Source organism: Knoellia sp. B-D-2, from assembly GCF_057714695.1.
Genome location: NZ_CM173189.1, coordinates 3,338,322 through 3,395,607, shown reverse-complemented (window position 1 = coordinate 3,395,607; position 57,286 = coordinate 3,338,322). Strand labels below are relative to the sequence as shown.

Below are 57,286 nucleotides of genomic sequence, written 5' to 3'. Positions count from 1 at the left end.
CGGGCGGGTGTCGATGAGGTGGTGCGAGCCCTTGACTCCCCCGGCCTCCTCATCGGCGAAGAAAGCGATGACGAGGTCGCGCGGCGGGACGATGCCCTCGCGGGCGATGTGCCGGACGCAGGCGATGATCATCGCGTCCATGTCCTTCATGTCCACGGCGCCGCGACCCCAGATGCAGCCGTCGCGCTCCAGGCCAGAGAACGGGTCGACCTCCCAGTCCTGCGCGTTCGCCGGGACGACGTCGAGGTGGCCGTGGATGCACAGCCCGCCACGCTCCCGGTCGGCGCCGGGGATCCGCACGACGAGCGAGGCCCGGCCGGGGTCGGACTCGATGATCTCGGGCTCCAGGCCCACCTCGCGGAAGAGGGCCGCCACGTGGTCGGCGGCGGCGCGCTCGCCGGGTCCGGTCCCGTCCCCGTAGTTCGACGTGTCGATCCGGATGAGGTCCTGGCAGATACCGACGACCTCGTCCTCGGGGCGGCTCTGCGTGGTCTGCGACATGCGTTCCAGCCTAGGTGGCACAGCCGATTTCCGGTTGTGCCGGTATGCCGTGTAAAGTTCCCGCTCGTTGCAGGCACCGCCCCGCGGAGCATGCAGACACCTCGTCCGGGTGGCGGAAATGGCAGACGCGCTAGCTTGAGGTGCTAGTCCTCGTATAGAGGGTGGGGGTTCAAGTCCCCCCTCGGACACCAGATGCGCTCCACGTTTGTGCAGTTCACAAGCGTGGAGCGCTTCGCTTTGCCACCACGTCGATGCCTTGTGATACCGGCACCCCTCTGATGTCAAGGGGCGGTTTGGAGGGCTCTTACCTTCGCGGTCTTCCACCTCGTTCGGGATGCGGGTAGCGTCTCTGGAGCGGGTCCCGGGAGTGGCTGATCCGAAGTGCCGGTGTGCGGGTGCAAGCCGGCCGCGCTGGATATGAGTGCCGCCCCGCAGTGCCCTCCCGGGCCCGCCTCCATGCGAAGGGCGGCATCGGCGCGCAGCTGTCGATAGATGGCGTCGGAGATGCGCCGCTTGAGGCAGCGCAGGGCTTCCATCGGGGTCTTCCCGGCTGCGAGCTTGCGCCGGTAGTAGGCCCGGCCGGGACTGTCGAGGCGGATCTGGTTGACGGCGGCGATGTGGATGACGTGGTTGGCCTTGCGGTTGCCGGCGCGCGAGAGACGGTGGCGAATCTGCTCCCCGGAGGAGGCGTCCAGGGGCGCGGTCCCGGTCCAGGACGCGAACCGGTTCCGATCGGCGAACCGGGCGACATCGCCGACGTCGGCCAGGATCCGGGCGGCGACCACGGGCCCGACACCGATGAGGTCCATCAGGTGCGAGCCGCGCGCGATCACCAGGGCCTTGAGCTCCTTGCTGGAGTCCTTGATCTTCTTCTCGATCACCACCAGTTCGGCCAGCTGCTCGAGCGCGAGCCGCTTGAGGGTCTTGCGGACCGAGTCGCGGGGGCGCGCCGAGGCCAGGATCGCCTTGGCCTGCAACGCGGTCAGGTCCTTCTTGCCCTGTCCCGGAACCAGTTCCGACAACAGCCGGTGCAGCCGGTTGATGCACTGCACCTTCGCCCGGGACAGCTCGTCGCGGCGGTCGACCAGCATCCGCAGCACCTCCAGGTCCGCGTCATAGGCGAGCACCCGCAAGTTCTTGGTGCGGACCGCGACCACCGCCACCGCGTGCGCGTCATGCGCGTCGGTCTTGCGGTTGTGCCCGGTGTCCAACAGCCGCGCCCGCGCGGACAGCTTCGCCGGCACGTCCACGACGTGCTCGCCGTCGGCCAGGAGCCGCTGCGCCAGCGGGCGCCCGGTGCCGTTGCTGCCCTCGACCGCCCACACCCGCTCCCGATACCCAGCGACGTGTTGGCGCATCGCCGCGTAACCGGCCTTGTCCGTGGCGAACCGGCCGGTCGCCAAGACCCTCTCGTGCCGGTCGACCACCTCGATCGTCGCCGACAACCGGTGGGGATCGACCCCGATGAACACCTTCGCCATGAGCTTCGTCCTTCCCGCCGTCACTGATCGGTTGACGCCGGGCGGGCATTGCTACTGAGAGCAGGGCAGACCCCTCTGGAGCCACGCACCGGCAACGGCGCCCGGCCGGAGAGCAAACCGATAGAGAGCCACACCCAACACGCTGGTGGGCAGCCGCAAAGAGAGCCTCCAGCCGAACACCTGGACCGAGTCTGGCCAGACACCGGCCCTACCGACAATCGTCAAGTAGCCGCGATACCTCACTACCCGTTTCCTCTGCACGCTTGCCGCCCCACGTCCCCATTGCACCAGTTGCGCGGGATGCCCTGCCAGCTCCACCAACACGGCGGATCAGGTCCCAGAAGGCATGACAACGCAGAAACTGATACTCGAGTTAGTCCAATAAGTGAGCAGTGCAGCGCTTGACTAGACGCCCCTGAGAGGGAGCCGGCGAGCGGCGAAGTGCCTGACGCGAGAAGCCCATGCCTACGGTTGTGGCTTTCCAAGGGCGAACAGTCGAGTTTCACCGGCGGCAGACCCACTCCCTGGCATCAGCACGAGCAGACGCGGGCATGTGCCGTCGTTCAGTCGCCTTGTTGGGCGATGAGGACACATGGCGCCAGTGGGGATAGGGCGTCCGCGGGTGGGTGGATGATCAGCAGATGACCGACCACCGAGAGCGCAGCATGCGCACAGCTCAACTTGTTGCAGACCTGCATCGAGTCGTCACGGAACTTGAGGCGATGCACCCAGGTCGGAAGTTCCCCCTCGACGGGCACCTCGTCGGCTCAATCGGCGAAGCGGCTGCGGAAGCCATGTTCGACCTGAGCTTGGTCTCTGGATCCTCGGCAGGCCATGACGCCATCGCCGGAGACGGTCGCAAAGTCGAGATCAAGGCTACGTACGGCAACAAGAGTGTTGCGGTCAGGGCAACATCGAGCGCGCATGCGGTGGCACTTATCGTGCTGCGGTTGTCCCGCGTGCCGGGAACCGCTCATGAGGTGGTCTACAACGGACCGCTCGATCGAGCGTTGGCGGTCGCTGGCCCCTTCCAGAGCAATGGTCAAGCTCCAATGAGCCTGACCCGCCTACGCGCACTGAGTCTCACCGTCGCGCCGAGGGATCGCATCAACGCGCGCTGACATGGACGCCTCTCGGCATCCGGACGGTTCTGACTTGGCCGAGAGCCGTGATGCCGTGTGTATCCGTACGCGCGTGCGTCAAGTGCGGCATCCTCCGACCATGAGCAAACGGGCGATGAGAGCTGGTCAGTCCAGCAAGCGCAAGTACGACGAACTAACGCGCTCCTGGCGTCGACGTAACTGGCGCGTCTTCCTCGTTGTCGGAGCCACATGTGGTGCCTCCCTCCTCGGAAGCTTCTTCGCATCCATCGCGCAACCTAGGTTTGCGTGGACCTTCGGCTTGCTGGGCGGTGCCGCGTTTGCCTTCTTCATGACCGCTTGGCTTAGTCCGCCTGGCTGGGTGGAGAACTGGCAGCTGGGTGCTTGGGGTGAAGAAGCCACGGGCAAGGTGCTTCGGGTGCTCGAAGCGGAGGGCTGGGTCGTCTTGCACGACCTCCCGGCCGAGCAAGGAAATGTCGATCACATTGTGGTTGGGACGGGCGGTGTGTTCCTTCTCGACTCCAAGCGCCTCAACGGGTCCGTAACTGTGCACGACGGCGTGGTGACCGTCAGGCGACTTGATGACCCCAATCTGCGATACACCCATCCTGGTGCTGCCCATCTGTTGAGCCTTGCCCGGCAAACACACGACCGGGTGCGGGCAGCCACACGCATCAACACGTGGGTTGCGCCCGTGATGGTCGTTTGGGCTGACTTTCCGCAGGGCGCAGTCGAGGACCGGTGCGCGTACGTTCATGGCGATCAGATTGCGGAATGGCTTCGCTCGCGACCGCAGATAGTCGCGCCGAGCCGCGTGCCCCAGGTGGCCAACGCTGTACGGGCGGCGTGGTCGGACGCGATGCCAACGCATCCCTAGGGGACGGGCCGCATGTTTCATGCGGTAAGTGCGCCGCACATGCGATATTGGGGCGAGCAGGCTACTCGTGGCGTCTGCTGACCAATGCACGGTCCCTTGCCATCAACTGCCGTACTCGGTGATCTCCGCCCCGTTCGTCGTCAGATCTAGGCCTCGAGCTCTTGATGGAATCAGCCTCCATCTGGTCCGCAAATGGTTGCAGCACCATTGGCGAGTCATTGGCGAGTCATTGGCGCCCGTCCTTCAGTGTTGCCGAAACTGAAGTAAGGACGTGAGTGTCCTGGCATGGCCCGACCATGCCTGAGAGTCCAGGAGTGAATCGCGCTCGTTGCGGCGTGTCAGGGGTGCGCTCGGTCGACCATCTGCATGTCCCTCGCCCACCTAGTCAGTACAGAGGCATCACGGCCTTGATCGACTCACACGTCAAGGCCAGTCCGCGGGGACCTTCACCTCGATCGCATAGACTTCGGGCATTGGATGGCCTAGGCCCTTGGCCCACTGGTGTCGTTGTGCGTTGTACTCGGCGTCGCTTTCGAACGGGTCGCCGCCGCGAGAGTGCGCTCGGCACTCGCAGCGCCAGTGGTACACCGTGCGAGTCTTGGTGGCGCCGCCGGAGTCGACCGGATCTCGCAAACCGCGAAGAAGCCTACGAAACATCCCTGTCTCCATTCCTCGTGCTACTTGGGTTTCAGCGCTCGGTCGTCAGAATCGTAGGTTGCACTGACGCCGAAGGGGACCGGCCTCGCTATGACGCTGCTAACTCGTGCGGACGCGTCGCCGCGCCGGGTGCCCTCACGGAGCCACTCGCGACGCGCTCGGGTGAACGTGCTCTCGCTGTGGCACCGCCCTTCGAGAGTCACATGCTGGCTCATACAATCGTCGAGACTCGCTCATTCGCCTGACTTTGCAGTCCCCTTGGCAAGCCAAGCGTTCAGTCGTTCCATCGTCGCCGACTCCACCAGCCCATCGGCGTATGCCTCGCCAAGCAGTCTGCGTGCCGCGACTTCTTTGCGCGCACCCTGATAGGCGAGTACGACGGGGATCAGCGAAAGGAGAACCGCCCACACCTCCCATTGGATTGCGAGCACCGCGACTAGGCCCAGAAGGGGCACGAAGAGCGAGAGACGAAGCTCTGCCTCGGCCATCAACCGGTCGTAAGCGTCAAACAGAGGGGGACTCTTCACCTGCAGCCTGCTGACAGCGGATTGCGTCTCCAGTTGCACTTTCCGTTGGAGGTAGTGGGCAAGTTCGTCGGCCCGCGTACGCTCGTCCATATGGGCGAGCTCCTCGGACACGGCTTCAGGAATCAGCGCGTGCAGCGCGGGATCTCCCGTTCGGCCTACAAGTTCTCCCGCGTTGATTCCGGGTAGTGCAAGGCGGTTCTCTGGGATGGCCGCCTCCGTCACTGAACTTCTCCTGCCGATCCAGCCGAAACCGAGCGCCCAGCTGGGTGTCCTACTGATGAGGATGGCGGAACCAACTAGATAGGCCGTGAAGCTCACAGCCGCGAGGGTGGCACCGCGTCCGACGGCTTGCGCAAGCGCGTACAGGCCCGCCGGAACGCCAGTTGCCTCGGCTTCAGAGGGCAGACTCTCCCTGAACAGAAGCCATAGCGAAACAAAAAGGGTGTATCCCACCGCCAGGGGATTCCGCAGATCCCTGACGCCGGGCAGCAGTGACGCAAGCACGGCGGTCCCTCTCGTGATCGTGACCCGATGAGCGTTGGGGGGGACCTTCACGCATCGGAGGCCCTTGCGATCGCGCAGCGGCCACTGCTGAACGGTACACATGCCCCTTCGACCGGTGGCCGGTCGTTTGATGACATCGCAAGCCAGCCGACATGCTCAGGATGAAGTCACTGTCATCGAATATTCGCTCGGACTCGAGATGCAGGAGCCCCACGTCGAGGCCCTCAGTAGCCTTCCGCGGAACTACACGTTGTCAGAGGGCGCCTGCTTTGGAGACTGCTCTTGGCGCCTGAGAATCGACATCAGTCGCTATGCACCGCTGCTCATCAGTGCGGCGAAGGTTGCGGCAGCCTCGGCTTGCATGCCTGGCATTACGTGGGCGTAGGTCTCAAGCGTGATCATCACGGTGGCATGGCCAAGCCGCTCGGACACCACCTTGACCGGGACGCCGGCCTGTAGGAGAAGCGTCGCGTGGACGTGTCGGATGTCGTGGAGTCGGATCGCTGGTGGTGCCGCATCGCCCAACGCCCGATCGCACTGTTTCAACTTCTCCGCGAATCTGGCCGAGAAACGCTCGGGGTGCAGGTGCTCGCCCTCAAGATTGCCGAACACCACCGCGTCATCCTTGGCAAGGTTCAGCGAGATCTCCGCCCGCTCACGGCGCCATCCTCGCAGCCGGGCGACCGTGCCGTCATCCAAGTCGACGGTCCGTGCCCGCTTTCCTTTGGTGGGGCCCACCATGAGCCTCTTGCCCTGCCCCTCGACCTGTACGACACCGACGGACCGGCGCACGCTGACCGACGCCCCGTCCAGGTCCAGGTCTCGCCATGTCAACGCCAACATTTCCCCTCGCCGCATGCCGGTGTAAGCAAGTAGGTGCCACGCGGCTAGGTCCGGCTGCCGGGTGTCTTCTGCCCATTTGAGGAAGGCCCACAGCTGGGGCCCGGTCCAGGGGCGCATCTCCGGTGCCTTGGCTTGGGAGATCGAGGGTGGGACGGCCTTGTCTGCGGGGTTCGCCGCCAACAGCCCTTCGCTGACGGCTTGCTTCAGGGCTGACTTGAGGATGGTGTGGCAGTACCGCACGGTGCGCGAGGACAGCCCTTCACCGGCTCGATGGTCTGCACGGCCTTCCGTCTCCATCTCACGGTAGGCCGCCGAGATCCGGGCCCCCGTGAGCGACTTTAGCGGGACGCGGCCAAGCCGGGGTTGCAGGTGCAGGCGCACGTTCTTGCGGTACGAGGCAACGGTGGAGGGCGCCAGGCGCAAGCCGGCAAGCCATTGGTCGAGCCACTCCCCCGTGGTCATCTTCGCTGGGATGACGTGGGCACCGCGTCGTACCTCGGCGAGGATGTCGCCGAGCGCTTCCGCGGCTGCCTTCCGCGTCGGGAAGCCGCGTCTCAACACCGCCTTGGTGGTGCCGTCCTCGAGCGGCATCCGGTACTTGATGAGGTAGCGGGGGCCAGCCTTCGTCGGGTACTCGCTGATGGTGCCTTCGCCGGCTTGGCGGCGCCTCCGCTTGGTCATTTCGGCTCCTGACTGTCTTCGTCTCGGCTCACGATGTGGCGTTGCCCCAGGGTGTGTCGTGGCACCCCGAGGTGTGCCGCCACAGACCCCAGGAACAAGTCGAGGATGTGAGCAACCTCCTCAGGGAGATGGTCAACAACGTCATCGAGTTCGACCGCAGTCTTCAGCGAAGGGTGCTGTCCAGTCACTGACGGCGACACCTCCGCCTCTCGCCGCTGGGGCGACGCCGGCAGGGCCATGGGGTCAGAGTCCACCCAATGTGGATGGCCTTCCGACCAGTCGACCCCTTCCCAAGGCTTGCCGGCGCCGACACTGGCAAGTACGGCGTGCGCGGCTACAGACCGCCCTTCGTGACGGTGAACCACTACACCGTTGCCCGGGTGTGACAGGTCCAATGGCGTCATCAGGCGGGAGATCGAGCACTCCAGCGCAAGGCTCAGCGGAAGGAGCTCCTCGGCCGCGACCCTCCGGTGGAGCCCTTCGACCGCGCCCACCGTTTGTCGATGCCACGGCCAACCGAGGCTCGTCATCCGTTGCGCCAGACCCGCTTGATCGATCCCAACGCGTAACCGCTCCTGTTGGATAGCGGCTGCCACCACTTCTCTCATCTCGACGCTTCGAGGCTCAGGGTGGGCGCTCACCCGGCGAGTATGCAAGAAAATATTGCGTCATGCAACAGAAAGTGTTGTTTGCTGTCGGGGCAGGCCCGGACCATGGGTGTAGACCGAACGAAAGGCACCCCCATGGCAGACAACCTCCGGGAACTGCGGACGAGCCGGGACATTCCCATCGACGCCCTGGCGCTCCTCAGCCGCTGCGACATCTCGACCATCAGCCGTATCGAGAACGGCAAGGTGCGGGCTACGGACGCCACAGTGGTCCGACTCGCCAAGGCACTGGGTGTCTCCGCCCGCAGGATGCGCAGGCTGTGCGACCAGACGCAGGATCAGCGAGGCGACGCGTGACCCTCAACGAGCTCCGCGCCTCAAGCAAGGCAGCGCTCACCGTCACCGAGGTAGCCGCACTCCTCGGACTGGACGAGCGGACGGTGCGGCGAGCGTGCGAGGAGGGACAACTCCCTGCGCTGTACGTGGGCCGACGGATTCTCATCCCCCGCGAGCGGCTCCTGCCACTCCTCACGACCCCGAACAACAGCGACGGCCCGGACGCCAGATCCGAGCCGATCGCCCCTACCAACGGGATGGACCCCCGCAATGACAACCCTGCACGACGGAGCGACTGAGCGCGAACTGCGCGCCACTCCGCTCAACACTTCGGGCCTCGAGTCGCTTGCCGCGGGCCGGCGAGTGACCTCCGCATGATGAAGATCGACGGCCCGCACAACAACCTCACCGATGCCTCGCATCGCAGCAAAATTGATGCCATCACGAACAGGGCGGTCTACGCGTGCCGCAACGCTGCGCCACGCCGCCAGGGTCCCAACAAGGCCGACGAGATGTGGCAGGTGATCGAGGAAGGCACCCAAGTGTGTCGACTCAGATCCGCTGCAAGACCGAGATCAAACACCGCCACTCAACTCGGCGGAGCCGAGTTCCTTCCCAGCACACATTGTTGGTTGCGTCGGTCCGAGGGCAGGGATGTGAGAGATGCCTGAGGCCCTGTTCCACTCCGCCGACCACGTAGAGCATTGGCTGCATCGCGTCTACGGCCGCGCGCCGGGGCTCCTCAGCGTCGTCTACCAAAACGATGCAGGCGTCTTCCATGGATCCGGGGGCACTGTCGCCGGCATCCCCGCCGCTCTGGCACGGGTCGCCCGTCTCGATGCCGCCGGCGCGCAAGGCATCTACCTGCGCACGACCACCATCGGGCGCCGGCCTGAACCCCACCAGCGCGGTGGCGCACAGGATTCGCTCACCCTGCCGGGACTCTGGGCGGACGTGGACTTCGGCACAGTCGGACACAAGCCCGGCAGCCGACGCCTGCCTTTGCCGCCGGACGCGCACCAGGCGCGGCGCATCGTCACTGAGTCCGGCCTGCCCGACCCCTCACTTTGGGTCCACTCAGGTGGCGGGTTCTACCCGTGGTGGCTGCTCGACGAACCGCTCCAACTAACCGACGACCTGCGGCCCGTGGCCGCGGACCTCTCCGCCCGCTGGCAGCAAGCGTTGGCCGGCGCCGCGGAACGGCTCGGGTTCGACTACGGCGCCGGCGTTGGCGACCTCGCCCACGTCCTGCGCGTGCCCGGCACCGTCAACCGCAAGGCCGGCCAGGAACGCAGGTGCCACGTCATCGAGGACACCGGCGCCGTCTACACCATGCGCAGTCTCAGCAACGCACTCGAGGCCGTCACTCCGCGACTCTCCCAGCAGGCCACACCGATAGCAGTGGCGCGCACGTTCACCCGCCGACCCCTTCCGCCCTCCGACAGCCTGGGCGCGTTCGATGCCTTGGACCAGCACGCCACGTTCGACGACATCCTCGCCACCGCCGACTTCAACGCCCACAACACAAGGCACCCCGCCGTGGTCGACCGATGCTGGACCCGTCCCGGCGATCCCGACAACCCCTGCTCCGCCCGCACGCTCAAGGCGAACCCTCACGTCCTTGTGGTGTTCTCCGAGGCGGCCAACCTGCCGACCGGCGGCGCACGCAAGCTAACCCGCGGCCGGCTGTTCGCGCACCTGCACCACGACGGTGACGAGCGGGCCGCAGCCAGCGACCTGAGCGCCGCCATCGGCGGCCGCCCGAGCACCGAAGCCGCATCAGCCCTACCACTGCCCCGAAGGACCTCCCGACCCATGACGACGAGCACCATCGGACTGCACGACCTCGTAGCCCTCGAAGAGCAGGCTGCTCGCGTGAACGCGCAAACGCCCCTCCTCAGTGCCGCTGGCCCATATCTGGTGACAGACGAGGCCAGCCGCAGCAACTCTCAGCTGCTCGCGTCCGCCGATCTCGAGTGCCCTGACTTCTGGACATCCCGGCCGGAGCTTACCCGCCTCCGCGACTTCGCGAGGTCACGCCGTGCCGCACCCTGGGCGGTCCTCGGATGCGCCCTCACGCGCGTGGTCGCTCAGGTCGAGCCGTTCGTCACCCTCCCACCCCTCGTCGGCGGTGACGCCTCGCTGAACCTCTTCCTCGGCTTGGTCGGACCCTCCGGTGGAGGCAAAGGCGCGGCGGAGTCCGCGGCCAAGGACGCCATCAACTACACCTCGAACGGTGACACTGCGCCTGTGGAGGCTGGAGTGGGCTCCGGCGAAGGCATCGCGCACACCTACATGCGGTATGTCCCCGGCAAGAAGGGTGAAGCCGGCAGCGTCGAGCAGCACGCCAGTCGGGCCCTGTTCCGTGCCCCCGAGGTGGACACCCTTGCCGCGCTCAAGGGCCGCCAAAGCTCCACCCTCCTACCCAAGCTGCGAGACGCGTGGATCGGCGACTCGCTCGGCTTCGCCTACGCCGATGCGACCCGACGCCTTGACCTGCAAGAGCACACCTACCGCCTGTGCCTCATCGTCGGTATCCAACCCACCCGCGCCGCAGTCCTCCTCGACGACGCCGACGGCGGCACCCCTCAGCGCTTCCTGTGGCTGCCCACCAGGGACACCAACATCCCTGCGCAAGCACCGCCCGAACCTGCCGTCCACCACTGGCAGATGCCGCCACTGGCCAGGAGCCCCACCGCCACCAGCGCACGCCACCACCTCCCGATCTGTGACACCGCCCGAAACGCGATCGACGAAGCCGCGGTGGCTCGCCACAAGAACGAGGTCGCAGCGCTCGATGGACACGCGCTGCTCTGCCGACTCAAAACTGCCGCCGCCCTCGCCCTGCTCGACGGCCGCGCCGAGGTCTCCGACGAGGACTGGTCCCTGGCCGGCGTCGTCATGACAATTTCCGACGCCACCCGCGCCGGGGTCATCCGCTCGCTGAGGAACCGCACCGAGGCCTCGACCATCGCCCGAGGCCGCGCCGAAGGTCTGCGCGCCGTCGTTGTCGAAGAGACCAAAAGCGAGCATGCAGTCGAGCGCGTCAGCCGCCTTCTCCTCAGCAAGCTCGGAACCGGCTGCACGACACATAGCGACCTGCGCAAGGCGCTGCCCTCCCGCGACCGTGCCCACTTCGACGACGCCCTGGAGCGACTCGTTACTGCTGGAGTCATCCAAGCGGAGGACCTGAACCACAACGGCGCCCGCGGTACCCGATACCGTCGACAGGACGCCGCCTCATGACGACAGCCACCGGGTGGACAAGAGTGGACATGTCCACCTCCCCGCCCAAAAGCAAGCCACAACCCCATATGTCACGCGTGCTCAGAAAGGTCAGCTTTCCGAATCGCGGGCGAGTAGCCAGACAGCCCCAAGGGTGGACGTGTCCACCTGTCCACCCCAGCGGCTGAAGCGCCCATGAGGCGCCTGACCATCGCGGAGCGCGCGTCCTTGCAAGGTGCGATCGAGCCCGAGTTGACACCCCGCGCCTGCGCGCGTAAGGCCACCATCTAAACCACCAAAAACGCCACGTCAGGTCCCGCTTCTGCGGCCAGTGGTATCACCGGCGGTATCGCGAGCCCGGCATGGCCGACGAATCGGCCCCTGCTGAGCCTAAATGCTGACGAAACGCGGTGTGATTCGATGTCCCCCCTCCCCCTCCGCAGGTCACCCATTGCCTTGCTCTGTGCGCTCTCGGCCTCGGTCGGCTGTCCGCCTCCAACCTGCTGCGCAGCCTCAAAGACGCACTCGTCCTGAGTGCACACGTGCTTCCTGATGGGTCAGTGCCGCTGGGCCACTGCGCGGGTGTCGCTCGCACCCCGCAGCGGTCGATTTTGTCCCCACTGATCGCCGACGCTCCGCTGAAGACTTCTCGTAGTCCAGGAGTAGTACTGATACTTGAGGCTCCGGGCGCTTGGTGAAGGCCCGTGAGCTCACTTGCTGCAGCGTCGCGCCACTCGGCAAGGTGAGCGCACCCCTCTAGAGGCACCACCGCTCGATCACATGCGCCTCCACCCTGCCGCAATAACGCTCCTTTGGCTGAGCGCGAGGGGGGCGCGTCGATCTACCACCCGCTGACATGGAATGCCTAGGCTCCGTGGGGAAATGGCGGCATTCTCTGGAGTAGGCACGCTGGAAGGTGGGGTATGAAGCAGGGCATCGTGAATCGTGCGGTGGCGGTGGCCTGGCGCATCGGCGCGACGCGCGATCACCCCCACCTTCGAGCGTTCGTGTGTACGGATGACGCTTCGACCAGCGAAGAGCCTTGGTCGGAGCAGGTGCAAGATTGGTTCAACAACGACCTGCATCTGCCGGGTGCTCAGCGGGTGCGGGACATCGAATTCCACTGCGGCTACGTCGCCAAGGCACTCGCGGCCGTCGCAACTTGGATGCCTGACCATGAGCCGGGCGAATCACATCAAGGGCAGCACTGGTACGTGCTTCCGGCGTTGGCTGTCGGCTGGGAACATCGTCGAAAGGGTGGGAGTCTCGCCGATGCCGCTGTCGAACGTGTGCTGGCCGCCGTCGACGACCATGCCTTGGAGTTTGGCGCCTCAGAGATCAAGGTCTTCGCCAAGGTCCATGCAGAGAATCTACCGGCGCAATTCCTCTTCGAAGCCAAAGGTTTTGAGCGTTTTACGGCCATGGATGACGGCCCACTACAGGTCTGGCTCAAGAAGTGGCCGGGGCCAGGGCCGGGACACACTGAGGACGAATCGCTGTGGACATGACCGATGGACAGCCGATGTCTCGGTCGCATCGGCAGATCGGCGGGCGGGCAGGTCAGCCGCCACATGGCGAAATGAAGGCCGAGGCTGGGCAGCCTCGTTAGATTGGTCAATGGCGGACTAGAACGGAGCTGTGACGCCCGCGCTCCTCGCGCACGCGCGATGGACCCCCGACAAAAGTGACACGGGCGCAGGCGCAGTGTGCCCGGGATGCTGGGAGGTCAAGTCGTTGCTGAGCGACTTGGCCAGGCCTGGCGACCTGCGTCGAGTGCGAGGTCGTCTGGGACGGACTCTCATCGGTGGCGAACCTCGCGCGCGCGTGAAGTGGCGAAGTGACCACGAGGTCACCAAGCCGCGGCAGGCTGTCAGCCTCGGCTGGCAAGGTGGGTTCATGGGATGGATCGACGCGATCGACGCAGCGAACCAGATGCTGCCGCGCCGCTGGAAGCGGTGGGTGGCGCTGATCGGGATCTCGGCGTTCGTGGTCTTCCCGGTTGCTGGCAGCGACGCCCTGCAGTGGTACGGCCGGGAGAGGGCGGAGTGGCTCGTCGAGAAGTTCCTCCCCACCGTCACAGCCCCGCCTAGCCCAACGTCTTCGCCCTCTAGAAGTACCGCTCCAAGCGGGGTCGTTCACAAAGCGGGCGCGACTGCCCCATAGTGGCCTCAGCGATCCGGCATGCCCGGGTCGCTTCCGTATGCCCTCAGCGCATGGCTACTAGCCCGCCCCTCTCCCCGGGAAGACATCTCAACGCGGCATGACAGGACGTTGCGTTGCGCTATAAGCCGCAGGATTCTGAATTCTTGTCCAAGAGGTGATAGGGCCTTCCGCCCTTCCAGCTATCAGTGACCGGATAGTAATCCAAGGGCGAACTTCGGCGTCAGCGCATAGAGTTGCACGGTGGAACGTTCTATCCCCCTGGTCTGCATTATCGTCCTCACCAGCTTTGCGACTGCCTGCGCCGCAGCAGGCGGACAAGGCGCACGAGGGGCGACCCAGGATGCCCCACGAAACCTAGCTGGCGATCTGACCATCAATGGGTTGTGGTCAACCGACGCGACCTCTTGCGATGGGAGCGGCGTCTTGCTCGGGCCAGACATGCCAGACATCAGGTCGGGCGTCCAGGTCACTCTGCGGGACGAGAACAACACCGTGGTCGCCTTCGGGGCACTGGGAACCGGTGTGATCGTCCCTGATTCGACCAATAGCCGTTTTGGGAGTTGCCGGTTCACATTCACCCTCACGGATGTAAAGCCCGCGAAGATCTACAACGTCACTGTGGGTAACCGACCACCCACTCAGGTGCATCCTGAGGAGATCCTCGACGGAGTACATCTCTCGTACGGTGACCCGAAGTAACTGCCAACTGCCTCTTCGGGGCAGGCCTGACTGTGGATGTCCCCCGTCGGAGTGTTGCGGCCCGTTAAACGCAGGACATCCACCTCGACTCCAACGAACTAGCGACCAGCGAAGCTTCCCCCCGGGGGGACCTCTGGTTCAGGACAGTTGCGAGCGATGGTGCCAAGGTTAACGGTCAACTGCGCCACTGGGCCCGGACACCCCCCGGGTGCTCGCTGATGGGAGGCGGCTCTGTGCGGGATCATCGTGCGCGCGCGATGGGCCACCGCACAAACCGCCCAAACCCCACGTAGGCGCCCCGGGTGCTTGCAGCGAGGTCCCGCGAGTCACCCGTATAGGGGAACCGCGGGGAGTGCGCCTTGGGCGCAGTAATGCGACGGCCTTCGGGGTCAGTCCCCCACAGTAGGGTCGGCGGCACCCCTAACCTCGCACTGAGGAGACAAGATGACGGATGTTGGTGCACGTCGCATGCTTCTAGGCGGGTATGTCGCCAAGCACTGCCCCGTCCGCACGCACAATGACTGGGATCCGACAGTGCCGGTGATGGCCTGGGAGCCAGCCCCTGAGTTGCAGGCACGGCTCGACGCGGGCGTTGCCTTCGAAAGGGAGGTGTTCGATGCCCTGACGGTGCTCCACGGCCCCGACGCTCGGGAAGTCATGGGCTCGGACGAGCAAAGCCGAATCGCGGAGACCGTCGAAGCGATGCGTGATGGCGTGCTCATCATTCTTGGAGGCCAACTGCCTCACGACCAGGAGGGGCACCGGGTGGGTAAACCAGACATCCTCGTCCGGCGCGGCCGGAAGGGAAGGCCGTCATACCTGCCTGTCGACGTGAAACATCACGGCGTCGCCGCGCCCGCGAAGCGGGCATCCACGGAGGCGACGCTCTCAACACTGACCGAACCAGACCGCCGAGTGTCCGTCCCGTTCTGCTCGACGACGAACCATCGTCAGGAGGATTCGCTCCAGTTAGCGCATTACACCCGGATGCTTCAGGCGTGTGGCTTCCACCCCGGCGGCGACGAGCTGGTCGGAGGCATCGTCAGCACATCTCGGGTCGCGGTCAGCGGAAGTGACCCAGACCTCATCATCGTGTGGCATGGCCTGGACGTGCCCTACTTCAGGACATATTCGGCCAGCGAGGGCAAGAAGGATAGGACGGCACTGGAACGCTACGACCACGAGTTCGATTTCCGCGTCGAAGTGGCTCGTGTCGCAGCTCGACGTACCGGCGGGCTGGATGATCCCGCCCCACTCGTCATCCCCATTGGGCAGGAGGAGTGCTTCTCTTGCCCCTACGAGCAGTGGTGCGTGTCGCAGATATCTGAGGACAACCCCTCGTTCGCGCTGCAGGCTGGCCGGCTGACCGTTCGAGAGTGGCAGGCCCTCGCATCTCTGGGCGTGGCCACAACGAGCCAGCTCGCCGACATAGACCCGACCGACACTAACTTCTTGTCCGCCTACCTCCCGCTGGTCAGTCACCGCCGGACCGCAGACGCGTCCACCATGCTCGTGCGCGCCGTGCAACGCTCGCGCCTCATCCGCGACGGCGTATTACTGCAACCGAAATCTGACGAACTTGATCCCCTCCCGTCTGCCGACATCGAAGTGGATGTGGACATCGAGAACGATGCCGACAACCGCGTGTACATGTGGGGAGTCCGCGTGCGGGAAGGCCAAGACGAGAGCACAGCGGTCTACCTCAGCGACTTCACCAGTTGGGAGCAACTGACCGACGAGTCCGAGTGCCAACTTGCGGCCGCATACGCCTCGTGGCTGCGGGGACTCATCGCGGGCGCCGAGGCGGAAAGTAAGTCCGTCCGGGTCTTCCACTGGTCGCATCCGGAAACCTCCCAACTTCGCAGGCTCCTCGGCAGGGACGAGGTCGAGGACCTCATCTCCCGCTACTACGTTGACCTGCGTATCGAGCTCGAGGCACGGTTCAGTACCGTCGCCGGATCCGGCCTTAAGCTGATCGGTAAGGCGGTGGGCTACTCCTGGAGCGCTGGTGACGCCGGGGGTGCGGTGTCGCAGCACTACATCGATCTGGCCCGCCATGCTCCGAAACGCAGCGAACGTGAGCGAGCCCGCGCTTGGCTGACCGCTTACAACCAGGACGACGTGCGCGCGACCGCGGTCATCAGGGACAGGCTTCCGCTATTCGCGAAGGATCCGTCACCGAGCTCGCGAGCGTCATGAACCTCTGCAGCAAGCCAACGTGCGGCGAATGTCCACGGAACTCAGCCGGCTCGGCAGCTAACAACTGGCTGGACCGCCGCGTTGGTCCTTCGGCGGCAAGGGGGAGTGTGCCGGTGCCGCGTGGTTGGCCCCCCACCGAACATTCTGCGGCCGCGCCGTAGGGTGAGCCCGAAACATAGGAGGCCGAACATGGCGCGAGCCGCGCATCCGCTCGAGACGTTCGCGAAGGGCGTCAAGGCGGTCCTGGGAACTGGAATCGCAACGCCCGAACGATCGCACTACCCGGCCCTGTCTGCGCTACTCGCTGCGGCCGGCCGCGACTTCGACCCTCCGGTCATCCCGCTCTCAGAAGTGGCTGATCCCGCGTTGCGCGCAGCTGGGGGGTTCCCTGACTTTGGCCTCATTGAGAAGGCAAGCAACGTCCTTGTCGTGCCGGTCGAGGTGAAGGGTCCGTCGGCCAACTTGGATCGTCTGGTTCGGTCCCCCCAAGCGGTGAAGTACGCGCGCGAGTTCGGCGGGGGGCTTGTCGTCGTCACAAACCTCTGGCAATGGACCCTCGGCAGGCTTCAGTCGGACGGCACCATTGCGGAGGTGCCGACATATCGCGTCCAACTCGCCGACACCCGAGGCGACTTCGAGAATGGCAAGTTGGTGGCGGACGTTGCGGACGTGTGGGAGCGGCTTCGTTATCTTCTTACTGAGGCTTCCCGGGCCCGCGGCACCATCTCAGACCCGCGGAGGCTCGCGACACTGCTCGCGTACCACTCGAAGAGAATGCGGGACGAAGCGAACAGCGCCGGAGATCCCGACGCCGTCTTTGCGGCGCTGCGTCAGGCCCTGAAGGACGGTCTCCAGATTGACCTCCATGGCGAGCACACTGCCCCGACCGTTGTGCAGACGCTGGTCTATGGCACGTTCGCCGGATGGCTGGAAAGCGACGACCCGACCCGGTTCAACTGGATGGAGAGCGCCTACCGGTCCCACGTGCCGGTGTTCGCGGAGATCCTGCATGCCGCACTCCGTCCCTCGCTGCTCCGGAAGTGCAATCTTCTTCCTCATCTCGAGAACGTCGGTCGAGTCCTGCGATGGACCGACCGCCACGCGTTCGAGACTGCGTTTGACGGCGACGCTATCCAGTACTTCTACGAGCCGTTCTTGGCCGCATTCGATCCGGTCTTGAGAGACGACCTGGGCATCTGGTACACGCCCAAGGAGATCGCTGCGTACCAAGTCGCTCGGGTCCACCATCACCTGGTTCACGACCTCGGCATCCCGGACGGGCTGGGCGATGAGCGTGTCTACCTGCTCGATCCCGCCGTGGGAACCGGCACCTACCTGATGGCGGCGTGCGACTTCCTGTACGCGCACCATGTCGGCAATGGCGAACCGGAAACCGTCGCAGCCTCACGTGCCCTCGACGCGCTGGCAACCCGGTTCGTCGGCTTCGAGATTCTCCCTGCAGCGTTCATCATCTGTCACCTTCATCTAGCTCGGCACCTCGAGCAACTCGGCGCGAATACGCAGGACACGCGCTTGCGGATCTACCTGACAAATTCGCTCACTGGGTGGGACCCTTCCGCGGCTACGCCCGGCCTGACGCTCTTTCCCGAACTCGAAGAGGAGCTGCACGACGCAGCCGTTGCAAAGCACAGGGATCCGGTCATCGCGGTCGTGGGGAACCCGCCGTACCACGGATACTCATCCGCGGAGACCGATGAGGAGCGCCGCATGGTCGCGGACTGGACCGCCGCGACAACACGGGATTGGGGTCTGCGGAAGCACCGCATGAATGACCTATACGTGAGGTTCTGGCGTGTCGCGATTCACCGGATTGTGAACCTGACCGGCAAGGGCGTCATCTCGTTCATCACAAACCGAAAGTGGCTCGGCGGCCGGTCGTACCCAGCAATGCGGCAGACGCTCGTCCAGGAGTTCGACGAGATCTGGGTCGACGACCTACACGGCAGCGCCAACGACCGCACCGTGTTCGGGGACCAGTCGATCTTCACGACCGGAATCGCCGCCGGTATTCAGGTTGGTACCGGGATTGTGACTGCGGTTCGTCGGCCCAGCCACCAGGGCCCCGCTTCCGTCCTGTTGGCGTCGCGGCGTGGGTCAGCGGACGCAAAGCGGAGCGAACTGACCGCAGCGGCGGCGGGGAATCTCAGCTCAGGGTACTCACCCGTCACCGCGACGAAGGCGAGCCGATTTCGGTTTGTCGCAGACTCGACCGATGACTACCCGACCCTCGACGAATACCTCCCCTGGTACGAGTCGGGGGTCCAGCCACTGCGCGACGAGGCCGTCCTTGCTGCGGAGAAGGCCACTCTCGAGACGCGCATGAAGGACTACTACAACCAGTCCCTCGCCTGGACCTCCATAGAAGCCGCGCACCCCGGGTTCGCCGCGTCAAAGTCAGGCTACGACGGGCCCAAGGTCCGGTCCAGACTGCACGCCGCGCACGCCGCATACGAGCACGCCCGGATCGTCCCGTTCATGTTCAAACCCTTTGACGACCGGTGGCTCTACTGGGAGACGCGCGACAAGTTGCTGCACCGGGCACGAAAGGAACTGCTGCCGTACTGGCGGAACGTGCCCAGTCAGGTCAGCTTGGCCGCGCCTCAGACGGCGCGCCGTGCAGGCGGAATCCGCCCAATCCCTTCAAGAGGGGTCGCCGCGTTCCATTCGCTGGATCCAGACGCACGTGTGTTCCCCCTGTACGCACCGGACGCGACTGCCACCACCGGAGCCGATAACACCGAGAAACTGTTCGAGGCGGGTGCAACGACCGCGCCGACCTTGGTCGCGCCCGAATGGGTGGAGGCGGCTAAAGCAGTGTTGGGCTGCGCGGACAAGGAAGCGGGCGAGACCGTCTTCTACGCGATCGTTGCGGTCACTCATTCGCCCCTGTGGCTGGCCACGCAACCACTGGAATCTGATGAGTTCGCGGCCGTGCCGGTTCCGGGTGAGGCGGCTGAGTTGACGCAGGCCGCGCTCCTTGGACGCCGCATCGTCGATCTCTTCGATACGCATACTCCGGTCATGGGAGTCACTGCGGGCAAGATCGAGGCATCCCTCCGCGACATCGCACTGCCAGACCCTTCGAATGGCACTGTGCCCCTCGACGGACGGTTCGGTTTCTCTGCGGGTTCGCGCCTCGGCGACCGGGTCGAGTGGTCCGACGGCGCGGGGTGGTCGAATGTTCCGGAGGATGTGTGGGAGTACGCCATCGGCGGATTCCCCGTGCTACGGAAGTGGCTGTCATACCGAGTCACCGATGGGTTGACGGCTGCGGACAGGGAGCTCTTTCGCCTCACGTGTCGCCGCATCGCCGCGCTGCTCGCGCTTGCCGGTGACGCCGATAGGGCGTATGAAGCGGCAGTCTCCCTCCCGCTGCTCACCAAGTGAGCGCCCGGCACCCTCATCGGCTCTCCCTCCCTCGTCTTCCTAGTGTCACGGCGGCAGCTATCGCCCTGCTGGTCCCCCGGGCTTTAACGGACGCCGGTCGGCGCGACCGCGCCACGGCTAACCGGCGCGAACGAGCCCGGCCCCCTGATACCGCCCGTGATACCGCCGCTAACGTATCGAAGTGTCTCTGGATGCTCCGAACGTGGCACCGGGACCTCAGAACTGTGCCTGACGAGCACAAACAGGTAGCCCGACGTACGTGGAGGGGCCTTCGCCCACGGGAGTTCAAGTCCCCCCTCGGACACCAGTCACGCTCCACGTCTTGTGCAGGTCACAGGCGTGGAGCGTTTCTTGTTTGGGCTGGTCGATGTGTCGCGTCAGTCGGCGCTGGGCGAACTGGGTGGGGGCGCGGGTCCCGGGGACGTCGATGAAGTCGGTCCCACGCCGGGCTCCTCCTCGATGGGGTGCTCGACCGTCTCCCCGGGCACCGCCCCACACAGCCGGTCCACCCACTGAGCGAAACTCGGGACTGGGGGGCGGCAGGGTGCCCACCGGGCTCGTCGCGCCCACCCGCCGCAGGCCCGGAAGGAGGGCAAGGCCACGGTGGCCGTCATAGTCCGCGCGATCCTCGGCGTGTACCACTCTCACGGTGAGTCGGTCGGTGAACAAGGTGAGCTCGCCCATGATCAGGCCAGCCGGGACTCCGAGCTGAGGCTCGAGCCGCTGGCAGGACACTCCCGACACCTCGGGGTGCCACTCCGTCGTGTCGACCGACAACGGGTCCATGCAGCCTCCCTCCTCGCTCGGGCCGGGTCGGCAGGTGCCGTAGGCGGCAAAGAACTGGAAGTCCGGTCCGTTCTGGGTCACCCGCTCCATGTGCGTGAGCGGGAGACCAGCTGCTCCCGGGCCGAAGTAGTAGGCGGCGCGGCCCTCCTCGTCGAGTTCCGCCTCCAGTGCCGCGACCGCGTCAGTGCTCACGTCATTCCCGGACGAGGCCGGGTTGCTGGCGCCGCACCCCGCCACCGTTGCCGCGGTGAGACAGACGGCCCCCAAGAGCGGGGCGGAAGTGATCAGGGGAGAGCGCGGCTCCGCAGTGCTCGTGGCGTTGATGGGCCAGATGTTCACGACGACCTCGGAACGCTATGAGATCAGTCTGCGCCGACGTCCGAGACAACAGCAATGGTCTGAACGATGACGGGCGGCCGAGCCGATCCCTCGGCTCATCGTCTCTGGCGACGCTGAGGGCCTAGGTTGGCAACGAGCGATCGGAACCTGGGCCGCGGAGGTGGCTGGCATGCGGTACGTCGACAGGCTGCAAGCCGTGCGGAGGCCCCCGAGTGGTGACGGTTCGGTTCTGGTGACTGGTGCCTCGAGTGGCATCGGCGAGGCCACGGTGAGCGCGCTGATCGGGTGTGGTTTCCACGTGTGGGCCACCGTCCGCCGTGACGTCGACGAGCAGCGGTTGCTCGCCACCCACGGCGATCGGGTCACGGTGCGCCATTGCGACATCACCGACCCGGACCAGGTCACCGCGCTCGGGACCGAGGTGGTGGCACGTGGGCTCGTCGGTCTGGTCAGCAACGCCGGAATCGCGGTCCCCGCACCGCTCGAGTACCTGCCTCTGGATCACTTCCGCCACCAGCTCGAGGTGAACCTGGTCGGCCAGCTGGCGGTCGTCCAGGCGGCGCTGCCCGCCCTGAGGAGGACGCGGGGACGCGTCGTCGTGGTCGGGTCCATCGGTGACCGCATCGCGGCGCCGATGCTCGGCGCCTACAACGCGTCGAAGTTCGGCCTGCTCGGACTGACCGACAGCCTGCGGGCCGAACTCGCACCGACCGGGATCCGGGTCGTGCTGATCGAGCCCGGGGTGATCTCCACCCGGATCTGGAACTCGGGTCGCGTCCGGGGTGAGGACCTCCTCGCCGCTGCGCCGCCGGAGGCAGCCGGGCTCTACCGGTCCCAGATCGACCGCATCCGTGCCGACGCCCACCGGGCCGAGGACCGCGGGCTGCCAGCCTCGGCAGCCGCCAGCGTGATCACCAGAGCCATGACCGCCGGGAACCCTCGACCGCGTTACCTCGTCGGACGCGATGCCCGGATCGCTGCACTCATCGTGCGGCTACCCGACCGCCTCCGCTACCGGCTCACCGCCGCGAGCGACTGAGCGCGACGCCCCCGGCCGGGGACAGGCCTCCGACGTCCCAAGGACCTGACGCCGCACCACGAGTCGCCGCCGACCCGAGTGGTCGGCACGCGACGGTGTCACGCTGCAGGACGTGCAGCATAAACACCGGCGGGCCTGGGTGAGGTTCGGAGGCGGCGGGTCTCGTGGGCCACATGGCGACCTCGACGCGGTGGTGGCGCTGAGCTTTCGCATGCGGCTGGCCAGGTGGGCCTTGATCGAAGAAACGGATGACTCGCCTGAAGGATTGTTCGTCGGCGGGGTGAGGAAGATGATGATCGGACATCGTGACTTTGGAGGTGCGCCATGCGAAGCGTGCTCTGCCGGGTGGGTGTCCATCACTGGAAGCATCACGTCAACCGGGAGAAGAGTGGTCCGGGAGGCGGGTACGACTTGTGCACCCGCTGCGGCCGAGAGAAGAAGTCGTACGAGGAAGGCGGCAACCCCGCCTTCAAGGGACCCCTCATCGGCTGAGCGCCTCAATCGCCACCGTCGCCGGCAGTCGATGTGAGGTTGGCTCACCGTCGAACAGGTACCTGATACCTGCCGGTCGGCACTTCGCGTGGCGACGCCCGTGGACCCGGGAGCCACGCCTCACAGCGGCATTGACAGCCGTCCCGTCGTTGCCGTCACAATCGAAGGATTCAGATGGAGGATGGCAATGTACGGATACACGCTGCACTTCCCTGCGCCGATCCACGCATACCTCGCCATGCACAAGGCGGTTCTTGAGGTAGTTGCTGAGGAAGGTGACGCCGACGGACTGCTCCTGCACTTTGCCTACCCGACCGACCAAGGGTTTGACCTGACCGAAGTGTGGGAGTCCAAGGCGCACCTGGACACCTTCAACCGTGACGTGCTCCCGAAGGCCATGGCACTGGCCGGACTGCCCACAGACATGCCCCTACCGCCATCGGACGAGTTCACCCCGGCCGCTGTGATGACGCCACGCGCGTTCAGCTCTGATGCCGTGGGGTGACCAAACGTCCGAACCTGCCGCGACACGCGCTCGGCAGGCGGCGGTGTGTCTCAGGTGGTGAACGGGCGTGTCGCGGCAGGTCGGAACCCTGACTACAGGCGATCCAAGGCGTTGAGGTAGCGACAGGAGAAGACGTACGAGCGGCCTACCGGCGGGCCGCTGGTCGAACGTTCTCGAGGGGCACACTGTGCTCGCCACCTCGCGGCCACAGCGCATGAACCCATTCGTCACCCACTCGGGTCACTCGACCGACATCGCCCGGCTGGATGATCAGGTCGAAGACTGGCTCCGCGATGTACTCGACAAGGTCTCCCACTTCGTACCGCACGTGTCGATCGTGGCACGCCTGGAGGGACAGGGCCGTGAGAGCTCAGGCCCCCTCGGACACCGACGGACGTCCCGAACCTCTGGACCCAGAGGTTCGGGGCGCTTCTCGGTCACTGGCGGGGACCCGGTCACTCACGAACCCGGACGCGGCCCGTCTGGGACGGGGTCCTCTGCCTCACCAATTCCAGCCTTTGCTCATCTCGGGCACCTCCCGGAGTCGTCGCGGCCACTGGTGCGAACGTACGACGGCGATCGGTGCCGACGGTGGGTCAGCGGTGATGATCTTGCCGTGGCCACATCCGCCCAGGAGCGTCCCCGAGAGTGACCAGCACGGGTTCACGACCCCCGGCCACGGATGTCAGGTCGACGGAATGAGGTTCTGCCGGACGGCGTGCATGGCCGCCTCGGTCCGGGACGTCACCTGGAGCTTGCCCATGATGTTGCGGACGTGGTTCTTGATCGTGTTCTCGCTGACCGCGAGGTTCACGGCGATCTCGCGGTTGGACTGGCCATGGCTGATGAGGGTCAGCACCTCGATCTCGCGCTCGGTGAGGGCCCGCATGCGCTCGTGCTCGACGTCGTTGGGCGTCCGTCCCGCCAGTCGGGAGAACTCGGCCACGAGGTGGCGGGCCATGGGTGGGGGAACCATGACCTCGCCCCCGTGAGCGAGGCGGACCGACTCGACGATCTGCTCGGCCGGGAGCGACTTGAGCAGGTAGCCGCTGGCCCCCACGAGCAGCGCCTTGAACAGGTCGGTCTCGTCCTCGGAGGCGGTGAGGATGAGGACCCTCGTGCGGGGTGCCTGCATCTTGATCGCCGTGGACGCGTCGATGCCGCTCTGGCCGCCCAGGCGGACCTCGAGGAGGACGACGTCGGGCTCGTGCGTGAGGACGGCCCGCACGGCGTCGGCTGCCGTGGACGCCTCGGCGACGATCTCGAGGTCGGGCTCGGTGCCGATCATGGCCTCCAGGCCACGACGGTAGAGCTCATGGTCATCGGCCATGACGATGCGGATGGTGTCGCGCGCCCCCCGTGACGACAGGACCCGCCCACGGGACTCTGGTGTCTGCGGACTCACTGGTTCATATTCACACGGATGTCAGACACCATTGTGCAGTTTCGACGGTTTGATGCCGCAGGTCACCTGCTCCGGCCACCGACGACGAGCCCGAACACGGCGGCGATGGGGAACATGATGACACCGTAGACCGCCGGGGGGATCGACATCGGGGTGCTCTCGAGGACGGTGATCGCCATGGCGATGGCCAGGGTGCTGTTGTGGATCCCGATCTCGAAACCGCTCGCGATCGCCTGCGACGGCGCGAGCCCGAGCAGGCGCGGCACGGCATACCCGATGGTGAGCGACAGCACGCAGAACAGCGCCGCGATGAGGCCGACGTCGGCGAGGTACCCCGCGATGTTGTCCTTCTCCCCGAGCATGGCTCCCACCACGACGAGCAGCAGCAGCAGGGCGGAGGCGATCCGCACCGGACGGTCCATGCGGGCTGCGAAGTCGGGCGACCTGCGGCGGACGACCATGCCGACGAGGACCGGCACGAGCACGATCGCGAAGACCTGGAGCATCTTGTCGAACTGGAGGCCGACGCGGTCCCCCTCGTCGAGGAAGCGCGAGATCGCGAGGTTGGCGATGAGCGGCAGGGTGAGGATCGCGAGGACGGAGTTCAGCGCGGTGAGCGTGATGTTGAGGGCGACGTCGCCGCGGAAGAGGTGGCTGAAGAGGTTGGCCGTGGTCCCGCCCGGCGATGCCGCGAGCACCATGAACCCCACGGCGAGCAGGGGGTCGAGGTCCCACGCGCTCACGAGCGCGAAGGCGATCAGGGGCAGCACGAGGACCTGGCAGGCCAGCGCGACCGTGACGGCGCGCGGGTGGCGTGCCACGCGGCGGAAGTCGTCCGGGGTGAGGTCCAGGCCGAGCCCGAACATGATGACGGCCAGGGCGACGGGCAGGCCGACGGTGAGCAGCGTGGAGTCCATGCGCGGAGGTTACCGCCGGGTCACCTCGGTCAGGGCTGGTAGGCGTCGGCCGCCCGCCTGAGGGTGTCGAGCGGTCCGGCGAGGGCGGCCGCCCCGGGCTGGGTCAGCTGGTCCTGCCCGGCGGCCTGCGTCAGCTCAGCCTCGATGTCGCCCACCAGGGACCGCACGGCGGCCGCGTCCTCGGACCGCACGGCCTGGTCGACGTCGCGCAGCTTGCCCGCGATCGTCTGGGCGACGTCGGGGTCGATGTCCTCGGACTGCCGGGCGTCGCGCACCACCGTCTGCATGGCCGCGGTCGCGTCGGTCACCGCTCCGGCCGTGTCGACCGGCGTGGCGCTCGGGCGGGGCGAGCTGGTCGTCGGGGTCGCCGTCGGGGTCGCCGTCGGGGACTCGGTGACGGTGACGGTCGGGGTCGGCGACGGCGTCTCCGTGGTGGGCGTGGGGGTGGGTGAGTCCGAGGTCTGGACGACGCTCGGGGTCGGGGTGGGCGACGGGTTCTCGTCCGGCGCGTCGGCACGGCCCTGGAGGACGTACCAGACGGCGGCGGCGGCCAGGGCCGCCGCGAGCAAGAGGAGCCACAGCCAGGCCCTCGAGCGCTGCTGCTCGGGTTCGATCTCGCGCGGTGGCTCGTCCCACCGGTCGTGGACCGGGGCCGGGGGTGGGCCCGGGAGCGGGGCGACGGCCGTGGGCGGCGCCCCGGCCGCGACGGGCAGGACCTCGGTGAGCGCTGGGGCACGGTGCTGGCGCAGGTGCTCGGCCACCTCACGCCCGGACTGGGGCCGGTGGGCGGGATCCTTGGCGAGCAGTGCGGCGACGAGGTCGGCGAGGTCGGCGGGGGTCTCAGGGCGCAGGTCGCGCACGTCCGGCGCGGGGTCGTGGGCGTGCTTCATGAGGATCGCGACGGGGGTCGGCGACGTGAACGGCGGCGAGCCGGTGAGCAGGGTGGTGAGCACGCAGCCGAGGGCGTAGAGGTCGGCCCGGGCGTCGACGCGCTCCCCTGTCGCCTGCTCGGGGGCGAGGTACTCCGCGGTGCCGACAATGGTGTCGGTCATCGTCAACGCGTGGTGGCCGAGCGCCTCGTCGACGAGCTGGGTGATGCCGAAGTCCAGCACCTTGACCGTGCCGTCCGCGGCGTACGCGATGTTGCCCGGCTTGATGTCGCGGTGGATGATCCCCGCATCGTGGGCCGCCTGCAGGGCGTCCGCGACCTCGTGGCCGATGGTCCGCACGTCTTCGACAGGCAGCGGACCCTCGTCCCGGACCTGCTCGGCGAGGGTCGGACCGGGAAGGAGCTCCATGACGAGGTAGGCGGTCTGGTTCTCGACGCCCGTGTCGTAGACCGTGACGATGTGAGGGTGGTTGAGCGCCGCCGTCGCCCTCGCCTCGCGGCGGAAGCGCTCCCCCGCGTTGTCGCTCTCGGGACCGGTGAGGTCGAGCGTCTTGACGGCGACCTCACGTCCGAGCATCTCGTCGTCGGCCCGCCACACGACGGCCATGCCGCCACGCCCCAAGGGCGCACCGAGTCGATAGCGGCCGCCGAGCAGCCGCCCCTGAGTCTGGCTCATACCTCTCCTCGCGTGGGCGCTCCGTCGACCCTAGTCCCTCCCGTAGCCTGTGGACGTGCTGCCCCACATCACCGCGACGCGGTTCGTGACGCCCCTGCGAGAGGGCGGCTCACTGCCCGGGCTCGTCGAGGCCTCCGACGACGGCACCTACGTCGTGAAGTTCCGTGGGGCCGGCCAGGGCCTCAAGGTCCTCGTCGCCGAGGTCGTCGTCGGCGAGCTCGCACGCCGCCTGGGCATCCGCATCCCGCAGATGGCGGTCATCGACATGCCCGCGGCCATCGCCCGCTACGAGGCGGACGAGGAGGTCCAGGACCTGCTCAACGCCAGCCCGGGCGCCAACCTCGCCGTGGACTTCCTGCCCGGCTCGTTCGGCTACGACGGCTCGCGGCCGCCCACGGGAGACGAGGCCGCCGACATCGTCTGGCTCGACGCCTTCACGGCCAACGTCGACCGCACCTGGTCCAACCCCAACCTCCTGCTCTGGCACCGGGAGGTGTGGGTCATCGACCACGGCGCCGCCATCTGGTTCCACCACTCGTGGCCGAGCCGCGGCCCGGACGCGAGCCGGTTCGCCGTCCAGCCGTTCGACGCCTCCGAGCACGTCCTCGGCGACGTCGTCGGCGACCTGTCCGCCGCGCACCGACGTGCTGCGGCCGTGATGACGACGGAGGTCATCACCTCGGTCGTCGACCTCGTCCCGGACGAGTGGCTCGAGCCCGCACCGGGCCTGGACGGACCGTCGGAGGTGCGTGCCGCCTACGTCGAGCACCTCACCCGCCGGCTCGAGAGCGCCGACGCCTGGTGGGAGGGGGCTCGATGAACGCCCACCCGTACCAGTACGTCGTGCTCCGGTGCGTCCCGCGCGTCGACCGTGGCGAGTGCGTCAACGTCGGCGTCGTGCTGTTCTCGCAGTCCGCCGGCTTCCTCGGCGCGGCCTGCCAAGTCGACGGGACGCGGCTGCGAGCGCTGGCGCCGGACCTCGACCTCGACGCCGTGTCGGCCTCGCTGGCGGTCGTCGACGACGTCTGCGCCGGCACCGACGGCGCCGGTCGTCCCCGCCTGTCGACACCGGGCAAGCGCTTCGGCTGGTTGAGTGCACCGCGGAGCACGGTCATCCAGCCCTCCGGCGTCCACGGTGGGACGGCCGAGGACCCCGCGGCCGAGCTCCAGGCGCTGCTCGACCGGCTCGTCCGCTGACCCGAGCTGACCCGACCCCTCAGGTGTCGGTGATGGAGACGTCGGTGAACCGCCAAGTGGCCCTGGAGCCCCCGGGGCGTTCCCGGGGCATCTCCGGCTGCCGCAGGGGTGGGACGGCACAGCCGCGCCAACTCCCGACGCCCCCTCCACGAACCGCCCGGCCAGGGGGTTGACCCCTTCCACGCGCCGGTCCTACCGTCGAAAGGTTGCCGAACGGCGTTCCCTTCCCGTGGATCCACCTGAGGAGGAGGTCCGTCATGGACCACGCACCACGCACCATCCGACGGCTCGCCGTTGTCGCCGCCGTCACCACGCTCATCTCAGCGCCGGCACTCACGGCCAGCGCCCACGACGGTTCCGGCCACGGCGCCGGACCCGGCTCGTCGGTCAGCGGAGCGGCCGTCATCGAGTGGAACGCGCGAGCCGCCGAGGCGGCTCTCGCATGCGGGCTCGCACCCGCGAACAACCCCCTTCACGAGTCACGCATGTACGCCATGATGCACCTCGCGATTCACGACAGCCTCAACGCGATCAAGGGTCGCGCGCAGCCGTACGCCTATCGAGCCCGAGAGAAGGGCGCTGCACCGCTGGCCGCGATCGCCGCTGCGGCCCGCGGCTCGCTCGTCGCCGCGGTGAGCACCCTGCCGCAGCCCTTCTCGGCCTGTATCGACAGCGAGGTGCCCGCCATCGAGGCCTCCTACGAGGCGGCCCTCGCGGACGTCCCGGACGGTGTCGCGAAGGACCGCGGGGTCGCCCTCGGGACTGCCGCGGCCCAGGCGATGGTGGCGCTGAGGACCGGTGACGGCTCCGACACGCCGCTGTTCGACACCGCCTACCCGCAAGGGACCGAGCCCGGTGAGTACCGGTTCACCTCCGCGGCACTCCTCTTCGCCTTCGCCCCCGGGTGGGGCGACGTGACACCGTTCGCCCTGAGGTCGGCACGGCAGTTCCGCAGCGACGAGCCCTACCCGATCGAGTCGCGTGCCTACACGCGCGACTTCAACGAGGTGAAGGCCCTCGGCGGTGACGGGACGACGACACCCAGCGCCCGAACCGACGACCAGACCGAGGTGGCCCGCTTCTGGCTCGAGAGCTCGCCGTTGCTCTGGAACCGGCTGGCGCGCTCCCTGGCCGAACAGCGTCACCTGGATGCCTGGCAGGCGGCCCGTCTCTTCGGCCTGCTCGACATCGCCCTGACCGACGGGTACATCGGCACCTTCGACCAGAAGTACGACCAGAACTTCTGGCGGCCCGTCACCGCGATCCGCGAAGCCGGGTCGGACGGCAACCCGAGGACCTCTCCCGATCCGACGTGGACCCCGCTCGAGACGACGCCACCGATCCCGGACCACGACTCCGGCCACTCGGTCGAGGGTGGTGCGGCGGCTGCGGTCCTGCGTGGCTTCTTCGGCTCCGACCGGGCGAACTTCGCGCTGTGCAGCCACACGTTGCCGCCTGGCCAGACGTGCACCGACCCGTCGCCGGTCCTGCGGTCGTTCCACCGCTTCTCGCAGGCGGCAGCGGAGAACGCCGAGTCGCGTGTCCTGGTCGGCTTCCACTTCCGCCACGCGGCGACCTCGGGCACCACGCACGGCCTCAGGATCGGCCGATACGTGGTACGAAACTATCTGGAACCGACGCACCACTGAGACCCGTCCGGCAACGGCGAGGGCCCTCCCCGACCCCCCGGGCGAGGGCCCTCGGCCGTCCGCCGCCGCCCGGTCGTCACGCGGCGGGGCCCTCCTGCGTCACGCCGGTGGCGGTGGATCGACGCGGAGGGCCCACGCGGCGACCGCTCCGGCCGCGGCGACGTTGAGCGAGTCGACTCCCCCGGCCATCGGGATGGTGACGACCACGTCCGCACCCTCGACGGTGCGCCGCCCGAGACCGTCGCCCTCCGTGCCGAGCACGAGCGCGAGCCGCTCCGGCGGGTCGGCGGCCAGGGCGTCGAGCCCCACCGCGTCGTCGGAGAGCGCCAGCGCGGCCACGATGAACCCGCTCTCGCGGAGCAGGTCCATGCCCGCGGGCCACGGGTCGATGCGCGTCCACGGCACCTGGAAGACCGTTCCCATGGAGACGCGGATCGCCCTGCGGTACAACGGGTCTGCACACCGAGGGGTGACGAGCACGGCGTCCACGCCGAGCGCGGCGGCGCTGCGGAAGACGGCACCGACGTTGGTGTGGTCGACGACGTCCTCGATGACGAGGACGCGGCGCGCGTCGGCGACGACCTCGGCCACGGAGCGCTGGGCCGGCCGCTGCATCGACGCCAGCGCGCCGCGGTGCAGGTGGAAGCCCGTGAAGCTCTCGATGACGTCGTGGTCGGCGACGAGGACCGGGGTGCCGTCCCGCTCGGCGTCCGCGACGAGGTCACCGAGGTCGGTGAGCCACCGCTCGGCCATGAGGTAGGACCGCGGCCGGTGGCCCGCCGCGAGGGCTCGCCGGATGACCTTCTCGGACTCGGCGATGTAGAGCCCCCGCTCGGGCTCGGTCCGACGCCGGAGCGCGACGTCGGTCAGCCCCACGTAGTCGTGGACGCGGGGATCGCTGGGGTCGGTGATGCGGGTCGGCACGTGGGAGAGGCTAGAAGACGAGCGCCCGGACGAGGAGGCTGGCTCCCGCGACGGCGCTGAAGGCGAGGACCGCACGCCGCAGGTGGTGGGTCCTCAGGTGGCGACGCAGCGGCGCCGCGACGGCATACCCGAGTGCGATGAACGGGAGCCAGGCGAGCCCGGCGAGGAGCTGCGCCCGGGAGAACTCACCGGCGACGGACAGAGAGCCGATGGCCATGAGGGCGCCGACCACGAAGAAGGCCGCCAGCGTCGACCGGACGCGCTCGGGCCGCTCGTGCTGGAGCACGAGCGCGAGGAAGGGTCCACCGATGCTCGTCGCCGTCCCGGACACCCCGGCGATGGCCCCGGCCGCGGCGGCGTTGCGCGAGGTCGTCCGGATCTCGAGGGTGGTGAGCGAGGCTGCGACGGTGACGAGGATGAGGACGGCGACCGCCGCCGAGAGGGCGCGAACGGAGAGGAGGGCCACTGCGACGACACCCAGCGGGGTGAACGCCAGCCGCGCGAGCAGCGCCCAGCCGAGCTGACGCCACGCGATGTCCACCGGGGCGAGCAGGAGCTGGGCGACGGGCAGGGAGAAGCTCGCGACGAGGAGCGACCCGGGCATGAGGTCCGGGGCGAAGACGATGACGAAGGGCGATGCCACCACCGCCAGACCGAAACCGATCGAGGACTGGACGAAGGCCCCCGCGACGAGGGCGGCGCCGAGACCCAGGACCACCGACCAGTCGGTCACGCGAACCAGACCATGCGCACGATGGCGACGAGCCCGATGGTGATGATGACCGCGCGCAGGACGGCGGGCGGGAGCCGGCGGCCGACCCGGGAGCCGAGCACCCCGCCGACCAGCGCACCGGCCGCGATGAGTCCGGCGACGAGCCAGTCGACCTGGTCGGGGGCGACGATGACGAAGGTGAGGGCGGCGACGGCGTTGACGATCGTCGCGAGGACGTTCTTGATGCCGTTGAGCCGCTGCAGCCCTTCGCTCGTCAGGGTCGTGAGGAGGCCCATGAGGATGACGCCCTGCGCCGCCCCGAAGTACCCGCCGTAGACCGCGGTGCCGAGGATGCCGACGAGCAGGACGGCGGCTCGGCGGCGGGAGTGCTCCCCGGTCGCGGGCACCGCGACTCCGCGTCGGGAGGTGGCCCAAGCCGTGATGCGCGGGCCGATCGCGACGAGAACGACCCCGATCCCGATGAGGACGGGCACGATCGTCCGGAAGGCTGCGGGGTCGAGCACGAGCAGCAGGACGGCACCCACGACGCCGCCGACCAGGGACATCGGAGCCCACCGGCGCAGGATCCCGCCGGCGCCCCTCAGCTCGTGGCGGTAGCCCCACGACCCCGTGAGGCCACCGGCCACGAGCCCCACGGTGTTGGAGACGTTGGCCACGACGGGTGCGTAGCCGAAGAACAGCAGGGTCGGGAACGTCACGAGGGTTCCCGACCCGACGACGGTGTTGATCGTGCCGGCGAGCACGCCGGCCGAGAAGATGAACGCTGCCTCGGCGGCGCCCACCTCAGCTCTCGCGTGGGGGGACCGCGTCGGCCGGAGGCGTCAGCGGCGGCTGCTGGCGGGCGGGAGGCGTCGCGTGGTCCTTGGCCTCACGGGAGGCCTCCCCGGCCTGGCCGCGCGCCTCGGCGAGGGCCTGCGCGGGGTCGGCGAGCACGGTGTCGTCGAACGGCGTGGTGAGCTCCTCGGTGGGCTGCCAGTCGGAGTCGTCGTCGTCGTCGTCGAAACCGCCGCCGCCGCCGTCGCCGCTCCCGAGGGCGCCGCCGATGCCCTTGAGGGCGTTGGTGAGCTCGCTCGGGATGATCCACATCTTGTTGGAGTCACCGCGGGCGATCTGCGGGAGGACCTGGAGGTACTGGTAGGCGAGAAGCTTCTGGGTGGGCTTGCCCCGGTGGATCGCGTCGAAGACCTGCTGGATGGCGCGGGCCTGTCCCTGGGCCTCGAGCACCCGGGCCTGGGCCGAGCCCTCGGCGCGCAGGATCTGGCTCTGCTTCTCGCCCTCCGCGGTGAGGATGCTGGACTGCTTGGCGCCCTCGGCGGTGAGGATGATGGCGCGGCGCTCACGCTCGGCCTTCATCTGCTTCTCCATGGACTCCTGGATCGACATGGGCGGGTCGATCGCCTTGAGCTCGACCCGGTTGACCCGGATGCCCCACTTGCCCGTGGCCTCGTCGAGGACGCCTCGCAGCTGGGCGTTGATCTGGTCGCGGCTGGTGAGGGTCTGCTCGAGGTCGAGCGAGCCGATGACGTTGCGGAGGGTGGTGACGGTGAGCTGCTCGATGCCCTGGATGAAGTTGGCGATCTCGTACACCGCGGACTTGGCGTCGATGACGGAGTAGTAGATGACCGTGTCGATGTTGACGACGAGGTTGTCGCTCGTGATCACCGGCTGCGGCGGGAACGAGACGACCTGCTCGCGCAGGTCGATGTTGGCGCGGACCTTGTCGACGAACGGCACGAGGAAGTGGATGCCGCCCTCGAGGGTGCGGGCGTAACGGCCCAGGCGCTCGATGATGAGCGCCGTCTGCTGCGGCACGATGCGAACCGTCCGCATGATGACGATGACAGCGAAGATGAGCAGCAGCGCCAGGATGACGAGTTCGATCATGGTGACTCCCTGAGGTCAGTGGCGGTCGGCGGCGACGATGGCCGTCGCACCGTGGATGGCGATGACTCTGACGTCGTCGCCGGGGCGCAGCGGGGCGGAGCCCTCTGCGACCCGGGCGGACCACGTCTCCCCCGCGAGCTTGATCCGCCCGTCGGTGTCGGTGACGGTCTGGAGCACGCGAGCCTCGCGCCCCACGAGGCTGGAGGCCCCGATGTGGTGGTCGTGCTCGCCCTCGGTGAACTTGCGCTTGATGACCGGTCGGACGACGAAGACGAGCGCCCCGGCGACGATGACGGCGACGATCACCTGGACGGCGAGGTTGCCCCCCATCGCGGCGGCCAGCCCGGCGGCGAGGGCTCCCCCGGCGAGCATGAGGAAGACGAAGTCGACGGTCGCCGCCTCGACGGCGGCGAGGATCAGCGCGATCCCCACCCACGCGACCCACGGATTGTCGGTCAGCCACTCCATGGCCACTCCCCTTTCGTCCCCCACCGTCCACGACGGTGTGTGTGGCCAACGATCCCACGGGGACCGTCACGATCGTTGGCCGGTCGGGCGATCGGCGTGTATGCCGTCCCGCCGGCGGTGTCGCTTGCGCGCGTCAGTCGGACCAGGCGAGGTAGCGGGACCCTCGTTGCTCCAGGTGGAGGGGCAGTCCGAACGTCGCGCTGAGGTTCGCGGCGGTGAGGGTGATCTCGATCGGGCCCTGGGCCACCACGGCTCCGTCGCGCAGCAGCAGGACGTCGGTGAAGTGCGGCGGGATCTCCTCGACGTGGTGGGTGACGAGGACGAGCGCCGGGGCCATGACGTCACCGGCGATCTCACCGAGCCGCCGGACGAGGTCCTCGCGACCACCGAGGTCGAGACCGGCCGCCGGCTCGTCGAGGAGCATGAGCTCGGGGTCGGTCATGAGGGCGCGGGCGATCTGGACCCGCTTGCGCTCCCCCTCGGAGAGCGTGCCGAAGGTGCGATCGCGCAGGTGCGCGGCGCCGAGGGCCCCGAGCAGCTCGCCGGCGCGGGCGTGGTCGAGCGAGTCGTAGCTCTCGCGCCAGCGACCGACGACGCCGTAGGAGGCGGTGACGACGACGTCCCCGACCCGCTCGCCGCCGGGGATGCGGTCGGCCAGCGAGGCCGAGGCCAGCCCGATGCGGGGGCGGAGCTCGAAGACGTCGACGGCGCCGAGGACCTCACCGAGGATGCCGACAACACCGGTGCTCGGGTGCATGCGCCCGGCGGCCAGCTGGAGCAGGGTGGTCTTGCCGGCGCCGTTGGGGCCGAGGACGGCCCAGCGCTGCCCCTCCTCGACCTCCCAGTCGATCTCCTTGAGCAGGGTCGCGCCGCCACGCACCACGCTCACGCCCGCCAGCGCCAGCACATCACTCATGGCGCACACCCTAGGTGACCCCGTTCCTGCCTACGATGACGCCATGCCCGAGCTGCCCGCCTCCGTACGGATCGCCCTGTGGGTCACGTCGGCCTGGCAGGACGGAAGCCCGCTCGCGTCGGCGATCGACTCGGCGCTGCCCGACGTCGACGCGGTCGGCCCGGGCATCCACACGCTCGACCTGTGGCGCGAGCTGGGCGAACGCACCCTCCTCGTCGCCCTCCCCTCGAGCGGTGACCCGAGCAGCCTCCCCCGGTGCGGACCTGACGCGCTGGCCGCCGCCCTCGAGGCCGAGGAGTGCGTCGTGGCACCCGGACTCGGGGCGATGCTCGTGCCGTCGTGGTCGAGCTTCGGGGCGCCGGGCGCGACGGGGCCGGACGCGGGCACCCGGCTGGACTGGACGGCATACGACTGCGACCCCGTGCCGACACACCGGGTTGAGGCACTCGACCCTCGCGAGACGATTCGGCTCCTCACCGGTGAGGTGCTCGAGGCGACCGAGCGGCTCGACGCGCTCGGTGGGCAACCCTTCGACACGGCGTCGGCCCGCGAGTCGCTCCCCCGGCCGGGCCGCTGGGCCCTGCCCGAGGAGGTGTCGCCGCAGGCCGTGCGGGCGATCACGTTCGCCGCCGCGATCGGGAACGCGGCGACCGCCGGCCTGGACGGACCGCAGGACGCACTGGCGGTCACCCCGCTGCAGCGGCGGCTCGACCTCCTGCGAGACCTCCGACGCGTCGCCGAGCGCGCCCTCGCCGACGCGACGAACGCCGGGGCTGCCGCGCTGGCTCAGCCCAGGACGTCGCGGTAGACCGCGAGCGTCTCGTCACCGATCCGTGCCCACGAGAACGACTCCACCGCACGACGTCGACCGGCCCGGCCGAACCGGGCGGCCCGCTCCGGGTCGGCAACGGCCGCCGTGAGGGCCGCCGCGAGGTCGGCGACGAACCGGTCCGGGTCGACCGGGGTGCCGGAGCCGTCCTGGACCTGCTCGATCGGGACGAGCCAGCCGGTCTCTCCGTCGACGACGACCTCGGGGATGCCACCGGTGGCCGTCGCGACGACGGGCAGCTCGCAGGCCATCGCCTCGAGGTTCACGATCCCCAGCGGCTCGTAGACCGAGGGGCAGACGAAGACGGTGGCCGCCGACAGCACGGCGATGACCTGGGCCCGCGGGAGCATCTCGGCGACCCAGACGACACCCTCACGCGTCTCGCGCAGGCCGGCGATGAGCTCCTCGACCTCGGCCTGGATCTCGGGGGTGTCGGGAGCGCCGGCGAGCAGCACGAGCTGCACCTCGGGCGGGAGCTCCGCGGCGGCGCGGAGGAGGTAGGGCAGGCCCTTCTGCCGCGTGATGCGACCGACGAACACGACGCTCGGCCGGTCGGGGTCGATGCCGTGGCGACGCACGACGTCGAGGTCCTCGGCGCGCTTCCAGAGCTCGCTGTCGATCCCGTTGTGGACGACCTTGACCTTGGCGGGGTCGATCGAGGGATAGCTGCGCAGGACGTCCTTGCGCATGCCGGCGCTCACCGCGATGACCGCCGCCGCACCCTCGTATGCCGTCCGCTCGATCCACGAGGACAGGCGGTAGCCGCCGCCGAGCTGCTCGGCCTTCCACGGCCGCATCGGCTCGAGGCTGTGGGCGCTGACGACGTGCGGGACGCCCTCGAGCAGGGAGGCCGTGTGGCCGGCGAAGTTGGCGTACCAGGTGTGCGAGTGCACGAGGTCGGTGCCCGCGCAGTCGCCGGCGATGGCGAGGTCGACCCCCATCGTCACGAGCGCCGGGTTGGCGCCGGCGAGCGCGTCGAGGTCCGGGTAGCCAGTCGTGCCCTCCTCGTCACGCGGCGGGCCGAAGGCGCGCACCCGGACGTCGATGTCACCTCGCTCCCGCAGGGCCCGGGTCAGCTCGGCGACGTGCACGCCCGCTCCCCCGTAGATCGTCGGTGGGTACTCCTTGCTGAGGATGTCGACTCGCACGGGACGACCCTACTGCGACTCGGGCGCCGGGATGAGACGCCGATCACACCGGAACGTCCGGTTCCACTAGGTTGAGCACATGGCATACCGCAGCGGTGGACCCAAGGTGCTCGTCATCGTCCTCGCAGGTGGGGAGGGCAAGCGGCTCCTGCCCCTCACGGCGGACCGGGCCAAACCCGCCGTCCCCTTCGGCGGCATCTACCGGCTCATCGACTTCGCGCTGAGCAACGTCGTGAACTCGGGCTACCTCAAGATCGTCGTCCTGACCCAGTACAAGTCGCACAGCCTCGACCGCCACGTCACCAAGACGTGGCGGATGTCGACGATGCTCGGCAACTACGTCGCGCCGATCCCGGCCCAGCAGCGCGTCGACAAGTCCTGGTACCAGGGCAGCGCCGACGCGATCTTCCAGAGCCTCAACACCATCACCGACGAGCGCCCGGACATCGTCGTCGTCGTCGGCGCCGACCACGTCTACCGCATGGACTTCTCGCAGATGGTCGACCAGCACGTCGAGTCGGGCGCCGGCGTCACCGTGGCCGCCATCCGGCAGCCGATCGCGATGGCCGACCAGTTCGGCGTCATCGAGGTCGAGGCGGACGACCACACCAAGATCAGCGCCTTCCTCGAGAAGCCGACCGACCCCCAGGGCCTGCCCGACTCCCCCGACGAGATCCTCGCGTCGATGGGCAACTACGTCTTCGACGCCGACGCCCTCCAGGACGCCGTGACGAGCGACTCCCAGCTCGAGGACAGCACCCACGACATGGGCGGCGACATCGTGCCCGCGCTCGTCAAGGACGGCTCCGCCTACACCTACGACTTCAAGAAGAACGTCATCCCCGGCGGCACCGACCGCGACCAGGGCTACTGGCGCGACGTCGGGACACTCGACTCGTACTACGACGCGCACATGGACCTCATCTCCATCCACCCGGTCTTCAACCTCTACAACTACGACTGGCCGCTCTTCACGAGCTACGGCCCGTACCCACCGGCGAAGTTCGTGCACGGCGCCAACGGCCGGTTCGGAGAGGCCCTCAGCTCGATGGTCTCCCCCGGCGTCATCATCAGCGGAGCACGGGTCAACCACTCCGTGGTCTCCCCCGACGTGCGCGTCCACAGCTACAGCGAGGTCGACGACTCGGTGCTGCTCGACGGGGTCGACATCGGTCGCAACTGCCGCGTCAAGCGCGCCATCATCGACAAGAACGTCCACCTCCCCGAGAACACCTCGGTCGGCATCGACCCCGAGCAGGACCGGGCGCGCGGGTTCACCGTGACCGAGAGCGGCATCACCGTCATCGGCAAGGGGACGGTCATCGAGCCGTGAGCCGGGCGCGGCTCGGCGTACAGATCCAGCCGCAGCACACGGCATACGCCGACATCCGGCGCACCGTCGCAGAGCTGGAGGAGCTCGGGGTCGACGTCCTCTTCAACTGGGACCACTTCTTCCCGCTCAACGGCGACCCCGACGGGGCGCACCTCGAGTGCTGGACCATGCTCGCCGCCTGGGCCGAGGCGACGGAGCGGGTCGAGCTCGGTGCGCTCGTCACGTGCAACTCGTACCGCAACCCCGACCTGCTCGCGGACATGGCCCGCACCGTCGACCACATCTCGGCGCGCGGCGGCGAGGGCCGGCTCATCCTTGGCATCGGCTCGGGCTGGTTCCAGCGCGACTACGACGCGTACGGCTACGACTTCGGCACCGCCGGCCGCCGGCTGGACGCGCTCGACCGCGACCTGCCCCGGATCAAGGAGCGGTGGGGCCGCCTCAACCCGGCGCCCACCCGGCCCATCCCCGTCCTCGTCGGTGGTGGCGGCGAGCGCAAGACGCTGCGGATCGTCGCGGAGCAGGCCGACATCTGGCACGGTTTCGGCGACGCCGAGAGGATCGCCCACAAGCACGCCGTGCTCGACGAGTGGTGCGCTCGCGTCGGGCGCGACCCGTCGTCCATCGAACGGTCGGCCGGGGTGAGCCCCCTTCCCGGTCGCCACCCCGAGAGCGTCGCCGACCACGCCGCGTCGGCCGATGCCCTGTATGCCGTCGGCACGAGGATGTTCACCGTCGGCCTGCGCGGTCCGAACCACGACCTCGGTCCAGTCCGTGACCTCATCGCGTGGCGAGACGCCGTGAACTCCTAGCCTGTCGCCGTGACCACGGACACCGAGCCCGACCACTTCCCCACCCTGCTGGTGACGCTCACGGGCGACGACCGGCCCGGCGTGACGAGCGCGCTCTTCGACGCCGTCGCGCCGACCGGGGCGATCGTCCTCGACCTCGAGCAGGTGGTCGTCCGGGGCCAGCTGACGCTGGCCGTCCTCCTCGCGCCCGAGGACGACGGCGCCGGCCTGCGCGACCTGGTCGAGGCCGTCGGCGAGCGCATGGGCCTCGCCGTGAGCGTCGTCGACGGCCGGGGCGACAACCGCCGCCGCCCCACCGGCCGCGCCGCCGTCGTCCTCCTCGGCGCCCCCCTGCGCGCCGAGGCGGTGGCCGCGGTCTCCCGCTCGGTGGCCGACCACGGCGCCAACATCGACCGCATCCGGCGACTCTCGCGCTACCCGGTGACCAGCCTCGAGCTCGACGTCAGCGGCGCCGACCTCCCCGCCCTGCGCCGCGAGCTCTCCCTCGTCGCCGCCCAGCAGCGCGTCGACATCGCCGTGGCGGCGACCGGCCTGGCCCGTCGCGGCCGGCGCCTCGTCGTCATGGACGTCGACTCGACGCTCATCCAGGACGAGGTCATCGAGCTCCTCGCCCAGCACGCCGGGCGCGGGGCCGAGGTCGCCGCCGTCACGGAGCAGGCCATGGCCGGCGAGCTGGACTTCACGCAGAGCCTGCACGCCCGCGTGGCCACCCTCGCCGGGCTCGACGCCTCCGTGCTCGACGAGGTCCGGGCGGCCGTGCGCCTCACCCCCGGGGCCCGCACGCTCGTGCGCACGCTCAAGCGGCTGGGATTCACGGTGGCGCTCGTCTCCGGCGGCTTCATCGAGATCGTGCAGCCCATCGCCGACGAGCTGGGGATCGACCACGCCCGGGCCAACCGGCTCGAGGTCGTCGACGGCCGCCTCACCGGCCGGGTGCTCGGTGACGTGGTCGACCGCCAGGGCAAGGCGGTCGCCCTGCGGGAGTTCGCCGCCGCTGCGGGGCTCCCGATGGCCCGCACCGTGGCCATCGGGGACGGCGCCAACGACCTCGACATGCTCGGCGCGGCGGGCCTCGGGATCGCCTTCAACGCCAAGCCGTTGGTGCGCGAGCAGGCCGACACCTCCGTCACCGTCCCGTACCTCGACACGGTCCTCCATCTCCTCGGCATCACCCGCGAGGAGATCGAGGAGGCCGACGACGCCGACGGCACTCCGACACCGGCTCCTGCTGTCGACCACCGCTGACACCTCTTAGGCTGTGCCAATGCCCCGCTACCCGTCCACGACGCCGACGCTCTTCATCATCGGCGGCGCAGAGGACCGAGTCGGCCGGGCGGCCCTGCTCCGTCGCTTCGTGCGGCTCAGCGGCGGCAGGCGCTCCCGGCTCGTCGTCATCCCCACCGCCTCCTCGTTCCAGGGAGAGGTCGTCGACTCCTACCGCCACGTCTTCACTCGGTTCGGCGTGGAGGCGGTCGAGGTCGTGAACCCGCAGTCGCGCCAGGCCGCGCACGACCCCGAGTCGGTGGCCCTCATCGACGAGGCCACCGGCATCTTCATGAGCGGCGGGTCCCAGCTCCGCCTGTCCCAGTTCTTCCCCGGCACGCCGCTCGGTGACGCCCTGCACCGGGCGCACGCCCGTGGTGCGGTCGTCGCCGGCACGTCCGCCGGAGCCTCGATCATGAGCGAGTTCATGATCTCGATGGGCGACGAGGGGATCACCCCGGTCCAGCGCGGCAGCCAGATCAGCGCCGGCATCGGGCTGCTCAAGGGGGTCGTCGTCGACCAGCACTTCGCCCAGCGCTCGCGCTACGGCCGCCTCCTGTCGGTTGTCGCCGCGTCACCGAGCCTGCTCGGCATCGGGATCGACGAGGACACCGCGATCGAGGTCCACGACGGGACTCGCTTCACCGTCCACGGCCGCGGCGGCGTCATCGTCATGGACTGCCGCGGCGTGAGGACCGACGCCCCGGACGCCCGTCGTGGTGCGCCCCTGCTCATCTCGGGCGCCGTCATCCACACCCTGCCCGCCGGCGCGACCTTCGACCTGTCGTCGGCCGAGCTGGTCGACTTCGTCGAGCAGCATCCCGACGTCGACGCCGGTCTCGCGGCCGCCAAGAGCTGACGACCGCCGCCACACCCGTTGCCCCCTGCACCGCCCCTGCACAGCCCCGACCACACCGCCACGAGGAGTCCGATGACCGAGGACCGCCCGACCCCCACCGGCCCCGCAGCACCAGAGCTCACCATCGTCGAGTCCCGCGTCTACCGCGGCGGCAACGTCTGGTCCTACGACCCGTCGGTGCACCTCGTCGTCGACCTCGGCATCCTCGAGCAGTACCCCACGGACCTCCTCGACGGGTTCACCGACCGGCTCGTCGAGCTGCTCCCCGGCCTCGAGAACCACAGCTGCTCCCGGGGGGTCAAGGGCGGCTTCATCCAGCGGCTGCGCGAGGGCACCTGGCTGGGGCACGTCGCCGAACACGTCGCCCTGCAGCTGCAGCAGGAGGCGGGCCACGACCAGCGCCGCGGCAAGACCCGGGCGGCCAAGGGCCACCCCGGCCGCTACAACGTCATCTACGGCTACACCGACGAGGGAGTGGGCGTGGCCGCCGGCGAGCTGGCCGTGCGTCTCGTCAACCACCTCGTCCGCGCCGAGGAGGGCTTCGACTTCGACAGCGCCCTCGAGGTCTTCCTCAAGAGGGCCGAGCGCACCGCGTTCGGGCCGTCGACGGCGGCCATCCTCGAGGAGGCCGTGAGCCGGGACATCCCGTTCATCCGGCTCAACAGCGCCAGCCTCGTCCAGCTCGGTCAGGGCGTCCACGCCCAGCGCATCCGCGCCACCATGACCTCCAAGACCGGCGCCCTGGCGGTCGACATCGCCGGCGACAAGGACCTCACCACCAAGCTGCTCGGCTCGGCGGGCCTGCCGGTCCCGAAGCAGGACACGGTGCGTGGGCCCGAGGACGCCGTCGCCGCCGCCCGCAGGATCGGCTTCCCGGTCGTCGTCAAGCCGCTCGACGGCAACCACGGTCGAGGCGTCTGCCTCAACCTCGAGAGCGACGACGACGTGCGCGAGGCCTTCGCCATCGCCCGCGAGCAGTCGCGGCGCGGCAGCGTCATCGTCGAGTCGTTCGTCACCGGCAAGGACTACCGCTGCCTCATCGTCGGTGGGCGCATGCAGGCGATCGCCGAGCGCGTCCCGGCCCACGTGGTCGGCGACGGCGAGCACACCGTCAGCGAGCTCGTCGACATCACCAACGCCGACCCTCGACGCGGTGTGGGCCACGAGAAGGTGCTCACCCGGATCAAGGTCGACCGCGCCGCCGAGGGCCTCGTGCGCGAGCAGGGCTTCGCCATGGACGAGGTCCCGCCGCAGGGCACGATGGTCAAGCTCGCCCTCACCGGCAACATGTCCACCGGTGGGATCTCGGTGGACCGCACCTTCGACGCGCACCCGGACAACGTGGAGATCGCCGAGGAGGCCGCGCGCATGGTCGGCCTCGACGTTGCCGGCATCGACTTCATCTGTCCCGACATCGCCTCCCCCGTCCGCGAGACCGGCGGGGCCATCTGCGAGGTCAACGCGGCCCCCGGATTCCGCATGCACACGCACCCGACGATCGGTGAGCCGCAGTTCATCGCTCGTCCCGTCGTCGACCTGCTCTTCCCGCCCGGCGCGCCGTCGCGCGTGCCGATCGTCGCGGTGACCGGCACCAACGGCAAGACCACGACGTCGCGGATGATCGCGCACATCATGAAGGGCGTCGGCCGCAAGGTCGGCATGACCTCGACCGACGGCATCGTCGTCGACGAGCGTCTCGTCTTCAAGGCCGACGCCTCCGGCCCGAAGTCCGCCCGCATGGTCCTGCAGAACCCCCGCGTCGACTTCGCCGTCATGGAGGTAGCCCGCGGCGGCATCCTGCGCGAGGGCCTCGGCTACGACCGCAACGACGTCGCCGTCGTCACCAACGTCGCCCCGGACCACCTCGGTCTGCGGGGCATCGACACCGTCGAGCAGCTCGCCGACGTCAAGGCGGTCATCGTCGAGGCCGTGCCCCGCAACGGGTTCGCGGTCCTCAACGCCGATGACCCTCTGGTGCGCAAGATGCGCCGGCGCTGCTCGGGATCCATCATCTGGTTCACGACGTCCGAGCCGGGCTCGAGCGTGCGCGACTTCGTCGACGGCCACTGCCGCCGCGGTGGGCGGGCCGTCGTCCTCGAGCCGTCCGACAAGGGCGACATGATCGTCATCCGCCACGGCCGGCGGGCGATGCAGCTCGCCTGGACCCACCTGCTCCCGTCGACCTTCGGCGGCACGGCGATGTTCAACGTCTCCAACGCCATGGCCGCGGCCGGCGCCGCCTTCGCGGTCGGCACCGGGCTGCACGAGATCCGGCAGGGTCTGCGGACCTTCTCGACGAGCTACTACCTGTCCCCCGGCCGCATGAACCAGGTCAACGTCAACAACATCGACGTCATCGTCGACTACTGCCACAACGCTCCCGGCATGAAGGTCCTCGGCGAGTTCATCGAGCGCTACGCGGCGGCCAAGGCGGGATCGAGCGACCTCGGCAAGATCTCGCGACTCGGGGTCATCGCCACCGCTGGCGACCGCCGCGACGAGGACATGCGCGAGCTCGGCATGCTCGCGGCGCAGCACTTCGACGTCATCGTCGTGCGCGAGGACGAGCGCCTTCGTGGCCGCAGGCGCGGGGACACCGCCGCCCTCGTCGCCGAGGGCGCCAAGAACGCCATGGCCGACGGTGCCCGCTGCCGCCAGGTCGAGATCGTCACCGACGAGCTCTCGGCCGTGCGCCACGTCATGGCCCGCGCCAACCCCGGCGACATCGTCGTCGTCTGCGTCGACCAGCACGGTGTCGTCATGAACGAGCTCGAGACCATGACCAAGCAGGCGCAGCCGGGGACGCACACCGCGGACTCCCTCGCGGACCCCGACCTCGACCCGAACGTCATGTCGGCCGCGGCCCAGGTCAGCGGCGAGGAGGCCACCGACCAGGACCTCGCCGAGCACGACGCCGAGGAGCCGGAACCGGTCAGGTCCTGAGGGTCAGCCGCCCGGCCGAGCCAGCTCGTCCGCGTAGGCCGTGAGCGAGCGACGGTAGCGCGTGACGTCCTCGTCCGTGCTCGCGTGGGCGACGGCGGCGAGCAGGCTCCCGAGGGCCTCGCCGGAGCGCCCCGCGGAGTGCAGCGCGAGGGCGCGGAAGCCGGCGATGCCGACCGAGTCCGGTCGCTCCTCGGCGAGGGCGTCGAGGAGGCGCACCGCCTCGTCGTGCTCGCCGACGTTGCGTAGCGACGAGGCCAGCTGGACCACCGCACGGTGCCGGTAGGGCTCGCGAAGCCCGCCGGCGAGCGCTTCGCGGTAGAGCTCGATGGCGCGCTCCGGCTGACCCGCGGAGTCGAACGTTCCGCCGTACTCGTAGGTGATGCGCGCGTCATCCGGGTACTCGGCGTGCAGGCGGGCGCCGGTCTCGATCCGTCGGGCCGCGTCCTCGTCCTCCCACAGGGCGGCGATGTCGCCCTCGGCCTCATGCTCCCCGCGGGCGGCGATGACCTTGCGGCGGATCGAGCGGGCGTCGTCGGCGACGGCCCCGGTCTCGGCCAGCCAGGCGTAGATCTCCTCGCGCTCGGCGTGGCACATGATCGAGACGACGTCGCCGTCCTGGGCTCCCTCGACGAGGGCGCGCAGGCCGGACAGCTCCGTGGGGAACGACGTGACGTCGGCGACCCCGGCCCGCTGCAGGCCGGCGCGCAGGAGCCCCTCGAGCTCCTCCATCGTCCGGCCGCGCAGGTAGTGCTCCTTGTTGGCGGCGACGACGTGGTCGGCGCGGTGTCCGGCGATCTCGCCGAGGTTCTCGAGGATCTCGTCGGTGCGGTCCCCCGCGGCGCCGAGCCCGAGGTGGATCCGCGCACCGGGCTCGCGCAGGCCGTCGGCCACGTCCATGAGGGCCTCGAGGCCGGCCTCGTTGTGGGCGAGGTCGACGACGACCGTGCAGGAGCCACCGAGCCCGGCCGGCGCGGTGTAGGTGTTCATGCGTCCCGGGTTGAGCGTCGCGTCCGGCTGGAAGGTCCGCAGCCCCTCGATGACCGCGCCACGGTCGAGGCCGAGGCCGAGGGCGGCGGCCGTGGCAGCGAGGACGTTGGCGACGTTGTGCCGCGACAGGCCGCTGATCGTCATCGGCACGTCGACGACCGAGATGAGCCGGTCCGGGACGCCGGAGTCGGTGAGCACACTGACCCGGTCGTCGAGGACGGTGATGGCCCGGCCGCCGGCGCCGAGCGCCTCGCGGATCGCCGGTGAGTTCGCGTCGAGGGTGAAGACCCAGGGTCGGGCGGGCGAGCCGCTGCGCATGGCCCAGACGCGCGGGTCGTCGCCGTTGAGCACGGTCCACCCACCGGGCCGGGTGGCCCGGGTGATGATCGCCTTGACCTCGGCGAGCTGGTCGATCGTGTCGACGCCCTGGAGGCCGAGGTGGTCGGCGGAGACGTTGGTGACGACCGAGACGTCGTTGTGGGTCACGCCGAGGCCCTTGAGCAGCATGCCGCCGCGGGCGGTCTCAAGGATGCCGATCTCGACGCCGGGCGCCCCGAGCACGCCCCGGGCTCCCGCGGGCCCGGAGAAGTCGCCGGCCTCGATCGTCGTGCCGTGGTCGACGACACCGTCGGTCGAGCTCCACGCCGTGTGCTTGCCGGCGGTCATCGCGATGTGGGCGAGCAGCCGCGTCGTCGTCGTCTTGCCGTTGGTCCCGGTGACGGACGCGACGGGGATGTGAGGGGTGGCGATGCGCGGCGGCGCGCCGTCGGGGGCGTCACGCACGGTGGCCGCCCACTCGTCGACGACGTCATGGCCCTCGAGCCACGCCTGCAGCACGGGGGCGACCGACTCGCCGAGCGCTCGCGCCGACCCGCGGCGACGCCACACGAAGGAGACGACGACGACGGACCGCTCGTTGCCGGGGCGCGAACGGACGCCGAGACGACCGGTTCCGGCAGCCCGTGAGACGTGGCGCACGGCACGCTCGGCGAGGCGCGCGAGAACCCGCTGCCGCTGCTCGGTGTGCGGGGCGCCGGCCTGGATCGCGCCGAGTCCGGCGGTGCGCGCCACGGCGCGCACGAGGTCCTTGTCGGCATCGAGGTAAGCCGTGAGGTCGAGCGTGACCTTGACGGCCGGCTTCGGGAAGTAGAGGTTGGGTCCCTCCAGGACCCGGACCTCGGTGGCGGTCACGAGGGGGACGGTGTGGAGGTCGCTGGTCACCGGGCGAGCCTAGTTGCCCGGAAGGCTCAGATCCCCATCGCGTGGACGCCGCCGTCGACGTGCACGATCTCGCCCGTCGTGGCGGGGAACCAGTCGGAGAGCAGGGCTGCGCAGGCCTTGGCCGCGGGCACGGCGTCGTTGACGTCCCAGCCCAGCGGGGCCCGCTCGCCCCACGTGTCCTCGAACGTCTTGAAGCCCGGGATGGACTTGGCGGCCGTGGTCCGGATGGGGCCGGCGGCCACGAGGTTGCAGCGGATGCCGCGGGGGCCGAGGTCGCGGGCGAGGTAGCGGTTGGTCGACTCGAACGCGGCCTTGGCCACGCCCATCCAGTCGTAGACCGGCCAGGCGAACTTCGCGTCGAAGGTGAGTCCGACGACCGCGGACCCCGGCGACATGAGCGGCAGCGCGGCGACGGCGAGCGACTTGAGGGAGTAGGCCGAGGCGTGCATCGCGGTCGACACGTCCTCGAAGCTGCCCTCGAGGAAGTTGAACGCCCCCTGCGGCGCGAAGCCGATCGAGTGCAGGACCCCGTCGAGGTGGTCGACGTGCTCACCGAGCCGTGCGGCGAGGGTGTCGAGGTGCTCGCTGTCGGTGACGTCGAGCTCGACGACCGGCGGCGTCGTCGGCAGCCGCTTGGCGATCGTCGAGGTGATCTTCATGGTCCGCCCGAACGAGGTGAGCACGACCTCGGCGCCCTGCTCCTGCGCCAGCTTGGCGACGTGGAAGGCGATCGAGGAGTCCATGAGGACTCCGGTGATGAGCAGCTTCTTGCCCTCGAGCAGCATCGGCGGTTCTCCTTGTGTGGCGAGTGTGGCTGGCGTGGGGTCGGTGGGTGGGACGGTCGGAACGGGTGGGTCAGTGGCCCATGCCGAGGCCACCGTCGACGGGGATCACGGCCCCGGTGACGTAGGCGGCCTCCTCGGAGGCGAGGAAGCGCACGACCGCGGCGACCTCGCCCGGCTGCGCGAACCGCCCGGCCGGAATGCCGGACTTGTAGGTCTTCTGCGTGGCCTCCGGGAGCGCTGCGGTCATGTCGGTCTCGATGAAGCCGGGGGCGACGACGTTGGCGGTGATCCCGCGACCACCGAGCTCGCGGGTCACGGAGCGCGCGAGGCCGACGAGGCCGGCCTTGCTCGCGGCGTAGTTGGCCTGGCCCGGCCCGCCGTAGAGGCCCACGACGCTCGAGATGAGGATGATCCGTCCGCCGCGCGCCTTGATCATCCCGGTGCTCGCGCGTCGCACGCAGCGGAAGGTGCCGGCGAGGTTGGTGTCGATGACGGCGTCGAAGTCCTCGTCGCTCATCCGCATGAGAAGTCCGTCCTTGGTGATGCCGGCGTTGGCCACGAGCACCTGAACGGGTCCGCCGAAGATCTCCTCGGCCGCGGTGAAGGCGGCGTCGACGGACGCCGAGTCGGTGACGTCGCACGTCACGGCCGTGAGACCGTCGGGGGCCTGGCCGTTGCGGCTCGTCACGACGACGGTGTCGCCGCCGTCGACGAAGGCCTGGGCGATGGCCAGGCCGATTCCTCGGTTGCCCCCGGTGACGAGGACGTTGCGTGCTGGGCTCATGGCGCACGACGCTAGTGGACTACCCACGGGTAGCAGGCATCACCGGGAGCACGCGGAACGCTCAGGAACCGGACGTAGAGTGAGGCGGTGAGCACGAACCCCAGGGGTGAGCCGCAGGTCCAGTCGGTGACGACGGCCCGCTCGAACCCGGACGACGACCTCAACGCACGGATGAAGCACTACCTCGTGACGATGGGTGTGCGCACCGGGTGCTTCGTGTTGGCGTTCGTCACGCACGGCTGGGTCCGGTGGACCTGTGTGGCCCTGGCCGTCGTCCTGCCCTACATCGCCGTGGTGTTCGCCAACGCGCGGGCTCCGCGCACCACCGGCCGCGTCTCCCCCGTCGCGCCCCGGGACCCCGAGCGCCGCCGGCTCGAGTCGTGATCTGCAGCGCCAAGGCCTGCCGTCGCGAGGCCACGTGGGGCCTGCTCTGGAACAACCCCACGTTGCACACCACCGAGCGCCGCAAGGTCTGGCTCGGTTGTGACGAGCACCGCGTGACCCTGTCGGACTTCCTCTCGTTGCGGGGCTTCCTGAAGGACGTCGTCCCCGTCGACGAGATCCCCGCCGACGCCGGCTGACCGGCTCAGCCGCCGATGGCGCTCATCGGACGCAGCGGCTGGACGAAGTCGGCGCTGCCGATGCCGTGGCCCTTGGCCTTCTTCCACATCTCACCGGTGATGAGCGCGGCCAGCTCCTCGTCGGAGGCGCCGTCGCGCATGGGACCGCGCAGGTCGGTCTCGCGCTGCGAGAACAGGCAGTTGCGGACCTGCCCGTCGGCGGTGAGGCGGGTGCGGTCGCAGGCGCCGCAGAACGGCGCGGTGACGCTGGCGATGATGCCGACCGTCGCGGGTCCGCCGTCGACGAGGAAGCGCTCGGCCGGCGCGCTGCCGCGGTCGGACTCGGGCATCGGGGTGATGGTGAACCGTTCCTCGAGCTGGGCCCGGATCTCGTCGGCGCCCACCATGGTCGACGCGTCCCAGCCGTGCTGCGCGTCCAGCGGCATCTGCTCGATGAACCGCAGCTCGTAGCCGCGCTCGACGCACCAGGCCAGCAGGTCGGCCACCGACGTGTCGTTGACCCCCCGCATGGCCACGGCGTTGACCTTGACCGGGACGAGGCCGGCCTCGTGGGCCGCGGTCAGGCCGGCCTCGACGTCGTGCAGCCGGTCGCGTCGGGTGAGGTCGGCGAACTCCTCCGGGTCGACGGTGTCGAGGCTGACGTTGACCCGGTCGAGCCCGGCCGCGGCGAGCGGGCCCGCGAGCCGGTCGAGGCCGATGCCGTTGGTCGTCATCGCGATCCGCGGGCGGGGCTCCAGCGCTGCGATCCGGGACACGACGTCGGTGAGCGAGCGGCGCAAGAGCGGCTCTCCGCCGGTCAGCCGCACCTGCTGGACGCCGAGGCTGACGAAGATGGAGACCAGCCGCACGAGCTCGTCGTCGTCGAGCATGTCGGGCTTGGCGAGCCACGGGAGCCCCTCTGCGGGCATGCAGTAGCGGCAGCGCAGGTTGCACCGGTCGGTCACCGACACCCGCAGGTCGCGCGCGACGCGACCGTGACGGTCGGCGAGGCGGGCGGTGGTCGGGGCGGCAGGCATGGCCCCAGACTAGGCCGGTAGCGTGACAGCCGTGTCACGGCGTCTGATCACCCCGCGCTGGCTGGGTGCCCTGGCCCTGGCCCTGCTGTACGCCGTCCTCGCCTACCAGCTCGGCCACTGGCAGTACGGACGCCACGAGTTCAAGGTCGAGCGCAACGCCCTCCTCGACGCGCACTACCGCGCCGATCCCGTCCCGGTCACCGACGTCCTCTCGGACCTTCCGGTCGACCGCTCGAGCGAGGACTGGACCAAGGTCACCGCGACCGGGACGTATGCCGGCCCGCAGCTGCTCGTGCGCAACCGGCCGAACAACAGCGTCTTCGGCTACGAGGTCCTCGCACCGTTGCGGCTGCCGGACGGGCGGACCGTCGTCGTGGACCGTGGTTGGGTGGAGAACTCGGACCGGGGCGCCGCCGTGGCACCGGACGTGGCGGCGGCGCCCGCCGGCGAGGTCACGGTCGTGGGCTGGGTCCGCCCCGGCGAGACGAGCCGGCGCAAGGCGCTGCCCGAGGGCCAGGTGGCGAGCATCAGCGTCCCCGACGTGGAGCGCGCCTGGGGCACCGAGGTGCTCGACGGCTACGTCGTGCTCGACGCCGAGCGCACGGCCGGGGGCGCGACCCCGCCGCGACCCGACCGGCTCGCGGACCCGGACCGCAGCCTCGGGCCGCACCAGGCCTACGCGTTCCAGTGGTGGATGACGATGCCGCTCGGCCTGGTGCTCATCGGGCTGGGGCTGCGCCGCGAGCTGCGTGATGAGGCGACGGGGCCTCCGGCGAAGCCGAGGAAGGTGCGGATCTGGGACGAGGAGGACTACTGACGACGGGCCGTCGCCCCCGCAGGCCTGTCTCGCGCCCGCACGTCGTTCTCGCCGCGGCATGCCGCCGCACCGACAGGGACCGTCGGGAGCGCCATGGACCTGCGGGAAGGACCCGACGACCAGACGTCGCCCCCCCGCGAACGGGGGGCGACGAGTGGTGTCAGGACTGGCTGCTCCGACGGGTCAGGAGTGGCTGCCCCGACGCCGTGAGGCGGCGAGGGTCGCGCCGCCGGCCAGCAGGAGGGCCGTCCCCCCGAGGACGAAGCCGAGGTCGGTCCCGGCCGGGTCGACCCGGTCGGTCTCGACGAGCGGACCGGTCGGCGGCCCCGGGCTCGTCGAGGTGCTCGGCGTCGTGGAGACGCCGGGGGTCGTGGCCGTGACGCTCGGCGTCGGGGTCGGGGTGACGGTGATCGACGGGGTCGGGGTCGGGGTGACGGTGACCGACGGGGTCGGGGTCGGGGTGACGGTGACCGACGGGGTCGGGGTCGGGGTCGGGGTGACGGTGACCGACGGGGTCGGGGTCGGGGTCGGGGTGATGGTGACCGACGGGGTCGGGGTCGGGGTCGGGGTGATGGTGACCGACGGGGTCGGGGTCGGGGTCGGGGTGATGGTGACCGACGGGGTCGGGGTCGGGGTCGGGGTGACGGTGACCGACGGGGTCGGGGTCGGGGTGACGGTGACCGACGGGGTCGGGGTCGGGGTGACGGTGACCGACGGGGTCGGGGTCGGGGTCGGGGTCGGGGTCGGCTCGCCCGCAGGGGCGCAGTCGGCCACGTCGACGTCCTCGGTGGCGACGCCCTCACCGTTGGTGTCCCAGTTGTTCCCCCAGTTGAGGCCCCCGAAGCTCACGGTGTCCGCCGAGCCCTGCGCGACGTACTCGAACGGCGGGATGACGTCGCGACCGTCCTGGTGCGTGCCGTGACCCCGCTTGACGATGCTCGCACCGTCGGCGGTCAGGACGACGAACGTGCCCGCCTCGCCGGTGGCGTGGCAGAAGGTGACGTTGTCGTTGGAGTCGGCCTGAACCGCGGCGCCGAAGGCGACCCCGGACGCGCCGACGAGCGCGAGCCCGAAGGCGGCGCTGGTGAGACGACGGGTGATCTGCTGAGCCATGGGTGTGAGTTCCTTCGATGTCCCGATGCAGCACGGTTGTGCTGGTTACCGAGAGCATGCCTAGGGAAATCAGCCGGGGGCGGTCCCCCATCAGAGATGGCCTGAAGACGTCAGTGTCATCCCGCGGAATGACTACGTCGCGGCGTCCGTCGTGAGGATGGCCTGGTCGGAGAACTGTGTCCGGTAGAGGTCCGCGTAGAGGCCGCCGCCGGCCAGCAGCTCGGCGTGCGTCCCGCGCTCGACGATGCGGCCCCGGTCCAGGACGAGGATGACGTCGGCGTGGCGGACCGTCGAGAGCCGGTGGGCGATGACGAGCGAGGTCCTCCCCTCGAGCGCGGTGTCGAGGGCGCGCTGCACCGCCACCTCGCTCTCGCTGTCGAGGTGGGCCGTGGCCTCGTCGAGGACGACGAGCCGCGGACCCTTGAGGAGCAGCCGCGCGATCGCGATGCGCTGCTTCTCGCCGCCGCTCAGCCGGTGACCACGGTCGCCGACCACCGTGTCCAGCCCGGCGGGCAGCCGCTCCACGAGCTCCCAGATCCGGGCTGCCCGCAGCGCGGACTCGATCTCGGCGGTGGAGGCGGACGGTGCGGCATAGAGGAGGTTGGCCCGGATGGTGTCGTGGAAGAGGTGTGCGTCCTGGGTGACCACGCTGACGGTGTCGCGCAGCGACCCGAAGGTGGCCCGGCGCAGGTCGACGCCGTTGACCCGGATCGCACCACTCGTCGGGTCGTAGAGGCGGGCCACGAGCGCGGTGAGCGTGGACTTGCCGGCCCCGCTCGGTCCGACGAGGGCGACCATCTGCCCGGGCTCGATGGTCCCGTCGATGTCGTCGAGCACGACCTCCCCCGCACCCCGGTCGCCCGTCGCGGTGGACTCGAGCGAGCTGAGCGAGACGTCGTCGGCAGCGGGGTAGGCGAAGCCGACGTGGTCAAGATCGACGCGGACCGGACCGGCGGGAAGCGGGACGGCGTCCGCCGCCTCGGCGACCAGCGGCTTGAGGTCGAGGACCTCGAAGACGCGCTCGAAGGACACGAGCGCGGTCATGACGTCGACGCGCGCGTTCGACATCGTCGTGAGGGGCCCGTAGAGCCGCCCGAGGAGGGCCGTGAGCGCGATGAGGGTGCCGACCGACAGGCCTCCGCCCACGGCCATGACTCCACCGAAGCCGTAGACGAGAGCGGTGGCGAGCGCAGCCACGAGCGTGAGACCGACGAAGAAGACGGAGCGGTTCACCGCGATGCGCACGCCGATGTCCCGGACCCGCTCGGCCCGCTCGGAGTACTCGTGGTCCTCGGTGTCCGGGTTGCCGTAGATCTTGACGAGCAGGGCGCCGGCGACGTTGAAGCGCTCGGTCATCCGGGTGCCGAGGTCGGCGTTGAGCCCCATCTGCTCGTGAGCCATGGCTGCGAGGCGTCCACCCATGGCCCGGGCGGGCACGAGGAAGATCGGGACGAGCAGCAGGGAGGCGAGGGTCAGCTGCCAGGACAGGTAGAGCATCCCGCCGATGATGAGGGCCAGCGACACCGCGTTGCTCACGACGCTGGAGAGCACGGAGGTGAACGCCTGCTGCGCACCGATGACGTCGTTGTTGAGGCGCGAGACGAGGGCACCGGTCTGCGCCCTGGTGAAGAACGCGATCGGCTGGCGCATGACGTGGGCGAAGACCTGCGTGCGCAGGTCGACGATGAGGCCCTCGCCGATCCGCGAGGAGAGCCAGCGCGACACAAGGGTCAGGCCGGCGCTGAGGACCGCGATGGCCGCCACGAGGAGCGAGAGGCGGACGACGAGGCCGGAGTTCTTCGGGTAGATCCCGTCGTCGATGAGGGCCTTGAGCAGGAAGGGGGTGGCGACGATGAGCACCGCGTCGACGACGACGAGGGAGAGGAAGACCGCGATGATGCGGCGGTAGGGACGCGCGTAGGAGAGCACCCGTCGGGTCGTACCCGGGGCCAGCTCCTTGGATCGGACGCTCGCGTCCTTGCTCAGGCTGTGGATGGCCTGCCAGCCGGCCATGCTCATCGGGAGTCCGCTCTCATGTCACTGCATCCGTCATGTCGTCGATCCTCGGTCCTCAGGTGCACGACAGGTCAACGGGCTGGAGGCCCGGGCGATTCCGCGTGCGTCGTCCCACGATCTCAGGCGAGGTTGACGAGGTCCTTGTAGTCCGGGCCCCAGAGGTCCTCGACGCCGTCGGGCAGCAGCAGGATCCGCTCCGGCTCGAGCGCGTCCACGGCGCCCTCGTCGTGGGTGACGAGGACGACCGCGCCCTTGTAGGTCCGCAGCGCACCGAGGATCTCGGCGCGCGAGGCCGGGTCGAGGTTGTTGGTCGGCTCGTCGAGGAGCAGGACGTTGGCCGACGAGACGACGAGCAGGGCCAGCGACAGCCGGGTCTTCTCCCCGCCCGACAGCACACCCGCGGGCTTGTCGACGTCGTCACCGGAGAAGAGGAACGAGCCCAGGACCTTGCGGACGTCGGTCTCGCCGAGCTCGGGCGCGGCCGACTTCATGTTGTCGAGCACCGTGCGGTCGACCTCGAGGTTCTCGTGCTCCTGCGCGTAGTAGCCGATCTTGAGCCCGTGACCGGGCTCGACCTGGCCGGTGTCCGGGGCGTCGACGCCGGCGAGCATCCGCAGCAGGGTCGTCTTGCCCGCGCCGTTGAGCCCGAGGACGACGACCCGGGAGCCGCGGTCGATGGCCAGGTCGACGTCGGTGAAGATCTCCAGCGAGCCGTACGAGCGGGACAGCCCGGACGCACGCAGCGGGGTCCGCCCGCAGGGCGACGGGTCGGGAAAGCGGAGCTTGGCGACGCGGTCGGTGGCGCGCTCGGACTCGAGGCCGGACAGGAGCCGCTCGGCGCGACGTTGCATGTTCTGGGCGGCCACGGTCTTGGTGGCCTTGGCGCGCATCTTGTCGGCCTGGGCCATGAGGACGCCGGCCTTCTTCTCGGCGTTCGCCCGCTCGCGCTTGCGACGCCGCTCGTCGGTCTCACGCTGCTGGAGGTACGGCTTCCAGCCGAGGTTGTAGATGTCGAGCTCGGCCCGGTTCGCGTCGAGGTGGAACACCTTGTTGACCACGGCGTCGAGGAGGTCGACGTCGTGCGAGATGACGATGAGGCCGCCGCGGAAGGTCTTGAGGTGCTCGCGCAGCCAGACGATGGAGTCGGCGTCGAGGTGGTTGGTCGGCTCGTCGAGGAGCAGCGTCTCGGCGCCCGAGAAGAGGATGCGCGAGAGCTCGACCCGGCGGCGTTGCCCACCGGAGAGGGTGTCAAGGGACTGGTCGAGGTGACGCTCCTCGAGCGCCAGCGCGGAGGCGATCGAGGCCGCTTCGGACTCGGCGGCATACCCGCCCGCAGCCTGGAACTCGGCGTCGAGCCGGCCCCAGCGACGCATAGCCTTGTCCTGCTTCTCCCCCGTCTCCTCCGCCATGGCGGTCTCGGCTGCCCGCAGGTCCCGCACGATCTGGTCGAGGCCCCGCGCGGAGAGGATGCGGTCTCGGGCGGTGACGTGGAGGTCGCCGGTGCGCGGATCCTGCGGGAGGTAGCCGACCTCGCCCGTGCTCTGGATCTGCCCGGCCGCGGGCTGCCCGACCCCGGCGAGGACCTTGGTGAGGGTCGTCTTGCCGGCGCCGTTTCGCCCCACGAGCCCGATCCGGTCGCCGGCGGCGACGCGGAAGGAGACTCCGTCGAGGAGCAGGCGGGGACCCGCGCGCAGCTCGATCGCGGCAGCAGAGAGCACAGGAGTCCTTCGTCGTGGGTTTTCGTCGGTGTCATCACGAGGCGCACCGCTGGCACACCGCGGGCCTTCTGACGCCTAGTCTAGGTGGCGCCGTGCTCCGCACGGAAAATGCCCACCATGGGAGGACGTGCATGAGCTTCAACGACGACGTCAGTCTCGACACCTCTCAGGTGGAGTCGGGAGGCAGCGGCGGCGGCCCGGGCGGCATCGCCGTCGGCGGTGGCATCGGCGGCATCATCATGCTCATCATCGCCCTCATCTTCGGCATCAACCCCTCCGACCTCCCCACGGGCGGTGGAGGCGGCGCGAGCCAAGAGCAGGTCGACGGGACCTCGACCAGCGGCGAGGCCTTCGAGCGCTGCAAGACCGGTGCCGACGCCGACGCCGACGTCGAGTGCCGCGTCATCGGTACCGTGAACTCGGTGCAGGCCTTCTGGACCAAGGCCCTCCCGCGCTACCAGAAGCAGTGGCAGCCGACCAAGACCGTGCTCTACAAGGGCTCGACCCAGTCGCAGTGCGGCACCGCGAGCAACCAGGTCGGCCCGTTCTACTGCCCCCTGGACCAGAGGGTGTACATCGACGCCGACTTCTTCGCGATCCTCGAGCAGCAGTTCGGTTCCGACGGTGGGGCGCTGGCCCAGGAGTACGTCGTCGCCCACGAGTACGGCCACGCCCTCCAGGACCAGCTCGGCCTCCTCGGCCGCGCCCAGCAGGACCCGCAGGGCGCCAACAGCGGGGCCGTGCGCATCGAGCTCATGGCCGACTGCCTCGCCGGCGTCTGGGCCAAGAACGCCTCGACCGCCGACGGCCCCGAGGGCAAGCCCTTCCTCGAGCCGCTCACGGAGGCCGACATCAAGAGCGCACTGTCGGCGGCGTCGGCCGTCGGCGACGACCGGATCCAGGAGAAGACCCAGGGCCAGGTCAACCCGGAGGCGTGGACCCACGGCAGCGCCGAGGCCCGCCAGAGGTGGTTCCTCCAGGGCTTCAAGACCGGCGATCTCAACCAGTGCAACACCTTCAACGTCGACCGGGTCTCCTGACCTGACCGATCCGCCGCGCACGACCGACGAACAGGAGGCGCCCATGACACCCGAGGAGATCCTCGAGAGGGTGGGAGACCAGGTCGGCGTCCGGCGGGTCTTCGGCAGCCCGGTGGAGCACGACGGGGTCCTCGTCGTCCCGGTGGCCGTCGCCATCGGCGGTGGCGGCGGAGGCACGGACGGTGACGGGGGCGGCAGCGGCTTCGGCGGCATGGTCCGCGGCATCGGGGTGTACGCGATCAGGGACGGGCAGGTCCGCTTCGTCCCCGCCGTCGACACCACCGCGCTCACGGCCCTCGGCGTCCTGCTGGCGGGCCTCGTGCTGCGCACCGTGGCCCGACGAAGGGTCGGTCCCTGAGGCAGGCCGCGGTCAGTCTCCCCCGGGGTGCGCCTTGTCGAGCTCCTGCAGGAGCCGGTGGGCCGCGAGCTCGACCTTCTTGTGCCGCCACTGCGAGGCGCGGAAGACGCAGGCGATGAGCGCGCTGCGGTGCAGCCCGTCGAAGTCGCCGAACGCGAACGCGTGCCGCGCCTTGGTCTCGTCGTTGGCCCCCTCGGTGAGGCCGAGGTGCCAGGCGCCGTAGTCGCGCCACCCGTGCTCCTCGAGGAAGGCGTTCTGGGCGTCGGCGTCGGGCTGGACCTCGCTCCACTCGCTGTCGAGGACCACCTTGCCGGTCGCGATGAGGTCGCGGGCGTGACGCACCGCCGAACGGTTCACCGTGTAGGAGGCCATGCGCCCATCATCGACCCGGACCGTCGTCGATGTGCACCTCGACGGCACGGGACCTGCGCACGACCTCGTCGAGGACGGCGCGACGCGGGTCGCCGATGTCGGCGAACTCCCGGCGCGGCAGCGTGAGCAGCGACGCGAACCGGGGGTCCTCCAGCACCTCGCCGGCGAGCGTGCGGTCTCCGCCGACGACCAGGGCCTGGGGCGTGCCCTGCGACAGGATGCGTTGGGCGTGGTCGGCGACCGCGCGAACCAGCTCGTCGGCCTGGTTGCCGCGACGCCGCGCGAACCGCTGCTGGGACCAGCCACCGGCGGCCGTGCGCGACTGCACGTGGCGCGTCCCGACCTTGTGCGCGACGAGGGTCGACCCGTCGACGAGCGCGACGGCATACCCACCTCGCCTGATGAGCACGACGGCGAGCCACCGGTGCTCGAAACGCGTGACCCCGACGACCCGCTGGGGGCCGTCGGGGTTGTTGGCGTCGAAGCGCTCGCGCCACACGGCATACCGCTCGGGGGCGACCTCGACGACGCGACTCACGCGGTGACGATCACGGAAGGTGACGACTCAGATGTTGAAGCCGAGGGCGCGCAGCTGCTCGCGGCCGTCGTCGGTGATCTTGTCCGGGCCCCACGGGGGCATCCAGACCCAGTTGACGCGGTACG

At 69.3% G+C, this 57,286-nt stretch carries 51 protein-coding genes and 1 tRNA gene (2 of these 52 only partly in view); 27 read left to right on the top strand and 25 right to left on the bottom strand.

Annotation, left to right across the window (positions count from 1 at the left end):
• A protein-coding gene (locus AC3EU2_RS16060) for a M20/M25/M40 family metallo-hydrolase (protein WP_488177283.1) crosses the window boundary here: on the bottom strand, positions 1-501 show its beginning. 828 nt of this gene lie to the left of the window's left edge; 501 of the gene's 1,329 nt are visible here — the first part of the coding sequence; it begins with the start codon at positions 499-501; the stop codon falls past the left edge of the window.
• 103 nt (positions 502-604) lie between these two features.
• Between AC3EU2_RS16060 and AC3EU2_RS16055 the strand changes: the two genes are divergently transcribed.
• Positions 605-692 (top strand) — tRNA-Leu (locus tag AC3EU2_RS16055).
• Between the two features lie 90 nt (positions 693-782).
• On the opposite strand, the gene AC3EU2_RS16050 is transcribed toward AC3EU2_RS16055, so the two are convergent.
• Entirely contained in the window at positions 783-1,982 is a 1,200-nt protein-coding gene (locus tag AC3EU2_RS16050; RefSeq protein ID WP_488176218.1) for an IS110 family RNA-guided transposase, read from the bottom strand.
• A gap of 641 nt (positions 1,983-2,623) precedes the next feature.
• Here AC3EU2_RS16050 and AC3EU2_RS16045 point away from each other — a divergent pair.
• Positions 2,624-3,103, top strand: coding sequence for a DUF6998 domain-containing protein (locus AC3EU2_RS16045; protein ID WP_488177282.1), 480 nt, complete (start codon positions 2,624-2,626; stop codon positions 3,101-3,103).
• A 100-nt stretch (positions 3,104-3,203) separates the two neighbouring features.
• A complete protein-coding gene (locus AC3EU2_RS16040) occupies positions 3,204-3,959 on the top strand; it encodes a nuclease-related domain-containing protein (protein ID WP_488177281.1) in 756 nt (251 codons plus the stop codon).
• A gap of 890 nt (positions 3,960-4,849) precedes the next feature.
• Here AC3EU2_RS16040 and AC3EU2_RS16035 read toward each other — a convergent pair.
• Both AC3EU2_RS16035 and AC3EU2_RS16030 read right to left on the bottom strand, forming a co-directional pair.
• Positions 4,850-5,647, bottom strand: coding sequence for a hypothetical protein (locus AC3EU2_RS16035; RefSeq protein ID WP_488177280.1), 798 nt, complete (start codon positions 5,645-5,647; stop codon positions 4,850-4,852).
• A 309-nt stretch (positions 5,648-5,956) separates the two neighbouring features.
• Complete coding sequence (locus AC3EU2_RS16030) at positions 5,957-7,171, bottom strand: tyrosine-type recombinase/integrase (RefSeq protein ID WP_488177279.1); 1,215 nt, start codon at positions 7,169-7,171, stop codon at positions 5,957-5,959.
• 743 nt (positions 7,172-7,914) lie between these two features.
• Between AC3EU2_RS16030 and AC3EU2_RS16025 the strand changes: the two genes are divergently transcribed.
• From AC3EU2_RS16025 to AC3EU2_RS15990, 8 genes are all read left to right on the top strand, one after another.
• Entirely contained in the window at positions 7,915-8,136 is a 222-nt protein-coding gene (locus AC3EU2_RS16025; protein WP_488177278.1) for a helix-turn-helix domain-containing protein, read from the top strand.
• The gene (locus AC3EU2_RS16020) at positions 8,133-8,414 is read left to right on the top strand and encodes a helix-turn-helix domain-containing protein (protein ID WP_488177277.1); all 282 of its coding nucleotides are present in this window, start codon (positions 8,133-8,135) and stop codon (positions 8,412-8,414) included. The genes AC3EU2_RS16025 and AC3EU2_RS16020 overlap by 4 nt, the downstream gene beginning before the upstream one ends.
• Positions 8,415-8,489: 75 nt before the next feature.
• The gene (locus AC3EU2_RS16015; protein ID WP_488177276.1) at positions 8,490-8,786 is read left to right on the top strand and encodes a hypothetical protein; all 297 of its coding nucleotides are present in this window, start codon (positions 8,490-8,492) and stop codon (positions 8,784-8,786) included.
• Positions 8,779-11,361: a hypothetical protein gene (locus tag AC3EU2_RS16010; protein WP_488177275.1), complete on the top strand. Its 2,583-nt coding sequence runs from the start codon at positions 8,779-8,781 to the stop codon at positions 11,359-11,361. Before AC3EU2_RS16015 ends, AC3EU2_RS16010 begins: the two co-directional genes overlap by 8 nt.
• Before the next feature lie 902 nt (positions 11,362-12,263).
• A complete protein-coding gene (locus tag AC3EU2_RS16005; protein WP_488177274.1) occupies positions 12,264-12,848 on the top strand; it encodes an N-acetyltransferase in 585 nt (194 codons plus the stop codon).
• Positions 12,849-13,236: 388 nt separating this feature from the next.
• Positions 13,237-13,503: a hypothetical protein gene (locus tag AC3EU2_RS16000; RefSeq protein WP_488177273.1), complete on the top strand. Its 267-nt coding sequence runs from the start codon at positions 13,237-13,239 to the stop codon at positions 13,501-13,503.
• A 1,242-nt stretch (positions 13,504-14,745) separates the two neighbouring features.
• The gene (locus tag AC3EU2_RS15995; RefSeq protein ID WP_488177272.1) at positions 14,746-16,401 is read left to right on the top strand and encodes a ribonuclease H-like domain-containing protein; all 1,656 of its coding nucleotides are present in this window, start codon (positions 14,746-14,748) and stop codon (positions 16,399-16,401) included.
• Between the two features lie 189 nt (positions 16,402-16,590).
• Positions 16,591-19,809 carry a type ISP restriction/modification enzyme gene (locus AC3EU2_RS15990; protein WP_488177271.1) on the top strand — a complete coding sequence of 1,073 codons (3,219 nt, stop codon included), beginning with the start codon at positions 16,591-16,593 and terminating at the stop codon, positions 19,807-19,809.
• Between the two features lie 285 nt (positions 19,810-20,094).
• On the opposite strand, the gene AC3EU2_RS15985 is transcribed toward AC3EU2_RS15990, so the two are convergent.
• Positions 20,095-20,787: a hypothetical protein gene (locus tag AC3EU2_RS15985; protein WP_488177270.1), complete on the bottom strand. Its 693-nt coding sequence runs from the start codon at positions 20,785-20,787 to the stop codon at positions 20,095-20,097.
• A gap of 379 nt (positions 20,788-21,166) precedes the next feature.
• Here AC3EU2_RS15985 and AC3EU2_RS15980 point away from each other — a divergent pair, with 379 nt between their 5' ends.
• Positions 21,167-21,973: an SDR family NAD(P)-dependent oxidoreductase gene (locus AC3EU2_RS15980; RefSeq protein WP_488177269.1), complete on the top strand. Its 807-nt coding sequence runs from the start codon at positions 21,167-21,169 to the stop codon at positions 21,971-21,973.
• A 673-nt stretch (positions 21,974-22,646) separates the two neighbouring features.
• On the top strand, positions 22,647-22,970 hold the full coding sequence (locus tag AC3EU2_RS15975; protein WP_488177268.1) for a hypothetical protein: 324 nt from the start codon (positions 22,647-22,649) through the stop codon (positions 22,968-22,970).
• A 685-nt stretch (positions 22,971-23,655) separates the two neighbouring features.
• On the opposite strand, the gene AC3EU2_RS15970 is transcribed toward AC3EU2_RS15975, so the two are convergent.
• The 3 genes from AC3EU2_RS15970 to AC3EU2_RS15960 all read right to left on the bottom strand — a co-directional run bounded on the left by AC3EU2_RS15970 (position 23,656) and on the right by AC3EU2_RS15960 (position 26,857).
• Positions 23,656-24,300, bottom strand: coding sequence for a response regulator (locus AC3EU2_RS15970; RefSeq protein ID WP_488177267.1), 645 nt, complete (start codon positions 24,298-24,300; stop codon positions 23,656-23,658).
• 137 nt (positions 24,301-24,437) lie between these two features.
• On the bottom strand, positions 24,438-25,292 hold the full coding sequence (locus tag AC3EU2_RS15965; protein WP_488177266.1) for a bile acid:sodium symporter family protein: 855 nt from the start codon (positions 25,290-25,292) through the stop codon (positions 24,438-24,440).
• A 29-nt stretch (positions 25,293-25,321) separates the two neighbouring features.
• Positions 25,322-26,857: a protein kinase domain-containing protein gene (locus AC3EU2_RS15960; protein WP_488177265.1), complete on the bottom strand. Its 1,536-nt coding sequence runs from the start codon at positions 26,855-26,857 to the stop codon at positions 25,322-25,324.
• 55 nt (positions 26,858-26,912) lie between these two features.
• Here AC3EU2_RS15960 and AC3EU2_RS15955 point away from each other — a divergent pair, with 55 nt between their 5' ends.
• The 3 genes from AC3EU2_RS15955 (at position 26,913) to AC3EU2_RS15945 (ending at position 29,703) form a co-directional block, all read left to right on the top strand.
• A complete protein-coding gene (locus tag AC3EU2_RS15955) occupies positions 26,913-27,677 on the top strand; it encodes a HipA family kinase (RefSeq protein ID WP_488177264.1) in 765 nt (254 codons plus the stop codon).
• Positions 27,674-28,054: a DUF3037 domain-containing protein gene (locus AC3EU2_RS15950; RefSeq protein ID WP_488177263.1), complete on the top strand. Its 381-nt coding sequence runs from the start codon at positions 27,674-27,676 to the stop codon at positions 28,052-28,054. Before AC3EU2_RS15955 ends, AC3EU2_RS15950 begins: the two co-directional genes overlap by 4 nt.
• 257 nt (positions 28,055-28,311) lie before the next feature.
• Positions 28,312-29,703, top strand: a complete 1,392-nt coding sequence (locus AC3EU2_RS15945; protein WP_488177262.1) for a vanadium-dependent haloperoxidase — start codon at positions 28,312-28,314, stop codon at positions 29,701-29,703.
• Between the two features lie 99 nt (positions 29,704-29,802).
• Here AC3EU2_RS15945 and AC3EU2_RS15940 read toward each other — a convergent pair whose 3' ends face one another.
• From AC3EU2_RS15940 to AC3EU2_RS15915, 6 genes are all read right to left on the bottom strand, one after another.
• A complete protein-coding gene (locus AC3EU2_RS15940; protein WP_488177261.1) occupies positions 29,803-30,627 on the bottom strand; it encodes a TrmH family RNA methyltransferase in 825 nt (274 codons plus the stop codon).
• Between the two features lie 10 nt (positions 30,628-30,637).
• A complete protein-coding gene (locus AC3EU2_RS15935; RefSeq protein ID WP_488177260.1) occupies positions 30,638-31,360 on the bottom strand; it encodes a sulfite exporter TauE/SafE family protein in 723 nt (240 codons plus the stop codon).
• On the bottom strand, positions 31,357-32,142 hold the full coding sequence (locus AC3EU2_RS15930) for a sulfite exporter TauE/SafE family protein (RefSeq protein ID WP_488177259.1): 786 nt from the start codon (positions 32,140-32,142) through the stop codon (positions 31,357-31,359). The genes AC3EU2_RS15935 and AC3EU2_RS15930 overlap by 4 nt, the downstream gene beginning before the upstream one ends.
• A 1-nt stretch (position 32,143) precedes the next feature.
• Positions 32,144-33,244, bottom strand: coding sequence for an SPFH domain-containing protein (locus tag AC3EU2_RS15925; RefSeq protein WP_488177258.1), 1,101 nt, complete (start codon positions 33,242-33,244; stop codon positions 32,144-32,146).
• Positions 33,245-33,259: 15 nt separating this feature from the next.
• Positions 33,260-33,712 (bottom strand): NfeD family protein, encoded by a 453-nt coding sequence (locus AC3EU2_RS15920; protein ID WP_035932240.1) that lies wholly within the window; start codon positions 33,710-33,712, stop codon positions 33,260-33,262.
• A 133-nt stretch (positions 33,713-33,845) separates the two neighbouring features.
• Positions 33,846-34,628, bottom strand: a complete 783-nt coding sequence (locus AC3EU2_RS15915) for an ABC transporter ATP-binding protein (RefSeq protein ID WP_488177257.1) — start codon at positions 34,626-34,628, stop codon at positions 33,846-33,848.
• Positions 34,629-34,671: 43 nt separating this feature from the next.
• Between AC3EU2_RS15915 and AC3EU2_RS15910 the strand changes: the two genes are divergently transcribed.
• A complete protein-coding gene (locus tag AC3EU2_RS15910; protein ID WP_488177256.1) occupies positions 34,672-35,436 on the top strand; it encodes a hypothetical protein in 765 nt (254 codons plus the stop codon).
• Here the strand turns inward: AC3EU2_RS15910 and glgA are convergent.
• Positions 35,415-36,605 carry a glycogen synthase gene (gene glgA, locus AC3EU2_RS15905; RefSeq protein ID WP_488177255.1) on the bottom strand — a complete coding sequence of 397 codons (1,191 nt, stop codon included), beginning with the start codon at positions 36,603-36,605 and terminating at the stop codon, positions 35,415-35,417. The two genes, AC3EU2_RS15910 and glgA, sit on opposite strands and share 22 nt — an antisense overlap.
• A gap of 79 nt (positions 36,606-36,684) precedes the next feature.
• On the opposite strand from glgA, the gene glgC reads away from it, so the two are divergent.
• The 5 genes from glgC to cphA all read left to right on the top strand — a co-directional run bounded on the left by glgC (position 36,685) and on the right by cphA (position 43,815).
• The gene (gene glgC / locus AC3EU2_RS15900) at positions 36,685-37,938 is read left to right on the top strand and encodes a glucose-1-phosphate adenylyltransferase (RefSeq protein WP_488177254.1); all 1,254 of its coding nucleotides are present in this window, start codon (positions 36,685-36,687) and stop codon (positions 37,936-37,938) included.
• The gene (locus AC3EU2_RS15895) at positions 37,935-38,750 is read left to right on the top strand and encodes an LLM class F420-dependent oxidoreductase (protein WP_488177253.1); all 816 of its coding nucleotides are present in this window, start codon (positions 37,935-37,937) and stop codon (positions 38,748-38,750) included. The genes glgC and AC3EU2_RS15895 overlap by 4 nt, the downstream gene beginning before the upstream one ends.
• A gap of 9 nt (positions 38,751-38,759) precedes the next feature.
• Complete coding sequence (gene serB, locus AC3EU2_RS15890) at positions 38,760-39,995, top strand: phosphoserine phosphatase SerB (RefSeq protein ID WP_488177252.1); 1,236 nt, start codon at positions 38,760-38,762, stop codon at positions 39,993-39,995.
• Between the two features lie 19 nt (positions 39,996-40,014).
• Positions 40,015-40,872 carry a cyanophycinase gene (locus tag AC3EU2_RS15885; protein WP_488177251.1) on the top strand — a complete coding sequence of 286 codons (858 nt, stop codon included), beginning with the start codon at positions 40,015-40,017 and terminating at the stop codon, positions 40,870-40,872.
• 72 nt (positions 40,873-40,944) lie between these two features.
• A complete protein-coding gene (gene cphA / locus AC3EU2_RS15880; RefSeq protein ID WP_488177250.1) occupies positions 40,945-43,815 on the top strand; it encodes a cyanophycin synthetase in 2,871 nt (956 codons plus the stop codon).
• Positions 43,816-43,818: 3 nt separating this feature from the next.
• On the opposite strand, the gene AC3EU2_RS15875 is transcribed toward cphA, so the two are convergent.
• From AC3EU2_RS15875 to fabG, 3 genes are all read right to left on the bottom strand, one after another.
• The gene (locus AC3EU2_RS15875; protein WP_488177249.1) at positions 43,819-46,023 is read right to left on the bottom strand and encodes a tetratricopeptide repeat protein; all 2,205 of its coding nucleotides are present in this window, start codon (positions 46,021-46,023) and stop codon (positions 43,819-43,821) included.
• 26 nt (positions 46,024-46,049) lie between these two features.
• Positions 46,050-46,808 carry an enoyl-ACP reductase FabI gene (fabI, locus tag AC3EU2_RS15870; RefSeq protein WP_488177248.1) on the bottom strand — a complete coding sequence of 253 codons (759 nt, stop codon included), beginning with the start codon at positions 46,806-46,808 and terminating at the stop codon, positions 46,050-46,052.
• A gap of 70 nt (positions 46,809-46,878) precedes the next feature.
• Entirely contained in the window at positions 46,879-47,592 is a 714-nt protein-coding gene (gene fabG, locus AC3EU2_RS15865) for a 3-oxoacyl-ACP reductase FabG (protein WP_488177247.1), read from the bottom strand.
• Between the two features lie 87 nt (positions 47,593-47,679).
• On the opposite strand from fabG, the gene AC3EU2_RS15860 reads away from it, so the two are divergent.
• Together AC3EU2_RS15860 and AC3EU2_RS15855 are read left to right on the top strand one after the other, a co-directional pair.
• Positions 47,680-47,976, top strand: a complete 297-nt coding sequence (locus tag AC3EU2_RS15860; RefSeq protein ID WP_488177246.1) for a DUF3099 domain-containing protein — start codon at positions 47,680-47,682, stop codon at positions 47,974-47,976.
• Positions 47,973-48,173: a hypothetical protein gene (locus tag AC3EU2_RS15855; RefSeq protein WP_488177245.1), complete on the top strand. Its 201-nt coding sequence runs from the start codon at positions 47,973-47,975 to the stop codon at positions 48,171-48,173. Before AC3EU2_RS15860 ends, AC3EU2_RS15855 begins: the two co-directional genes overlap by 4 nt.
• A 5-nt stretch (positions 48,174-48,178) precedes the next feature.
• On the opposite strand, the gene moaA is transcribed toward AC3EU2_RS15855, so the two are convergent.
• The gene (gene moaA / locus AC3EU2_RS15850; protein ID WP_488177244.1) at positions 48,179-49,189 is read right to left on the bottom strand and encodes a GTP 3',8-cyclase MoaA; all 1,011 of its coding nucleotides are present in this window, start codon (positions 49,187-49,189) and stop codon (positions 48,179-48,181) included.
• A 31-nt stretch (positions 49,190-49,220) separates the two neighbouring features.
• Between moaA and AC3EU2_RS15845 the strand changes: the two genes are divergently transcribed.
• Complete coding sequence (locus AC3EU2_RS15845; RefSeq protein ID WP_488177243.1) at positions 49,221-50,006, top strand: SURF1 family cytochrome oxidase biogenesis protein; 786 nt, start codon at positions 49,221-49,223, stop codon at positions 50,004-50,006.
• Positions 50,007-50,189: 183 nt separating this feature from the next.
• Here AC3EU2_RS15845 and AC3EU2_RS15840 read toward each other — a convergent pair whose 3' ends face one another.
• The 3 genes from AC3EU2_RS15840 to AC3EU2_RS15830 all read right to left on the bottom strand — a co-directional run bounded on the left by AC3EU2_RS15840 (position 50,190) and on the right by AC3EU2_RS15830 (position 54,853).
• On the bottom strand, positions 50,190-51,119 hold the full coding sequence (locus AC3EU2_RS15840; protein WP_488177242.1) for a hypothetical protein: 930 nt from the start codon (positions 51,117-51,119) through the stop codon (positions 50,190-50,192).
• A gap of 132 nt (positions 51,120-51,251) precedes the next feature.
• Positions 51,252-53,138: an ABC transporter ATP-binding protein gene (locus tag AC3EU2_RS15835; protein WP_488177241.1), complete on the bottom strand. Its 1,887-nt coding sequence runs from the start codon at positions 53,136-53,138 to the stop codon at positions 51,252-51,254.
• Positions 53,139-53,254: 116 nt separating this feature from the next.
• Complete coding sequence (locus tag AC3EU2_RS15830; RefSeq protein ID WP_488177240.1) at positions 53,255-54,853, bottom strand: ABC-F family ATP-binding cassette domain-containing protein; 1,599 nt, start codon at positions 54,851-54,853, stop codon at positions 53,255-53,257.
• 131 nt (positions 54,854-54,984) lie between these two features.
• On the opposite strand from AC3EU2_RS15830, the gene ypfJ reads away from it, so the two are divergent.
• Positions 54,985-55,893 (top strand): KPN_02809 family neutral zinc metallopeptidase, encoded by a 909-nt coding sequence (ypfJ, locus tag AC3EU2_RS15825; protein ID WP_488177239.1) that lies wholly within the window; start codon positions 54,985-54,987, stop codon positions 55,891-55,893.
• A gap of 43 nt (positions 55,894-55,936) precedes the next feature.
• On the top strand, positions 55,937-56,251 hold the full coding sequence (locus AC3EU2_RS15820; protein ID WP_488177238.1) for a hypothetical protein: 315 nt from the start codon (positions 55,937-55,939) through the stop codon (positions 56,249-56,251).
• 12 nt (positions 56,252-56,263) lie between these two features.
• On the opposite strand, the gene AC3EU2_RS15815 is transcribed toward AC3EU2_RS15820, so the two are convergent.
• The 3 genes in view from AC3EU2_RS15815 to AC3EU2_RS15805 are tightly spaced (at most 27 nt apart) and all read right to left on the bottom strand, a layout consistent with a single transcriptional unit that may run on beyond the window.
• A complete protein-coding gene (locus tag AC3EU2_RS15815) occupies positions 56,264-56,623 on the bottom strand; it encodes a hypothetical protein (RefSeq protein WP_488177236.1) in 360 nt (119 codons plus the stop codon).
• Positions 56,624-56,630: 7 nt separating this feature from the next.
• Positions 56,631-57,161, bottom strand: a complete 531-nt coding sequence (locus tag AC3EU2_RS15810) for an acVLRF1 family peptidyl-tRNA hydrolase (RefSeq protein ID WP_488177235.1) — start codon at positions 57,159-57,161, stop codon at positions 56,631-56,633.
• 27 nt (positions 57,162-57,188) lie between these two features.
• Positions 57,189-57,286 carry the 3' portion of a metal-sulfur cluster assembly factor gene (locus AC3EU2_RS15805; RefSeq protein ID WP_035932214.1) on the bottom strand. Its footprint extends 232 nt past the window's final position, so only the last 98 of its 330 coding nucleotides appear in the window; the start codon falls outside the window, past its right edge — the gene reads right to left on this strand; it ends in the stop codon at positions 57,189-57,191.

Bases quoted from the DNA above. Each gene is read 5' to 3' on its own strand.
- AC3EU2_RS16050 (WP_488176218.1), bottom strand. From the start codon at position 1,982: ATGGCGAAGGTGTTCATCGGGGTCGATCCCCACCGGTTGTCGGCGACG.
- AC3EU2_RS16045 (WP_488177282.1), top strand. From the start codon at position 2,624: ATGACCGACCACCGAGAGCGCAGCATGCGCACAGCTCAACTTGTTGCA.
- AC3EU2_RS16040 (WP_488177281.1), top strand. From the start codon at position 3,204: ATGAGCAAACGGGCGATGAGAGCTGGTCAGTCCAGCAAGCGCAAGTAC.
- AC3EU2_RS16030 (WP_488177279.1), bottom strand. From the start codon at position 7,171: ATGACCAAGCGGAGGCGCCGCCAAGCCGGCGAAGGCACCATCAGCGAG.
- AC3EU2_RS16025 (WP_488177278.1), top strand. From the start codon at position 7,915: ATGGCAGACAACCTCCGGGAACTGCGGACGAGCCGGGACATTCCCATC.
- AC3EU2_RS16015 (WP_488177276.1), top strand. From the start codon at position 8,490: ATGATGAAGATCGACGGCCCGCACAACAACCTCACCGATGCCTCGCAT.
- AC3EU2_RS16010 (WP_488177275.1), top strand. From the start codon at position 8,779: ATGCCTGAGGCCCTGTTCCACTCCGCCGACCACGTAGAGCATTGGCTG.
- AC3EU2_RS16005 (WP_488177274.1), top strand. From the start codon at position 12,264: ATGAAGCAGGGCATCGTGAATCGTGCGGTGGCGGTGGCCTGGCGCATC.
- AC3EU2_RS16000 (WP_488177273.1), top strand. From the start codon at position 13,237: ATGGGATGGATCGACGCGATCGACGCAGCGAACCAGATGCTGCCGCGC.
- AC3EU2_RS15995 (WP_488177272.1), top strand. From the start codon at position 14,746: ATGGCCTGGGAGCCAGCCCCTGAGTTGCAGGCACGGCTCGACGCGGGC.
- AC3EU2_RS15990 (WP_488177271.1), top strand. From the start codon at position 16,591: ATGGCGCGAGCCGCGCATCCGCTCGAGACGTTCGCGAAGGGCGTCAAG.
- AC3EU2_RS15975 (WP_488177268.1), top strand. From the start codon at position 22,647: ATGGCAATGTACGGATACACGCTGCACTTCCCTGCGCCGATCCACGCA.
- AC3EU2_RS15970 (WP_488177267.1), bottom strand. From the start codon at position 24,300: ATGGCCGATGACCATGAGCTCTACCGTCGTGGCCTGGAGGCCATGATC.
- AC3EU2_RS15965 (WP_488177266.1), bottom strand. From the start codon at position 25,292: ATGGACTCCACGCTGCTCACCGTCGGCCTGCCCGTCGCCCTGGCCGTC.
- AC3EU2_RS15960 (WP_488177265.1), bottom strand. From the start codon at position 26,857: ATGAGCCAGACTCAGGGGCGGCTGCTCGGCGGCCGCTATCGACTCGGT.
- AC3EU2_RS15950 (WP_488177263.1), top strand. From the start codon at position 27,674: ATGAACGCCCACCCGTACCAGTACGTCGTGCTCCGGTGCGTCCCGCGC.
- AC3EU2_RS15945 (WP_488177262.1), top strand. From the start codon at position 28,312: ATGGACCACGCACCACGCACCATCCGACGGCTCGCCGTTGTCGCCGCC.
- AC3EU2_RS15925 (WP_488177258.1), bottom strand. From the start codon at position 33,244: ATGATCGAACTCGTCATCCTGGCGCTGCTGCTCATCTTCGCTGTCATC.
- AC3EU2_RS15920 (WP_035932240.1), bottom strand. From the start codon at position 33,712: ATGGAGTGGCTGACCGACAATCCGTGGGTCGCGTGGGTGGGGATCGCG.
- AC3EU2_RS15915 (WP_488177257.1), bottom strand. From the start codon at position 34,628: ATGAGTGATGTGCTGGCGCTGGCGGGCGTGAGCGTGGTGCGTGGCGGC.
- AC3EU2_RS15910 (WP_488177256.1), top strand. From the start codon at position 34,672: ATGCCCGAGCTGCCCGCCTCCGTACGGATCGCCCTGTGGGTCACGTCG.
- glgC (WP_488177254.1), top strand. From the start codon at position 36,685: ATGGCATACCGCAGCGGTGGACCCAAGGTGCTCGTCATCGTCCTCGCA.
- AC3EU2_RS15885 (WP_488177251.1), top strand. From the start codon at position 40,015: ATGCCCCGCTACCCGTCCACGACGCCGACGCTCTTCATCATCGGCGGC.
- cphA (WP_488177250.1), top strand. From the start codon at position 40,945: ATGACCGAGGACCGCCCGACCCCCACCGGCCCCGCAGCACCAGAGCTC.
- fabI (WP_488177248.1), bottom strand. From the start codon at position 46,808: ATGCTGCTCGAGGGCAAGAAGCTGCTCATCACCGGAGTCCTCATGGAC.
- fabG (WP_488177247.1), bottom strand. From the start codon at position 47,592: ATGAGCCCAGCACGCAACGTCCTCGTCACCGGGGGCAACCGAGGAATC.
- moaA (WP_488177244.1), bottom strand. From the start codon at position 49,189: ATGCCTGCCGCCCCGACCACCGCCCGCCTCGCCGACCGTCACGGTCGC.
- AC3EU2_RS15840 (WP_488177242.1), bottom strand. From the start codon at position 51,119: ATGGCTCAGCAGATCACCCGTCGTCTCACCAGCGCCGCCTTCGGGCTC.
- AC3EU2_RS15835 (WP_488177241.1), bottom strand. From the start codon at position 53,138: ATGAGCATGGCCGGCTGGCAGGCCATCCACAGCCTGAGCAAGGACGCG.
- ypfJ (WP_488177239.1), top strand. From the start codon at position 54,985: ATGAGCTTCAACGACGACGTCAGTCTCGACACCTCTCAGGTGGAGTCG.
- AC3EU2_RS15820 (WP_488177238.1), top strand. From the start codon at position 55,937: ATGACACCCGAGGAGATCCTCGAGAGGGTGGGAGACCAGGTCGGCGTC.
- AC3EU2_RS15815 (WP_488177236.1), bottom strand. From the start codon at position 56,623: ATGGCCTCCTACACGGTGAACCGTTCGGCGGTGCGTCACGCCCGCGAC.